Source organism: Anaerostipes faecis (assembly GCF_910574135.1).
In the GTDB taxonomy this organism is placed as follows: domain Bacteria; phylum Bacillota; class Clostridia; order Lachnospirales; family Lachnospiraceae; genus Anaerostipes; species Anaerostipes hominis.
This window is the reverse complement of sequence record NZ_CAJSYK010000009.1, coordinates 1-57,054: the sequence shown is the minus strand read 5'-3', so window position 1 is coordinate 57,054 and position 57,054 is coordinate 1. Positions and strand designations below refer to the sequence as shown.

Sequence of the window (57,054 nt, the reverse complement as noted above, 5' to 3'; positions counted from 1 at the left end):
CCGGAACCTGATGTATAATGACATCTCTCCGGTCAGTGTCTACCGACAGGACAACCAGTTCCTCTCCCGCTCCTCCTTCTGCAAGCTTTCTGCCGGAGGGATCGAAGGCGAGGCTTCTGCCCATATAGTGTTCTTCACTGTAATGGCAGCAGCCAATAGTAAACACCGTATTCTCAATGGCCCTGGCTCGAAGCAGCGTCTCCCACTGCATAAATTTATCCGGCCCGTCTGCCCAGGCTGAAGGATAGATCAGAACCTCGGCACCCTTCAGTGCCTGTACCCTGGCCGGTTCCGGAAATCTGAGATCATAGCAGGTTCCCAGGCCTGCCTTTCCAAGCGGTGTATCCTCCGGCTCATGCAGAGCTTCTCCGGGCAGCGTACTGTCCGATTCTTTCCATGAAAATGCATCAAAAAGATGAGTCTTTCTGTAAACAGAGCGGAGAGTTCCCCTGTCATCTAAAAGGACCGCCGTATTAAAACATTTCCCTTCTGAATTCCTGCCGGGCTTTTCGTTCATTCCAAATAAAATCCACTGCCCATGTGCTGCGGCCAGTCTTTTCATTCCCTGTACAAAGGGCCCGTCGAGAGGCTGGGCTTTTTCATAGTAGGCACTTCTCTCCATAGGATAGTAGGTCATAAAATACTCCGGGAATATGATAAAACAGGCTCTCTTTTCCCTGGCTTCCCGGCAGAAGTGTTCTGCCTTACAGAGATTTTTTTCCGGTTCTTGTGAAGCTCTGCACTGAGCCATGGCAGCAATGGATTTCATATATATGCCTCCTACTCGATATCCAGATTCTTTTTATACAATCTGTAATTGACCCAGTTGTTGACCAGATACTGGACCACTGCAAAAAACGGTACACCTAAAAACATACCCAAAGGTCCGAAATAAGCTCCTCCTACTGTAATAGAGAACAGGATCAGGATCGGCCTGACTCCCGTAGAATTGCCGAGGATCTTCGGTCCCAGCACCAGCCCGTCGAACTGCTGCAGCACCAGGATCATTCCAAGGAAAATCAGTGTTTTATATGGGCTTACAATAAAAAGGATAAACGCACCCGGCACTGCTCCGATAAAAGGTCCGAAATAAGGAATCATATTGGTTACCCCGACGATAACGCTGATCAGCACAGTATACGGCAGGTTTAGAAGGCTCATAAGCAAAAAACAGAGGAATCCGATAATGAGGGAATCCAGCGACTTTCCGATGATATATCCGGAGAAGATATTATGGCACTCCTTCAGTCCGTGAATGACCGGAACCGCTGCGTTATAAGGAAAAACTGCAAAAATAAGCCTTCGGCAGGCACTTTTCAATAACTGCTTATCGGCCGTCATATAGATGGACACTACGAAAGCAATGAACAGGTTAAACAGCCATTTTACAAATGAAACCGAAAAATTATATAGCATCGGAATGGCTTCTGTGAGCATCTGATTGGAAAGCTGTACCAGCTTCGGCAGGCTCTTGGTCTCCAGTGTGTCCATCAGCTCGGCAGGGAATACTCCGGAACCGCTTTCCTTGTAGTGATCCAGCAGTCCCATGATCTGGTCTGAGATCACCGGGATCTGGCTGGACAGTTCTTTGATGCTGTCATAGAGCTGAGGCACGATGAAGATCAGACAGATCGTAAGTGCTCCGACTAATATAATATAAGTAGTGAGGATCGCACCTGCACGGCATAATCTTTTTCGTTTTTCACCGAATAATGAGGAAAAGACTTTTTCGTTAAAAAAGGTAACGACAGGATTCATCACATATGCGATCAGAAAGCCAATAAAAAACGGGAAGATCGTATTCCATAGATCTGTAAGAATCCCGACCGTAGACGCCCAGTTATTGACCAGGCGGAATATAATACACCCGATAAGGATTACAACAATCGAATAGATCGATATGGTAAAATATTTTTTATTGGATTCAAATTTATTGTTTTTCAATTCTTACACTCCTTCTGTTATCCTCAGGCCACAAACAAATTTTGGCTTTATTCTAGCACAAAGACACAGAAAAGTATAGGGTCCGGCGTCTTTTGCACCCGGTCTTTTCAATGACTTTTGCATGACAAATACATTTATTATTGACATCGACAAAAAGATACAAAAAAATTTTCATTTTTTACTTGCAATTATGGAAAACATCATATATAATAATTCTTGCGTTGAAAAAGTAGCGCATCATGAAATAAGCGTGATTAGCTCAGTTGGTAGAGCACCTGACTCTTAATCAGGGTGTCGAGGGTTCGAGCCCCTCATCGCGTATTAAAACACTATTTTTGGCTTACTTGGGGCTGGGGATGGTGTTTTTTTATTTTGTAAAATGAAAACTGAATGAACCGGCACAAAAGAAAAGGAGCCCTTATGAACATTGATCTCACTTCCAGTCAATATGCCCAAAAAGCGATGAATTTATTTAAAGAAGGATACAACTGCTCTCAGTCAGTTTTTCTGGCTTTCAAAGACCTGTACGGCATAGACCGGAGCACTGCCCTCAAGCTCAGTTCTTCTTTTGGCGGAGGCATGGGAAGACTCCGGGAAGTGTGCGGCTCTGTAAGCGGTATGTTTCTCACTGCGGGAGTTTTGTATGGATACGACTCACCGATAGACCGTTCCTCAAAGACAGAGCACTACAAGCGGATTCAGGAACTCGCCCGCTCATTTGAAGAATTAAACGGTTCCATCGTATGCCGCGAGCTGCTGGGGCTTGATCAGAAAAAGGAATCTTACGTCCCGGAAGAGCGCACAAAAGACTATTACAGGAAGCGCCCATGTGAACAGATTGTCGGCTGTGCTGCTTACATCATGGAAGAATATATCAGTAATCACCCGTTCCTTTCATAAGAATCACAAGTTTTCCTTAATATTTGTTTATAGGATGTTTAGAATTGTTTAGTTTCTATACATTGTATTCGCACATAAAGCTGATATACTTAAGACATAGTTTTTCATATATATTTTAATCCTCTCTTTTCATTGAAAGACCTCGCAGGCATGCGGGGTCTTTTATTTCTATAATCCTATATATTTCTTATATAATAGATATAGAATTTAACTGTCTGATTATTGTAATTAGTAGAAACAGTATAATTTCTAATGTAGCATCTCACCCGCCTGTTTGCTTCGTCCACGTATGCATTGAATACGGACAGATTACTGGTAGTGCATGCAAAGCCTCCAAGACCTAAGACCTTATATCCCGACGGCAGATCGTATGCGAATTGATACTCAGGTGTTCCTCCCGCCGGTATACTGATATCGGATCTTTGTAAGATCTGACTTCTCACAAGATCTTTCATTTTTATATTTGTATTATTCAGACCTGACTGAGCCGCTTTTGTATTTAGCTCCTCACGTAATCGGCTGATTTCATTCTTTGTCTCATTGATTGCCGCTGTCAATCCTGCTATATCTTTTGATGTCAGACTTCCAAGATCCTCAACTGTCTTTCCAATCTGTTCGATTGCTTTTGAATGAAGCTCATACTGCTCAACTCCGACCAGTCCCGCCGAGTCCAAAACGACCTCAAAAGGTGCCGTATCTGAATTCTGAAAACAAAAATTCCATGTGATAGAAAATCCCGGACTTTCTGCCGCTGATGGAATTTTCTTTCCCTCAGTAGTCTGCGCAATGCAGTATAAGATTTCCCCTTCATCAGGGTCTTCTGCATAGAATCCTATTTGATGCAGTTCATAGCTTTCCTTCACCTCCGTATTTTCCAGCAGTACAGGAATCACGGCCTTACCGTCCTCTGTCCGCACCGGCTGCAGTGTAATTTCCTGCCGTTCGTCGGTGATCTGTGTCTGCTGCCTCAGATTCACAGGAGGCACCTCTCCTGCTCCGGCCTTTGCCCCTGTAATTTTTAACGTTTGCCCGTCAAACATTTTATTCTGCAGCGCTATACCCTTTTCAGTAAGTACTGTATTTTCCCAAAGTTTCATAATATATAACCCCTCCTTCAACAATATGTTCTATATTAGAAACCATACCACAGCTCTCCCGGACATTGTGGGCAAAAAAATACTGCCGGATGCCATCCAGCAGTATTTTATAAATTATTTTATTTTTATAATCCGGTTTTCTCTGCAATAAATTTCCTTGCTTTTAGCGCATATTCCAGCGGATTCGCCTTTGCCGGGTCCTGTTCCGCTTCCACAAGCATGTATCCCTCATATCCTGCGTCTTCCAGCACCTTGAAGATCGGATCAAAGTCGATGCATCCGTCTCCCGGCACAGTAAATGCTCCCATGCGCACACCGTCTAAGAAGCTCAGGTTCTCTGCCTTTACTTTTTCTACGATTTCCGGACGGATATCTTTTAAGTGCACGTGCTTGATGCGGTCCACATATGTTTTCACCATCTCCAGAGGATCGGCGCCGCAGTATGTAAAATGTCCGGTGTCAAATAACAGGCTGACATATTCAGGATCTGTATTTGCCATCATCCGCTCAACCTCATCCGGGTCCTGCACCACGGTTCCCATATGATGGTGGAAGGTAAGGCTGATGCCGTATTCTTCTTTTGCGATCTCCCCGAGTTTATTCATACCCGTGCAGAATATCTCCCATTCTTCATCATTCATCACATATTTATGTCCGAAGATCGGCGTGTCAGTCATTCCCTGTACACTGTGGCTCTGTTCGGATGCTCCGATGACCTTTGCTCCCATAGCTTTTAAGAAGGAAAGCTGTGCGCGGAAATCTTTCTCCACTTCTTCAAACGGTTTCGTAATCAGGAAAGACGAAAACCACTGGTTGCAGATTTCAATTCCACGCAGCTCTAAAGCTTTTTTCAGCACTTCAGGGTCTTTCGGATATTTGTTTCCCACCTCTGAGCCGGTAAATCCCGCCAAAGCCATCTCACTGACACACTGCTCAAACGTATTTTCTTTTCCCAAATCCGGAAGGTCATCGTTTGTCCATGCGATCGGGGCAATTCCTAATTTTACTTTTTCTTTGTTAAACATAGCACTTCTCCTTTATCCGTGTTCTTTTTTTATCTGAATAAAGGATAACATGGAAAAAGATCAAAAAAATCGGGAATATTTTTAGCTTTGTTGTTCTAAAAATAGATGTTCCCGATTTGGTGTCTTATTTTTAGGACTTCCTGCGGTACTCTGCCGGGCTGACCCCATTTAACCGCTTAAAAGCCTTTGAGAAATAGTGGTAATCGTTGAATCCCGATTCCACTGCAACATCTTTAATCTTGTAGCTTGTATTTTTGAGAAGATCTTTTGCATACTCTACACGGAGTTCCAGAAGAAATCCCGAAAAGCCGATCCCCATTTCCTGCTTAAACAGATAACTCAGATAAGCAAAATTCAGCCCTACGGCATCTGCAACCTCCTGAAGGCCAATCTGCTCTTTGAAATGTTCGCGGATATACCAGACTGCCTGTCTCGTCTGTGTCCCCGCATTTTCCGGAACTTTTTTCCCTGTACCTAAAAATATCCTGCTTCTGTAACCCTTAAATATATCAGAAAGCTGATCCACATGAGTAAGCTTAAACAGCTCTTCCTGACTGTGCTCTGTCCCCACGGCCGTATCTAATTTCCGAATCCACCGAAAAATGATCTTTGGGTCCGTCCTTGTCTCCCGGCATGCTTCTATCACACGAAAAAACTCTTCTTTCATCTCTTTTTCTTTTCTTCCTGCCGCATAATCCCTTGCATGATTTAAAAGCTCCTGTGCACACTCCGGCATCTTGGTCCCGATGGTCTTCTGGCTGTCAAAATATAAAATATCGCTGTCCTCATAAAAACTAAGCTTAATGGCCTCTCTTGCCTGCTGGTATGCCTGGCGGATGCCGCCCTCTCCGATGCAGATATTGCTGACTGCAATATCGTAGTCAAAGATCTCCTCCTTGCAGCATTTGAAGCAGGCAGAGGCCACACTTGTGAGCTTCTGCCTCATCACACTGCTCCTGCTCAGATCAGAAAGATCCAGAAAACAGCAGAAGATGCCTCCTCCCAGAGAAACTGTCTCGGCCCTGCTGTGCTCCTCTCCCAGGAGCATCTGAAGCTGAGCGGACAGACGCTCTATGAATCCTGCCGCATATTGTTCCGACTCTGCCGGTGACTGGCTGTCTTTGATCGACATCCAGGCAGGGATAAACATATTCACGACCGCACTGTTTATATATTTTCCTTTAATCCCGGCTTCAATGCGCCTTTCTTCCCGCTCCCCGGGACTCATATCTCCCGCCAAAATCTCGTTAAAAAACCGGATCTTCAGGGACTGGCTTCCGGCCTCGATCAGCTTTTTTGTCCGTTCTTCTTCACTGTTTAGTTTCTTTATACTGTTCATATGGTGTTCCGCATTTTTAAGCACCTCAAAAAGAGAATCCTCATCCAGAGAATTCTTCAGTACATATTCATTTGCCCCAAGGCGCATAGCCTCTTTCACATAATTGAAATCATCATGACAGCTCAGAACGATGATATATGTAGAAAGACCCATTTCCCGTACCCTGCGTATCAGCTCGATTCCGTCCATCAGCGGCATGGAAATATCGGTTACGATCATGTCGGGAGCCTGCTCTCTGACTGCATTTAAAGCCTCTTCCGCATCCCTTACATCTGCAGCGATCTCATAGCCCGCTTTCTCCCAGGCATCCAGCTGCTTCAGATAACTGCGCACTAAAAAATCGTCATCGACAATCATTGTTCGGTACATGGCGTTTTCTCCTTTCACACTGCATACTGATTCTGGTCTTTATAAGCCGGCAGATACAGATATGCCGTTGTTCCGTCGGAATTACTGTCATAGCCCAGACCGGCATTGTTTCCGTAATACAGTTCGAGCCTCTCACGGACATTGACAACCCCGATCCCGCTCAGGCCGCTGGTTTTCTTTGTCTTTTTGGTCAGCAGTTCATAAATCTGTTCCTGTGTCATTCCTCTTCCGTTGTCTTTCACGCTGATACATAAATAGTCTTCTTCGATCACGGCCCTGATCTCGATCTGGCTGTTGTCCATCTTCATATCCAGCCCATGTAAAATAGAGTTTTCCACCAGAGGCTGCAGAATCAGCCGCGGGACAAAACAGCTGCCCGCGTCTTTCCCGATCTCATAATCCACATCAAAATGACCGTCATACCTTATTTTCTGCAGATGAATATAATTTTTTAAAATATGGATCTCGTCTGAGACCGTGACAAACGTGCCTTTTTTGTTGACACTTGCCTGCAGAAGCTCGACAAAATCACCGATCAGGCCGCCCAGCTCCTTCTCTCCTTTCAGCAGAGCCGCAAACTTTATGGAATTTAAAGTATTGTACATAAAATGCGGGGTAATCTGGTATTGAAGTGCTTCCAGCTCTGCGTCTTTTTTGAGTCCTTCTTCCTTGATCAGCTTTTCAATCAGCTTTTCAATCTGGTTCAGCATGTTGTTAAAATCATTGGAAAGCCGTCCAATCTCATCCCTGGTGCAGACCTGGACCCTTTTATCCAGTTCTCCGGCGCTGATTTCATCCATCGCCGCCGTCAGATTCCTTAACGGCTCATACATAGCCCTCGTGGCAAAATAGGCGGGAATCAGTGAGATGCCCAGAAAGAGAAATAAAAATGCCAGCAAAAAATATTTCAGCTGATTCAGGTCACTCAATACGACACTCTTCTCAACCGTAATAAAAAAACTGCACCCGGTAAATGCCGTTTTATAGCTGATACCTATGACCGCCGGGGTCCTTTTATTAAAAATGCCGTTCTGCTGGATATCGGGAAAATTGCTGTTCCTGTAAATTTTGCCCATGGATTCGACATTCTTCGTAGAGACAATGGCATTTTTCTTATTGAGGAGGACCGCCTCCGAAGATCTGCCGTCATTTAGAATATCCAGATACTTATAATAGACAGCCCGCTCTTCAATATTGCACATGATAAAGCCAAGGACACTTCCGTCTTTCATGACGGGCTCGATAAAAGACAGCACTTTATTCTGTTTTCTCACCGGATCTTTGATAATGACGGGGTGGTCCTCCAGAGAAATCTCTGCAATATGCTTTAATACAGAGTTATTTACTTTCTTTACATAAACCGGATAATCCTCCGACGTAACAATGGTTTTCTGTTCCGGAAGAACCAGATAGACTGATCCGATATCACTGTTTCGTTTCTTGAATCCTCCCAGCATACCGGACATCTTCTCCAGCCGTCCCGCATCTTCTGTCTTTAGATAGCTTTCTGCCTGCCGGGAAAGCCCTTCTGCGTTGGATGCCTGTACCGTAATGTAATAGATCTCTTTCATGGCATCATCGAAAGCATTCCCTACCTGCTCAATGCGGCCATAGAGGTTTGTCCCGTAATTGTCCTCAATCATCTGAGTAGATTTCAAATAAAATATCAGGGTGATGGCCGAGGCAGTCAAAAATGTGATGCTGATGATGGCTAAGAAAACTTTACTCCGCATACTGCGTATCATATCAGACCTCACTCTCCCTTCCCTGATATTTTCTTCTATTTCTAATTATACGTGACACCCAAAGAGTGTCAAGCTGACCGATTTTTAATATTCGATCTTTACAATGCCTCCCTTTTTCCAGGCTTTTGTAGTTGCGAAGCCAATCTGTGTTGATTTTGTGCCGTCGTATACGGTGACGTCCGGTTTAACGCCTTTCTGGACACAGTTGATGAATTCTGCCATTTCCAGCTGATAAGACTCTGCAAATCTCTCCGGAAAACCGCTGACACATTCTTTCACAGCCCCGTTTTTATCATAGATCATACACAGATTTTTTTCCGGTACCGGACTGATCCTTAAAGAGCCTTCGGTGCCGACAATCTCTGTCTCAACGTGATATCCATGTGCCGCAGTACGTCCGACGTGCACAAATCCCAGTGCACCGTTTTCGCATTTATACATTGCCGCACCGGTCTCGTCATCTCCCGCTTCCTTAAACTCCGGATGTTTGAATGTGGCTCCTGCCGCATATACTTCCACGGGATCGGATTCCAGGAACCAGCGCATCAGATCGATGTCATGGATCGCCATATCAATGAAGATCCCCCCGCTGGTCGCTGCAAATTTAATGGCTCCTTCTACCAGAGCTTCCGGATCGATTCCTGCCGCTTTCACCATATATGGTGTACCGATGGCCCCTTCTTTGATCTTTTCCTTTGCATACGCATAAGACGGATCATAGCGGCGCATGAACCCAAGGAAAAATGTCAGTTCCGGATGGCGTTCCACAGCAGCCTCAGCTGTCCTGCACTCCTCAACCGTTAATCCCAGCGGCTTGTCGGAAAAAACATGCTTTCCCGCATCCAAAGCGGCTTCGATCTGCCAGCAGTGCTCTCCGCTCGTCGTCACTATGGCAACTGCATCGATATCTGCTTTTTTCAGCATTTCACGGTAATCTGCATAGACTTCTCTCCTTTTTATGGTGTTTCGTCTGCCAAAGACTTTCCAATGTGATATCCTATGATCTGTGCCTTTGGTTTTATTTTACCTTCCGGTATCCGAAGTCGTATCCATGGATTTTTTAGATTTGATATTATATTTTTGTAACGCATTCCGGCTGCCATATAATATATGAAAGTAAAGGACCTTTGCTCTGCCAAAGGTCCTCAGCTGTATGTACTTTTTTTATTTTTGTGGTTTTATTTTTAGATCTACTTTAATGATTTTTTGTTCCGGCTGCTTTTTGCCTTCTTTTTGGTTTACGATATAGCGTACCGTCTCATAACCGATTTCATAGCCCGGCTGATAAGCCAAAGCCCCGATTCTTCCCTTCTTAACCGCATCGAGCGCATCCTCCTGGGCATCCACTGTGGCAATCAGCACCGGACGGTCTTCCATGTACTCCATGATTCCAAGTGCGGTCACGGCGCTCGTAGCAAAAATCCCATTCAACTCCGGATGTTCTCTCATAAGCCTTGAGATTTCTTTCTCCGGCATCCGCAGATTGCTGTATCCGCTCTCGGTAAAGGCAATCTTTATGTCTGTATTTTTCTCTATATAATCCTTAAAGCCTTTCATCCTTGAGGCATGGGAACTCTGTTTCAGGTTTCCGGATATAATTCCTGCAACCCCTTTCTTTTTCATCTGGCCCGCCATATATTCAGCCAGGTCTCTCCCTACTTTTTCATTGTCTATTCCAATATAGGGAACTCCTCTCTCAAGAATCTTTGTGTCAAAGGATACAACCTGTATTCCTTTTTCTTCCGCCTTCTTTAAGTAGTCCTTTGCATTGTGGGAATTGATCGGAGATACTGCCAGGGCATCAATATCTTTTTTCAGAAGGCTGCCGATCATCTGCTGCTGGGTTTTCTCATCTGTCTCCGTATCCGGAGACAGAATAATGACCGATGCTCCCAGATCTGAAGCCGCTTTTTCCATGCCGGAACAGACTGACATCCAATATTCACTGTTCCGTGATTTTGTCACGACGCCGATCACATACTTGGGGTTCTCAGCCTCGGCAGATTCATGCTTTTGGCAGGCAAACAGACTTCCCGCGAGCAAAGCACACAAAAGAACCTCATACAGAGACTTTATCCTGCTATGTTTTTTACTCTTCTTCATCCAAATCCACCTCTCAGGAATTCTGGGCTTGAATTTTTTCTGCCAGGTCGTTCAAGTAAACCCACCGCTCCATCTTTCCGTTCAGCTGTTCTTCCAGTTTTGACTTTTCTTCTGTCAGTTCTGCAAGCTTCGTATACTGGCTGGCGTTTTCCTCCATCTGCTGTCCCACAGATGCAATTTTTTCTTCCAGCCGTTCAATGTCCTCATCTATGGTTTCATATTCTCTCTGTTCTTTATATGAAAATCTCAGTCTGGTATCTTTCTGTTTCCATGATTTCTTATCTGTTTTTTCCTTCGGCTTTGTCTGCTCCGCCGGTTTTACTGCTCTCAGGTAGTCTGTATACCCGCCCTCATACTGCTTTATTTCACCGCCGCCCTCAAATGCAAAAATCCTGCCGGCGATGCGGTCCAGAAAATAGCGGTCATGGGACACAGTCAGAACAATCCCCTGAAAAGAATCCAGGTAATCCTCAAGGACTCTCAATGTCGCTATGTCCAGGTCGTTGGTGGGCTCATCGAGCACCAGCACATTCGGTGCATCCATCAGAACTTTGAGCAGATAGAGCCTCCTCTTTTCTCCTCCCGAAAGTTTGGACAGAGGTGTGTACTGCATGGAAGGCGTGAATAAAAAGCGTTCTAGCATCTGAGACGCGCTGATCTTCCCGCCGGGTGTCTGAATATAATCAGCCACATCCCGGATATAGTCGATAACCCGGATGTCATCCTCCATGTCTTCATTTTCCTGTGCAAAATATCCGATCTTTACCGTGTCTCCGGTCACAACTTCTCCGGAATCAGGGACCAGACGCCCTGTGATGATTTTCATCAGTGTGGATTTGCCGCAGCCATTCGGCCCGATAATCCCCAGCCGGTCATCCCTTAAAATAATATAGGTAAAGTCTTTTATGAGCTTTTTCTCTCCGTATGCCTTGGAAATCCGATGAAGTTCAATGGTCTTCTTGCCGAGTCTCGTTCCGACGGAATCCATCTCTACATTCCGGGCTTCCCTGGGGCCTTCCATGTTTTTCAGCTGTTCATACCGGTCAAGCCTTGCCTTCTGTTTGGTCCCTCTGCCCTGAGGTCCCCGCTTCACCCATTCCAGCTCCGTCCTCAGAAGACTCCGGCGTTTGCGCTCCGCGGCCAGCTCCATCTCTTCTCTCTGTGTCTTTAAAGCCAAAAAGCCTGAATAGTTGGAGTCATAGGTGTACAGTTTTCCCTTGTCAATCTCTGCGATCTTATTGGTTACACGGTCCAGAAAATAACGGTCGTGGGTCACCATGATCAGGACTCCTTTAAACCGTTTCAGATAATCTTCCAGCCACAGGGCCATATCGTTGTCTATATGGTTGGTTGGCTCGTCCAGAATCAGTACATCTGCCGGGTCCACAAGAGTCCGGGCCAGCGCCACTCTTTTTTTCTGCCCGCCGGACAGGTGATCTACAGTCTCCTCAAAATCACAGATCCCAAGCTTTGTAAGGATCGCCTTGGCCTCGCTCACCGGCTCACCCCCGTCCGGATCATGTTTCCCTTCCGTCACATAGGACAGCACCTTTGCCCCGTCCGGAAACTCCGGGTTCTGTGGGAGGAAAGCCGTTCGGATACCTCTGCCGAAGATCACCTCTCCCTCGTCAGCCGTTTCCATTCCTGCAATGATCTTTAATAAAGTTGATTTCCCTGTCCCGTTGACGCCCAGCACTCCGATCTTATCTCCCTGATGCACTCCTAAAGAGACGTCATCAAATATGGTCTTATCTCCAAAAATCTTACTTATATGTTCTATGTTTAATATATTCATGGTTCCACCTTTTCTTCATTGACTATCTGTTTTTTAGTTTAATTGCTGTCTTTCATATTGTCAAACGAAATCCCCGGGGCAGACCCACAGAAAAACGGATGGCCGGTTTACGTTCCGTCCATCCGTTTTTATTCGTTCATTTCTTAGTCTCTAGCGTGCTTTATCCACGGCTTCCTTTAATTCTTCTTTAGGCACAGCTCCTACAACCTTTGCTGCCACCTGGCCGTTCTTAAAGACCAGGAAAGTAGGTACTGACATTACGCCGTACTGCCCTGCGATATCACTGTTCTCATCGATATCCAGCTTTCCGACTTTAACGCTTCCCTCGTACTCCTTTGCCAGTTCTTCCACAACCGGCCCCATCATCCTGCACGGTCCGCACCACGTTGCAAACATATCGACAAGTACCGGCTGCTCTGAGTCTAACACTTCTGCCTGGAAATTTTCCTTCGTAAACGTATACTCCATATTCATTCTCCTTATCTTGACCGGCATAAACAATCTTTTGCTTCTTCCAGCGATGCCAGCAGGCGGCAGAACCATTTCCTGTGCTTTGGATGCTGGTAGAAGAATTGATTTACCTTTACTAGACACTTTTTCTGTTTCATAATTATCTTACCACTTTTTTATTATAGTATGCAACACGGATAAAAATATTAACGGCAGGCTGTGAAACGGCAGATCGGCTTGCCTTTTTCAGAAAATTTTGTCTCATATTCTGTCATGACATTGTCTTTGGCAAACTCACTGTGATGCAGATCGAACGTGCAGTCAAGGAGCTTCCATCCGGCTTCCTCTGTCTGTTCCATGGAAAAGTCGAACAGCCCCCGGTTATCCGTTTTGAAAATAACCTGCCCGTCCTTCGCAAGGATGTGGTCATACCTCTCATAAAATCTCGTAGACGTAAGCCTCCGCTTTGCGTGACGTTCTTTCGGCCACGGATCGGAGAAATTCAGATAGATCCGGTCGATCTCTCCCTCGGCAAATACATCCTGAAGATTCTCCGCGTCCATGCGGATCAGTCTCAAGTTATTCCCCTCAAACTCTTCCGTTTTTTCTACTGCTCTCACGAGAACACTGGAAAACTTTTCGATCCCGATATAGTTGATTTCGGGATTCTTTTCCGCCAATGTCAAAAGAAATTTTCCTTTCCCCATACCGATCTCTATATGAACCGGCCTGTCATTGCCAAACAGTTCCCTCCACTTGCCTTTCCATTCTTCCGGTTGATTGACTGAAAACGGACTGGCCGCTATCATGTCCGCCGCTCCCGGCACATTCCTTAAACGCATTGTATCTTCCTCGCCTTCTCTGTATTCATGTTTCTAAAACATTTTAAAAGCTTTCCGCCCCGTTGTCAATTTCCTTTGCATTCTGTCTCCGCTGCGTATATAATGAGGAAAAAGGAGGAACGCACTATGGAAATAGAACGCAAGTTTATTGTTACCGACCCGCCGAAAGACCTTGATTCCTATCCCCACTCCGAAATCGAGCAGGGATATCTGTGCATGGAACCGGTGATCCGGATCCGCAGACTCGACCATGATTACATCCTGACCTATAAGTCTAAAGGTCTGATGAAACGGGCCGAGCATGAATTTCCTCTGACGAAGCAGGCTTATGAGCACCTGAAAAGCAAGATCGACGGTATTCTCATCTATAAGACACGCTACCAGATTCCTGACTCAGACTCTCTCACCATCGAACTGGATGTATTCCACGGTGACCACGAAGGTCTCATGATGGCTGAAGTTGAATTTGCGTCCGAAGAAGCCGCTCTGGATTACGAGGGGCCTGAGTGGTTTGAAGACGAAGTAACTTTAGATCCCCGGTATCAGAATAACAACTTGGCAAACAGATGAACCTTCTCAGTATGACAGACCCATCCAGTATCATTGCCGGTCCAAGCCTTTGATATATTCTCTTCATATCTTTACAGCCCCTTTCCATAAAACCGAAAAAACATATTTCTGAACGCGGCTCTCATGGCTGCCCGTCCAGAAATATGTTCTGTCTACATCCTTTTTGATAATTCTTCTCTTACCAGAGCTCTCCTTAAAGACATTTCCGCCCTGGTGAGGTCTGTATCACTCTTGTGTTTCAGGCGTTCCTGGGCACGTCTCTTGGCACGCTCCACCCGCTCTAAGTCAATCTCACCCGGCCATTCCGCAACCTCTGCTAAAATGTTGACAGCCTCCTTGGTGATCTCCACAAATCCTTTCATCAGAGCCGCCTGTTTCTTCGTTCCGTCTGCCTCCGTGATGGTCAGGATGCCGGGAGCTATAATCATTGTCATTGGGATATGTTTCGGATAGATTCCCACATCCCCTTCTGTGGTCGTAAACTCAGCCATCCGGACCACTCCCGCATAAAAAGAGCGGTCCGGAGTGGTCACTTCCAGTTTCATCAGATTTTCAGCCATAGGATCACCTGCCTACTTTGCTTTCGCACGTTCCACAACCTCATCAATACTTCCCGCATTCAGGAACATTCCCTCCGGAATGTCATCATGCCTGCCGTCTAATATTTCTTTGAAGCCCTGGATCGTATCATTTAAGGTTACATATTTTCCAACCGTACCCGTAAACTGTTCTGCCACGAAGAACGGCTGGGACAGGAACCGCTGAATCTTTCTTGCCCGGTCTACGATCAGCTTTTCTTCATCAGAAAGCTCATCCATACCGAGGATTGCGATGATATCCTGGAGCTCTTTGTATCTCTGAAGGATCTCCTGCACCCCTCTGGCCACCTGATAGTGTTCTTCCCCGACGATCTTCGGGTCCAGAATCCTGGATGTGGACTCCAGAGGGTCCACTGCCGGGTAAATTCCCTGTTCCACGATGGCACGGGAAAGTACGGTTGTGGCATCCAGATGGGCAAAGGTTGTCGCCGGAGCCGGGTCGGTCAAGTCATCGGCCGGCACATAGACTGCCTGTACGGATGTGATAGAACCGTCTTTGGTCGAAGTGATCCGCTCCTGGAGAGCGCCCATCTCTGTCTGGAGAGTCGGCTGATATCCAACCGCACTCGGCATACGCCCAAGAAGTGCTGACACCTCGGAGCCTGCCTGGGTGAAACGGAAAATATTGTCGATAAATAAAAGGACATCTTTTCCACCCTCGTCACGGAAGTTTTCTGCGATAGTCAATCCTGTAAGGCCGACCCGCATACGCGCTCCCGGCGGCTCATTCATCTGTCCGAATACCATGGCAGTTTTGTCGATGACTCCTGACTCACTCATTTCATGGTAAAGGTCGTTGCCCTCTCTTGTACGTTCTCCGACTCCGGTGAAAACAGAATATCCGCCGTGCTCTGTCGCAATGTTTCGGATCAATTCCTGAATCAGGACCGTCTTTCCTACGCCGGCACCGCCGAACAGTCCGATCTTTCCGCCTTTCTGGTACGGGCATAAAAGGTCTACGACCTTGATGCCTGTCTCCAGGACCTCAGTCTCTGTAGACTGGTCCTTGAAAGCCGGCGCCTTTCTGTGGATCGGCTGTCGTTTTGCATTCTCAGGGGCCGGTTTATTGTCAATAGGATCTCCAAGGACATTAAACATTCTTCCCAGGGTCTGCTCTCCTACCGGAACAGAGATCGGCCCGCCTGTGCAGACCGCCTCCATCCCTCGAACCAGACCGTCTGTCGGTCCCATCGCAATACATCTCACGGTGTCATCGCCCAGATGCTGGGAAACCTCTACAACCAGCTTCCCGCCCTGCTTTGTCATAATATCAATAGCGTCATTGATCTCCGGCAGATGCCCGTCACTGAACTTGATATCTAAAACCGCACCAATAATCTGGGTGATCTTCCCTGTATGATTATCTGCCATTTAATAATTCCTCCTACTTCTATTCCAGCGCCTCCGCTCCTGAAATGATTTCTGTCAATTCCTGCGTGATAGCGCCCTGTCTTGCCCGGTTATAGGCAAGGCTTAAGTTGTCAATTAATTCTTCGGCATTGGTCGTTGCCGAATCCATGGCCTGCATCCTGGCACCGTTTTCGCTGGCAACCGATGTAACAAGCGCACCGAAGATCAGACTGCAGACGTACTTGGGAATCAGCATGGATAAAGCTTCTTCCGGTTCCGGCTCATAGTTCATGAGTGTTTTGGAGTCTTCCCCTTCCTTTTCCTTTGGATCGATCTCCACAGGAAGCAGTTTGATCATCGTGGGCTCATGAACTACCGTATTTTTAAAATTGGTATATGCCAGATATATCTCACCGATTTCACCGTCCTTAAAGGCCTTGAGGACACGGTTTCCCAGATCAACGGCGTCTTCATACTCCGGTTCGTCGATCATTTCAGAGTCATCGGAGACGATATGATATCCCCTGTTTGCCAGACTGTCCATAGCCTTATGTCCGACTCCGTAGATCATCACATCTTCCCTGTTGAGTCCGCTGTCACGGATCATCTTGACAATATTGTTATTGTACCCTCCGGCCAGTCCCCGGTTGGAGGAAACAGCGATCACTGCTTTCTTTTCCGAACCATTGGACTTTAAATACGGGTGGTCGATATTATCTGACTGGGCCAGGATCGAAGATACGGTCCGGTACATCTTGTTGAAGTAAGTCCTGGATTCCTCGGCCCTCACCCTTGCTCTCTGAAGCTTTACCGTTGAGACAAGCTTCATCGCCTTTGTAATCTGTCCGGTGCTCTCGATACTGGCTTTTCTTCTTTTTATATCAACAATTGATGCCATAAAAGCTCACCTCTTTACTTTGCTTCAAACTGCTGCCTGCACTCTTTGATCGCAGTGATCAGCATGTCTTCCGCTTCTTTTCCAAGCTCCTTTGTCTCCCGGATCAAACGGAACACATCCGGATACTTGGTGTCGATCAATTCAAACAGCTCCTTCTGGAAGTCCAGGATATCTTCAACCTTAATCTCCAAAAGATATTTTCTGGTAGCCGCATAGATAATAACCACCTGCTGTTCTACCGGAAGCGGCTGATACTGAGGCTGCTTGAGCACTTCCTTGATCCTCTCACCCTGTGCCAGACGTTCTTTGGTGTCATCATCGAGTTCTGAACCGAACTGTGCAAAGGCAGCGAGCTCCCTGTACTGTGCAAGGTCTGTACGGATCGGGCCTGCAATCTTTTTCATCGCTTTAATCTGTGCCGCACCGCCTACCCTGGATACAGAAAGCCCCGCATTGATCGCAGGACGGAATCCCGCATTGAACATCTCGGTCTCCAGGTAAATCTGTCCGTCCGTGATGGAAATAACGTTGGTCGGAATATAGGCAGATACATCTCCTGCCTGGGTCTCAATGAGCGGAAGGGCTGTCAGAGAACCTCCTCCCAGTTCATCGGATAACTTGGCTGCCCGTTCCAGAAGCCTTGAGTGAAGATAAAAGACGTCTCCCGGATAAGCCTCCCGTCCCGGCGGTCTCCGAAGCAGCAGGGACAGGGTACGGTATGCGGTGGCATGCTTGCTCAAGTCATCATAGATGACAAGAACATCTTCCCCTTTCTCCATCCACTCTTCCCCGATGGCACATCCTGCGTATGGGGCGATATACTGGAGTGGTGCCAGCTCACTTGCGGTGGATGCCACCACTGTGGTGTAATCCATGGCTCCGTACTCTTCCAGTGTCTTTACGATATTGGCTACGGTCGATGACTTCTGTCCGATGGCTACATAAATACAGTGAACCCCCTCACCTTTCTGATTAATAATTGTATCAACCGCGATGGCAGTCTTTCCGGTCTGCCGATCGCCGATGATCAGCTCCCTCTGCCCGCGTCCGATCGGCACCATGGCATCGATCGCTTTGATTCCTGTCTGAAGCGGAGTATCTACGGATTTTCTTGAGATAACTCCTGATGCAACTCTTTCTATTGGACGGTACTTTTCTGTCTCGATCGGACCTTTTCCGTCAATCGGCTGTCCCAGAGAATTCACAACACGTCCGGTCATCGCGTCACCTACCGGCACTTCCACGACTCTTCCGGTCGTCTTTACGACATCCCCTTCACTGATGTTTTTCTGATCTCCCAGCAGTACGGCTCCGACGTTGTCTTCCTCAAGGTTCAGCACCATTCCGTATACTTCCCCCGGGAATTCTAAAAGTTCTCCCTGCATGGCCTCATCAAGACCATGGATTCTTGCAATTCCGTCGGCTACCTGAATCACGGTTCCAATATCAGAGGTTTCAAGCTTGGTAGAGTATTGTTTGATCTGCTCTTTAATGACAGAACTGATCTCTTCTGGCCTTAAATTCATTTTGCTTTTTTGCCTCCTTGCCTATAATCACAACTGTATTTTTGACAGACTCTTTCCCATGGTCTGAAGCTTCGTCCTTATGGAACTGTCGATGACCCTGTCGTCGAGCCGCAGCACCAGCCCTCCGATCAGCCCCTCGTCTATCTCATAGTCCACTTCAAACTCCCTGTAATCTGTCAGTTCTTTCATTCGATCCACAATGTCCTTTTTCTGCCCTTCGGACAGTTCAAAAGCGGAGGCAACCTGAAGGCTCCCTATCCCCTCTTTCTTCTTCATCCGGCCGATCATATAGTCGAGAACAGACATTATGTCACGGTATCGGTCTTTTTTCACAATGACCAACAAAAAGCCCATCATGTCCTCAGAAATCCTGCCTTTAAATGCTGTCTCCAGGATCCGCATTTTTTCTTCTTTTACGATCTTGGGGTGGGAAAGCATCTGATTCAGCTCCCCGCTCTCCAAAAACACCCGGCGCACATTAAGGACTTCTTCTTTGACAGAGTCAAGATTTCCTTTCTCCTCTGCCAGCGAAAGATAGGCATCTCCATATGTTTTGCTGACTAGCTTCGCCATGTCTGATCACCCATCTCCTTTAAGGTCTCTTCCACAAGGGCATCCTGCTTTGCCGGATCGATCTTGTCTGTAATGATCATGCCTGCCATAGCCACTGCCACCTGGATCATTTCCTGTTTCACCTGATCCCGGACCTTTTTCTTTTCCAGCTCGATCTCATTTTCCGCCCGCTCTGTGATCCTCAGTGCTTCCTGTCTGGCTCCCGAAACGATCTCCTCTTCCCTTTTCAGGGCTTTCTTTCTGGCCTGGCTTAAAATCTCATCGGCTTCTTTTTCTATATCCCTGATCTTTTCTTCATACTCAGCTTTCAGTCTGGCCGCCTCTTCTTTGTCGGCCGCCGCAGTATCCAGATCATCTGCGATTTTATTTTTACGGTCATTTAAAAGCTTCCTGACCGGTTCAAACAATACATAAGATAAAAAAGCAAACATGATAAAAACCGCGATTGCCTGGCATAAAACGTCAAATCCAAGCTGGATATCAAGTCCAAAGATTCTGTCCACGTCCTGTCCTCCTTTCCCTGAATTCTCTCCGGTTTGTCATTTCCCGACGGCTTCTGCCGCCGTTTTATTTCCCGGATTATAATTTAGCGAATAACGGGTTAGCGTATAACAGAATCAGGCCGATAACCAAACCATAAAGACCTGTGGTCTCTGCAACTGCCTGTCCAAGAAGCATCGTAGACATGATGTCTCCCTTGGCGCCCGGATTGCGTCCTACGGCTGCCGCACCCTGTCCTGCTGCGTATCCCTGTCCCACACCAGGTCCGATACCTGCGATCAGCGCAAGGCCCGCTCCGATTGCTGAACAACCTAATACAAATGCTTCACTTGAAATATTCATAAGAAAATCCTCCTAAAAATAAAATTATTCTTTTTATTGCTCTTGATAGTTTCTTCCGGTTTACGCGTTCCTCTTGTCTGCGATAAATGTCATGGTCAGCATGGCAAAGACAAAGGTCTGGATCGCACCGGAAAACAAGTCAAAATATACATGCAGAAATGCCGGAAGTCCCAGCTTCGCAAAGATCGGAAGCAGGCCGTACCACAGCGAAAGCATGATGGTCCCTGCCATGATGTTTCCGAACAGACGCAGCGACAGCGACACCGGAGTTGCAAACTCACCGATGACATTGACCGGAAACAGCACCGGAATCGGCTGAAACAGGTCCGTAAACATGCGGAACTTCCTCGTCTTAAATGCGCTGTACTGGATCATCACAAAGGTGATCAGTGCCAGAGACAAAGTAGTCCCATAATCGGCCGTCGGCGCCCGGAGCCCAAAAAGCCCCGATGTGTTGGCAATAAAGATGAAAAACATGATGCTTCCGATATAGTTGGCAAACGGCTTCCAGTGTTTTCCCATGGTGCTCTTCACCAGCTTATCCAGCATTTCCACCACCAGTTCCACTGCATTGGCAAGACCGCTGGGCTTTTCATAATCTTTCATGATACTCCGCCTCGCGATCAGGGCCAGCGCCATGATAAAGAGCATGACGATCAGTGTTGTCACATGTGTGGTGGTGATCCATACCTTATGCCCGAAAAAATTCAATGGTATCAGCCCGTGCACCATGAAGTCCACATCATTTCCCGATGCGGCAGCCAACATGGGGGCCTGAATCATTCCCATAGCATTCCCTCCTTTTTAATCCATTCTACTTTTTACTTCTTCGTTCCTGCCGGATCGTTTTTCCGATACACGGCGGTGGATCAATGGCTGCAGATATGCCGCTATCTTAATCCCCAAAACTCCAAGTATGATCCCTGAAAATGTCAGCATATGGATCTTAATCCCAACGGCTGCCGCAAGGACAGTCAGGAACTTGCGGACCAGAGTCCGCCTTACCATATACTTATTTGCAGATTCAGGATCCAGATCCAGTGCAGTATCAATGGTCAGATACATATTCAGGATCAGACAGGCCGCAAGAAACAGCCCCGCAAGGATCCCTCCCAGAAAATACAGAGATCCCCCTGATGTGACCATGCCGGCTGCACCGGCCGCCGCACCGTAGATCCCCAATCCGGCCAGCAATTCCAAGAGGACAGGATTGATCTCTTTAAGCTCTTCCATTATCATCACCCTCCTCGTCTTCACTGACATTCCTTATGAGTTTCCAGGCACCGCTTAGTCCTCCTCCAATGCCCAGAATCAATAACGGGATAAAAAAATGGGTAGAAAACTTTCGGTCCAGCCAAAGGCCTAAAAACATGCACAGAAATGTCGATGTCAGAATCGTGATTCCCAGCTGTGTTATCAAAGATAATGAGCGGACAATGTCCTTATTGATCTTCATAAAGACCTCCTTGAAAAAGTTTCTATCCACACTTTGTAATTATATCATCCAAAACATATTATGGCTAGGAAAAAAAGCTTCGTACAGTAGCTATTATTTCCATATTTATCTGGTATTTATTCTCTTTCTTGTTTTCTGAACAAAAAAGCATACGGCACAGAAGCCGCGCGTGCTGTCCATGCCGTATAATATCTCCTGAAAATTTAATCCTCGATCATATTGATCCTGCGGATATGACGCTCATCGTTAGAAAACTTTGTCTCCAAAAATGTGTCCACGATATCCAGTGCCAGGCCTTCTCCGGTAACTCTTGCCCCCAGCGCCAGAATGTTGGCGTTGTTATGTTCTCTTGTGGCTCTTGCGCTGAATGTATCTGCGCACAGCGCTGCCCGGATGCCTTTGATCTTATTGGCAGTGATGGAAATGCCGATGCCTGTTCCGCAGATCAGAATCCCCTGTTTCACTTCGTCCTTCAGTATACCCTCAGCCACTGCTTTCGCGTATACCGGGTAATCACAAGATTCCTCTGAGTAGCATCCGTAGTCTTTTACCGCGTGCCCCTTTTCCTCCAGGTGCTTAATAACCGCCTGTTTCAGCGCATACCCGCCGTGGTCGCATCCAATACCTATCATTTCATTTCCTCCTAACTTATGGTTCCAGATTTTATGGATTAATTGTGTAATCTGTACAAAGCAATGTTCATAGTCTTCGTCATCCATCCCGTAAGGATCAATGACCGCCCCCTCATGGTTGGCATACTCGTTGATGGTGGCCACTTCCTTATATCCATGATAGTCTTCCAGTACTTTTTCCTTCTGCTTATCATTCATAGTGAGAATCAGATCACTGGTCTCCACATCTTCCTGCGTAAGCTGGGATGCTTTGAAATCTACGATCTCAATCCCGCTCTTCCTGACCAGATCTGCTGCTTTTGTGTGTACCGGCTCCGGAAATAATACGACAAGTCCCTTGGACTCCACCTGGATGTCTCTTCTGTGGGCGTCTTTTAAATATTTCCGCAGCACCGATTCCGCAATAAAACTGCGGCAGGTGTTGTTCGTACTTACAAATATAATTTTTTTCAAACTAATCTCCTTTTAAACACGGATCACCTGATGTCCCGCTGCTTTAGCCAGACGGTTCATCACCGCTTCTTCATACTCTTCACCTTCAAATCCTTCTGAAAAGATCACGTCCACGTCTATGTGGTCAAACTCTCTCAGCACGTCATAGAGGTTTGCCGTCACTGTCTCCATATGGCTGCGGCTTCCCACAGAGATCACCTCATCTGCATCGTAATCGCCCATTGTCTCTTCAGTGGCGATAACTCCGGTCTTCATGCCCTGCTCCCGGCAGTCATGGACCCTTTTGGTGATCTCCTTTACAACTTTCTCTATGTCCTCCCCAAGGATAAGAATCAGCTGAGCTTTCGGCGCATAATGCTTGTACTTCATTCCGGGTGCCTTGGGCACTGTATCCTCTTTGACTGACGGAGTGCTCATCAGCACCTCTGTCAAAAGAGTCTTCTCGAGTTCATCTTTTGTAATCTTTCCCGGCCTTAAAATGACCGGTACTTCTCCGGTAAAATCAACGATCGTCGATTCGACACCGACCTCTACTTTCCCACCGTCCAATACCATCGGGATCTTCCCGTCCAGGTCTTCTACCACATGTTCCGCCTTTGTCGGACTGGGCCTTCCCGAAATGTTGGCGCTGGGCGCGGCCACAGGAACACCCGTCTCTCTCAGCAGGGCCAATGCCGCAGGATGACTGGGCATCCGGACGGCTACGGAATCGAGTCCCCCGGTAACCCGGTACGGAACCCTGTCGCTTTTGGGCAGGATCACGGTCAGCGGACCCGGCCAGAAAACTTCCATCGCTTTTTTGGCCGGCCCCGGTACGCAGGATGCGATCTCATCGATCATCTCCATGCTCCCGATATGAAGGATGAGAGGATTGTCAGACGGTCTCCCTTTTGCCTCGTAGATTTTGGAAGCAGCCTCTTCCATCCAGCCACTGCCTCCAAGTCCATAGACTGTCTCCGTGGGAAAAGCTACCAGCTTCCCCTCCCGAAGAAGCCCGGCAGCTTCCCGGATCGCTTCCTTATTGTCCTTGTTCTCAACGTTTCTCACAATTGTCTTCATAAAACCCATCCTTCTTCTGAGAAAAACCTATTAATAATTATTATAACAAACTTTTGCTGAAAAATAAAGCAAGGAGTTTTCCGCCATAAATCATAAACCTGCTGCTTGGCTGAATATAATACTTTAATTATCACAAAGAGGTTTGATATATGGTTCAAATATTTTCTCTGATCAGCCGTCTGAATAATGCATTCAATTCCTTTATCTGGGGAACTCCTATGCTGGCCTGTTTTTTAGGTGTCGGTCTGATGTTTACGCTTAGAACAAAATGCTTCCAGTTAAGACATTTTCGATTGTGGATTTCTTCCACGCTCTTGTCCTCTTTGAAAAAATCCGAGGTAAGAAAAACAAAAGATTCCGCTTCTATCTCGCAGTTTCAGTCTCTCTGCACTGCCCTGGCCGGGACCCTGGGAACCGGAAATATCGCCGGGGTTGCCACTGCCATCACTGCCGGAGGGCCCGGAGCCATCTTCTGGATGTGGATTTCTTCCATCCTGGGAATGATGACACATTATGCGGAAATCACACTCGGAATGAAATACCGTTACCGGGACAAAAATGGGAAATGGGCCGGAGGTGCCATGGTCTATATGGAACGGGGTCTCGGCGCAAAATGGCTGGCCGCTCTGTTTGCAGCATTCTGCCTTCTCGCTTCTCTCGGGATCGGAAACATGACACAGGCAAACTCTATGGCATCCGCACTCTCTTCTGCTTTTTCAATCTCCCCAGTAATCACAGGTCTTGTCACCCTGTTCATGGTAGGTTTTGTCATAATGGGAGGAATCAAACGGATCGCCGGCGTGACAGAAAAAATCATCCCGGTAATGGCTGCTTTATTCACACTGGGCTGTATTGTTATTATTTTTGTCCACATAGACCGGCTTCCATCTACCATCCATTCGATCCTTCACGGTGCTTTCTCACCAAAAGCCGCCGGAGGAGGCGTCCTTGGCTACGGGATCACCATTGCCATGAAAAAGGGAATCTCCCGCGGAGTCTTCTCCAATGAGGCAGGATTGGGAAGTTCCGTCACCGTACATACAAATTCCGATGCAAAAGAACCCGTAGTCCAGGGCATGTGGGGTATCTTTGAAGTATTTACCGACACCGTTGTGATGTGTACGATCACAGCCCTTACCATCCTCACTTCCGGCGTCTATGACGAGGGAACTTATCTAAAAGCCATGGCTCTGGACGCGGCCCAGGGCACTACAATCCATTTTGATTCACTGCCCAATGGAGTCCCCCTGACCAGCGCTGCCTTCTCCACAGTCTTCGGCTCCTGGGGCTCTGCCTTCGTATCCATCGCCATCGTATTCTTCGCATTTGCCACCCTCATCGGCTGGTCCTTTTACGGCGAGACGGCGGCTGCCTATTTATTTGGAAAAAAAGCCGTCACAAATTATAAACTTGTCTTTCTTTATTTTATATTTTTAGGCTCCATCCTGCACCTGTCCTTTGTCTGGAACCTCTCGGATACCTTTAACGGCTTGATGGCCATACCGAATCTGATCTCCATCACACTGCTGTCGGACCAAGTCGTAAAAATGACCAACGAATACCTGGGACGTTCCGATTTTAAACGATAGTTTTTACCACTATTGGAGGAACGCATTTTAAAACGTGACAGAAATAGTGGTAAAAAAACTCATTCATATATCAGGCCTTCTTCTGAATATAATATTACAAAAGTCCTGAGGTCTCCAAATGAAATATCGCAAACAACTTTTAGGGGGTGCAATCTTTTGTATCATCGTCCTGCTCTATATTTCCTCGATCACCCTTCCCATCTTTGTAAACCAGACGATTGGGAAACAGAATGTCATCATCATCGATCCCGGACACGGCGGCAATGATCCCGGCAAAGTCGGCAGCGGAGATGTGCTGGAAAAAGACATCAATCTGGCCATATCAAAAAAATTAAAAACGATCCTGGAGAAAAAAAAATTCAAGGTAAAAATGACCAGGGACGGCGACTACAATCTGGCCACCAGCACGACCAATGTAAAAGTTTCCGATCTCTCCAACAGGAAGCAGATCATCTTTGATGCCGAGCCGGTCCTTGTGGTGAGTATTCATCAGAACAGCTATCCCAGCGGTGAAGTGCACGGTGCACAGGTATTTTACTATCAGGGTTCTCAAAAAGGAAAACAGCTTGCCGACTGCGTGCAAAGTTCTCTGGTGGAAAATTTGGATCCAGACAACCACAGAGTGGCAAAAGCAAACAGCGATTACTTCCTTCTTCGGGATAATCCTTATGTGACTGTCATCGCAGAGTGCGGTTTTTTAAGCAATGAAGAAGAAAAGCAGAAACTTGAGGATAAAGCCTATCAGGAAAAAGCAGCACAGGCCATCTATAAGGGAATTCAATCCTATTTAAGCCAAGAGAAATAATCCCTTGGCTTAATTGAGATACTACTGGTATAGATGACGCATTGTTTAATGATTGGTTACTTTTTGATAGTAGACGGCACAGATCTCCCCTTTCTCATCATCAATGAAGTCTTTCATGTAGGAATCATCTTCCTCAAGCATAAGATCCATTTGTTCCTGATTGCTGTTGTCTACGGGTATTCCATCGACCTGGACTGCCAATCCAAGTTCTAAATAATCCAATAAATCACTGCGATGTCCCATGATAATCTCCATTCTGAAATGTTTGTGAAATGAGCCAGAAAAGTGCTATGATATATAAATTTAAGACACTGCCGAAAAGGCAGTGAAGATGCGGCGCCTCAGCGCAGGAAAGAGCTCTTTTCCATATGCTGTAAGTTTATAATATCAAATTCTGTAAATAATTTCAAGTATTTCTGTATATTTTTGTAAGTTGTTCAGAAACACTTTACACATATGCATTCAGATACTATACTATAATATAAAGTAAGGGAGTGATGACTATGAAGATAGAACGAATTAGTGACAATCAAATCCGATGTACTTTGAATAAAGCTGACCTTGCTGGAAAAGAGACACTGCTCAATGAACTGGCATTTGGTTCCGATAAGGCCAAAGGACTGTTCCGCGAACTGATGAAGAAAGCTTCTCAGGAATTAGGTTTTGAGACCAATAACATTCCTCTTATGGTAGAAGCGATCCCGGTCTCCCAGGAATGTCTGATCCTCGTCGTCACGAAAGTGGAAGACGCCGATCAGTTTAACGACCGTTACGAGAAATTAGTCAACTCAAAGCTTTCATCCGGCAATATGAATCTGGAAGATTCCGACGGAGTTCTCAATTTCCTTGACGATGCTTCTGACAGCGATCTGTCCGAACTGGCTGATGCAGTGCACCTGGCCATAATGGATTCCAATTGTGACGTATACTGCTTTTCTTCTCTGGAAGAAGTAGCTAATGCAGCAAAACTGGTGATTAGCTTTCCGCATGAAAGCCGCTTATATAAAGATACCGAAAATAATTGTTATTATCTCTGCCTGTCTGCCGAGGACAACAAGTATGATTTTACGAAAGTCCGCAGCAGACTTTCAGAGTACAGCAAACGTATCCCAAATACTTATGCGACTAAGGCTTTATTTAATGAACATTTTCAAACCATCCTTTCTGAGGATGCGATCCGGCAGATAGCCGAATTTTAACTTAACATAACGAATAAAAAGGAATCCGCATCGTGTAATGCGGATTTCTTTTTTGTTTTTTGTTCTAAAAAAAAGACACAAAAAGAACTCTCCCATAATTTTCACATAAAAATACTATCAAATCCAAAAATAGTACAGGTTTTGGTTATATCTTTGTCCTGATATGATTAACTCATAGAGAAATCAAACAAGTTCAATATAAGAAAGGAAGTTTTTATTATGGTAAATGTAGGTATTATCGGGGCAGGAAGAATCGGAAGAGTACATGTAGAAAGCATCTGTACACAGGTTGGCAACGCAAAGGTTAAATCACTTGCAGATCCTTTTATGACAGAGGAAACAGCAGTATGGGCAAAAGAGATGGGCGTCGAAAAAACAACCAAGGATTACAAAGATATCTTGAATGATTCTGAAATTGATGCAGTGCTGATCTGTTCTTCCACAGATACACATTCTCCGATCTCCGTGGAAGCTATCAAGGCAGGAAAACATGTCTTCTGTGAAAAACCGATCGATCATGACGTAAAGAAGATTCAGGAAGTAATTGATGCTTTAAAAAACAGCAGTGTGAAATACCAGGTTGGCTTCAACCGCCGGTTTGACCACAACTTTGAAGCGGTCAGAGATGCAGTTGCTGCCGGAAAGATCGGTGAGACACAGATCATTAAAGTTACATCCAGAGATCCGGAACCGCCGAGTGCAGAATATGTAAAGGTATCCGGAGGAATGTTCTTAGACATGACAATCCATGACTTTGACATGGTACGTTTCCTCTCAGGATGCGATGCGGAAGAAGTTTACGTCGAGGCAGCTGTCCTGGTAGATCCGGCCATCGGCGAAGCAGGAGATGTAGACACCGCAGTCATTACCTTAAAAATGAAAAACGGTGCGATCGCAGTCATCGACAACTCCAGAAAAGCAGTTTACGGCTATGATCAGAGAGCTGAAGTATTCGGCTCAAAAGGAATGGTCGCAACAGCGAATGACTCCGCATCTTCAGCGGTCATCAGCAATGCAGAAGGAGTAACCGGAGAAAAACCTCTTTACTTCTTCCTGGAGCGCTACATGGCAGCTTACGCAAAAGAAATTAAATGCTTTATCGATGCCATCGAAAAAGACACAGACACACCACTCGGAGTTATGGACGGACTTGAGCCGGTACTCATGGGACTTGCGGCTAAAAAGTCACTGGAAGAACACCGCCCTGTAAAAATTTCTGAAATCACGGTATAAATAGGAATTTTTTCGATATACCAGATGAAATAAGGAGAAAAATAAATGGAAAAAAACTATGTCAAGGGCCACAAATTAAGCTGGGGAACCCGGATCTCTTATGCCGGCGGCGACGTGGCATGTAACGTGATCTTTGGAATGATCGGTACATTACTCACACTTTTTTATACGGATTATGTTGGGATCAATCCGGCTACTGTCGGACTGGTTATGCTTCTTTCCCGGCTGTTTGACGGGGTATCTGACCTGGTCATGGGTATTATCGTAGAGCGCACAAACTCAAAATGGGGAAAGTCAAGGCCGTGGATTCTTTGGATGAGCATACCATATGCGCTCTCCGCCGTCCTTCTTTTCACCGTGCCTCACACGACCGGAATCGTTCAGGCAGTTTACCTGTTTGTTACATATAACTTCTGTACCACAATCTGTTATACAGCCATCAATCTTCCTTACGGAAGTCTCTCTGCCATGATGACGAGAATTTCTTCCGAGAGGGATATGTTGAGTATTGTGAGGATGGGACTATCTCCAATCGGACGTATCGTAGCCGTAACTTTTACTCTCCCATTAGTAAAGCTTTTCGGAGACGATCAGGCCGCGTGGGTAAAGACCATGTCCATCTGGGCAGTTCTTGCATTGATACTGCTCATCAACTGTTTTCTGAAATGTAAAGAAACCGTTGTCATTGCGGCAAAAGAAAAAGTGAAAAGCGTTCCTCTGAAAGAAGGCCTGAAAGCCCTTGTAACAAACCAGTATTTCTGGGCAGTACTTGTGCTCTGGATGCTTCAGAGTGTATCCTTCGGTATCTCAGGGACAATTCTTCCTTACTATTGTAAATATATTTTCCACAATGATACCTGGATGTACAGTGCATTGTTTATGACAGAGACTCTGACTTTAGTAGGCTGTATCTTTGCATGCGCCCCGCTGATCGGGAAATTCGGCAAGAGAAATGTTGCATTTTCCGGAGCATTTATCGCACTGGCAGGACAGCTTCTGTTTTTCCTGAATCCGTACAGTTTTCCATGGATAGTCATGAGCTGTGTAACCCGCGCTATAGGCCTGGCCCCATTGAACGCAGCTGTATTTGGAATGGTCGGTGACGTAGTGGAATTCGGACAGTGGAAAACCCATGTCCGCCAGGAAAGTCTGATCTTCGCAGGCGGTTCCATCGGAACAAAGGTAGGCGCAGGTGTGGCATCCGCCGCCATGACCGGACTGCTCTCTCTGTCAGGCTATGTCAGTTCTGCTGCCGGTTCCGTGACACAGCCAGGTTCCGCACTGAATATGATCATCAACATTTACAAGATCGGCCCGGTACTCGTCGCAGCCCTTGCAGTCGTTACGCTTGCATTTTACAAGTTGGATAAACGATATGATTCTATTATGAAAGAATTGCTTGATCGTGAGGCCAGAGGAGAATTATAGACGAAAAGTTTCATAAAAAAGCACTATTCTTTGAAAGTGTATTCCCATATTGGCGAATTACAAAGAATAGTGCTTTCTTTTATGAAGTTTTAATTTTATAAACTATGAAAGCTTTAAGGTTTATTTTTTACTCTCTGTAATAATTACTTAATCTCCATACTTTATTTTTTCTGACAAACACTGCCGTGGCCGGATTTGCTTTCCCTGATCCCTCAGGAATAAAAACAAGAAAATAACAAGTTTCTTGTCACGGTTATCTCTTATGCCGATGACAAAGAAGCCCCTATTTGCCTTTATAAGCTTACTTTGTTACCCTCACCTTAATTCTATAAGACTTTCCGGAAGTTCTGAGTTTCACTGTAATAGTGGCTTTCCCTTTTTTAATTTTATGTTCTTTTTTAAAGTTGTAATTTTTGTGATTTTGGAAGCTCTATATTTTACTTTTTTGTCTTTCCTCTTTCTTGAAATTTTCACCGCTGCGATTGCTCTGTACTCATATCCCCCAAGTTCCAATTTATTTTTCTTTAAATACGATGGTTTTTTTAATTTCGCAGGACATCCTTCAAATGCACATGTCTCTATAAATGTAACACTGTCCGGAATTGTGATTTTCTTTAGTAATTTACAGTTCCTAAACGCCCAAAATCTAATATTTTTTAACTTGGATGGAAGTTTTATGCTGGTAAGAGCCGTACATTCACGAAAAGCCTCATCATCTATATATTTTAAACCTTTACTCAAATTTACTGCTTTTAACTCCTCTAAATGATTGATCTCTTTAAAATATCTGCCATACACATCTTTTATATTTTTTGATAATGTTATACTTTTCACCAAATCATTGTTTTTAAATAAGTCTTCTGAAATAGTCGTTACTTTTGTTATAAAAATACAAAAAACCGATCCTGCAATATTTTGCAGGACCGGTCTCTCCTTAGCACATTCTGTTTATTTTGTACTCTTCTCAAACGCCTTCATAATAAGCACCGCCACATAAGCTCCCGGATCTTCAAGGCTTCTGGAAGCCTCTCCCCTGGTTGCGGCGCGTCCGTGAACCGCAAGCATAGTAGTCGTACTCTTAAATCCGTCCTCTGCTGCTTTCACTGCACCGGCTGCCATCTCTTCCAAGGGAGCACCCAATGCCGCAGCGGCATTCAGACTTTCCACCGCCGGGTGGATACCGTCAATGAACGTCTTTTCTCCCACTTTGGCTTTTCCGCGGTTTGCAACACCTGCTTCATAGGCCTCAAAAATCTTTGCCACATCGGCATTTTCAAGCGTTTCCGTACCCTTCAGGACTTTGCCCGCCTGCATCAGGCCGGACGCCATCAGTGTACCCATCGTAGACGGCACGGCAGATGCCATGGCCTTTCCGGCCTGGTATAAAAGCTTTCCGGCATCTGTAACGGACCCATCCGCAGCTTTCTCATAGGCAGCCTTGAATCCATCTCCCATCGTAAGTCCCAGGTCACCGTCTCCCACAATGCTGTCCATCTCAATCAGGTGATCCCTGTTTTCTGCCATGATGTCACTGATTTCTTTCAAAAGCCTGATTAAATAACTGTTATCCATTCCTAATTCTGCCTCCTCACTTACTGGCGGAAGAACGGTGTCTTCGCATCACTGTCCAGCATTTCTTTGAGCTCATCATCCAGCTTCAGAAGAGAGATTGAAAATCCTGCCATCTCCAGTGCTGTGGCATACTCTCCCACATAATATCTGTGAACACTGATTCCCTTTTCTGAGAGCACCTTATCGATGCGGCGGGTCACAATATACTGTTCATCTAAAGTGGTGGCTCCAAGGCCGTTTACGAGGACAGCCACCTCATCGCCGCTCTCATAAGGAAGATCCGCAACGATCTGGCCTAACATCTCATCTACAATCTGGTCCGCCGGCTCAATTTTTCCCCGTCTGATACCGGTCTCTCCGTGGATGCCCATGCCGATCTCCATCTCATCTTCGCCGATGGAGAATCCTGCTTTACCAACTCTCGGCACCACACAAGGGGTAAGAGCGACTCCCATAGTCCGAACATTGGCATTGGCTTTGTCTGCAATTCTCTTTACATTGTCCAGATCCATCATTTTATCTGCTGCAGCTCCTGCACACTTAAATACAAAGAAAATACCTGCCACTCCCCGGCGGGTGCTCTTCTCCCCCGGTGCGGAAGGACCGGCAGAAGCCACGTCATCGGCTCCGAGAACGGTCTCCACACGGATATCCTCTTCCATGTCTGCCATCTCGGCCGCCATATCAAAGTTAAAGATATCTCCGTTGTAATTTCCGTAAATATAGAGCACGCCTGCCCCGCTGTCAATCTCTTTTGTCACGGCAAGCATCTGATCTGCACTCGGAGATTGAAATACGTCACCCACGCAGCAGCCGTCCAGCATGCCTTCTCCAACATAGCCAAGGAACAAAGGAAGATGACCGGAACCGCCTCCTGTGGCGATGCCGACTTTTCCTTCTTTTTTGTGTTTAGACACAAGGCACTGAAGGTCACCGTCTGTGCAGGTCACCATGTCTTCATGTGCGATATAGATGCCGCTGAGCATCTCCTTTAAATAATTGTCCGGCTCATTGATAATTTTCTTCATCTCTCACACTCCTTATTTATTTGGGAATTTAATCTGTGAAGGATATGCCCAGCTCTGTAATTCTTCCGGAGGGAAGTAATCCGGCTCCTGTCCTCTGTTTGCAACGAGAGAATTGAAATATAACTGAGCAAGTTCTTCAATATAGGAGGCTTTCAGGTAAGCATCGTAAATTTCTCTGCTGTCTACGGCAACGGCGCCGTGTCCCTGAAGCAGGAAACAATCTGCTTCCTGAACTGGTTCGATAACGCTGTCGGAGAGATCCGTGGAACCTGGGCGTCCGTATGGAGCCACCGGAATTCTGGATTTGCTCACTCCTAAATTGGCAACTTCGTATACAACAGCCGGGATCGGTTTTTTCAGCACCGCAAAGGTGGTAGCATACATTGAATGTGTATGCGCAACTGCATTGACCTCCGGTCTCGTCTTATAAATCTGTAAATGCATTAAAGACTCACTGGTCGGACGCAGCCCGGAAAGGTTCTCGATGACATTGGCATCCAGGTCTAAGACAACCATATCCCTTGCCGTGAGAAGTTCTCTGTCCACCTGAGTCGGTGTGATGACTACATAGCCTGTCTCTTTATCCCTGGCACTGAAGTTTCCGGACAAATGCTTGCACAGTCCGTCCTTCTGAGCTCTTTTTGCAATCTGAACTACATCCTTTTTTAATGATTCTAACATAATGATTTCTCCTTTTCTTTTTGAACAATGGTAAGGATCTCTTCCGGCTGTTTTGCCTGCTTCAGCTTCTTTAATGCAGACGGGTCCTCCAGGATCTCATTCAGCTGGAACAGCACTCCCAAATGATTGGTGGCATCCGGAGTCCCAAGAACTATGACAATATCCGCGTTCAGGTACCCATTGATGTCAATCCTTTCCGGAAGCTTTAACAAAGAGATGCAGATCCTCCCGGCTCCGTCCTCCACTCCCGCATGGGCAATAATGACTCCGTCAGCGATCATAATATATGGCTTATCTTCCCGGATGATCTGGACCATCCGCTCCACATAGCGCTGTTCGATATCTCCCCGTGCAAGCAGCGGAGCCGACGCCGTCCTTACGGCATCTTCCCATTCCATCGGCTTCTCTGATATCCGAATTGTTTCCTTTGTAAGTACATCTGCCAGCATGGGCTGTTCTTTTATCTCCGCTGTTCTTTCTGCAGTTCCCTGGACATTTACAGGGTTTAAGACTCTGTTTATCTCTCTGACCAGCGCGTCCCGGTCCTCAATGACTGCGTGCTGCTCCACAGCCCTTACAATTTCTGTCACATCCACTTCATGGGGCATAATACCGTTAATCTCACTCAGCACCTTTTCCCTGAACTTATGCTTGGAGGCTTCATCGAGAAATGGTTTTACGAGAAACTGAAGTTTATCCGTCTCCAGCCGGACCATAGTAAAGACTAATTCAAATTCTTCTTTGTATTCGGTAAAATCCCTCATAGAAAGGCATGTGAGGAACTCGATCTCCGGAAACAGCTCCCGCAGTGTGAAAAATAAGAAGTTGGAAACCGACACCCCGTTGGCACAGACGATCACAGCTCTTTTTTTCTGATTTTCTATGTCCAGGATTCCTTCTCTCTGAAGCCATGCCCCGAAGAGCGCTGTAATATAAACCAGCTCTTCATCGGGAAATTCACTTCCCGCCAGTTCCTCCAGCGGTTTCATGGATCTCTTTACCATGGCGTGCAGGGAACTGTATCTCGGAAGTACCATGTCTACAATACTCTGTTCAATATGATAGTGGTATTTGACCCGGTAAAACGCCGGCTTCACATGCTGAAAGAGCGCTTCAAGAAGAATGTCCTGCTCCTTGATGTTGACGCATATAATCTTCTCAAAATTGTCGATGACCTGTCTGGCCGCCTCCATGATCTCCACTTCGCTTCTCAAATTATCCGACTGGAAACTGTGATAGTTGGAAATCTGAATCTGCGCGGCAAAAAAGATCTTTTCCGTCTGCCATGCCACGTCGTGCTCTTTTGCAAACTCCACCATGACAGAATACTCTTTTGTTCCGGCGATATGCTGGAAGGACTCGGGAAGATCTTCCAGAATTCTCCCTTTCTTGATGCGAATCAGCACCAGACAGAGGATATACGGAAGTTCCCTCAGCCTTTCATCGGTGAAACGGATCTTTAACTTATTCTCAATCTCACTGATCTGCCCCCGCACCTGCTCCATGAGTTCCGGATCGACCTGGGAAATCTCCATAATGGCTTCCTGCCCGTTCGGCATATTTAAGATCTGCCGCACAATAGGGATCATGGCCTCCCGTTTGCAGAACTCACTTCCGGCCAGATGATATCCGTCCTGTCTGCTGTAATGGATTCCAAGGCCGTACGGCGCCAGCCTTTCCTCCAGTTTTTTAACGTCGATCAAAAATGTATTCTTGCTGATATCCAGCTTTGATGTAAAATGGTAAATTGATAATTCTTCCCTTGTGCACAGAAGGATCAGGAAGATCAGAGCTCCCCGTTCTTTGTCGGAGTACACATAGGTACTGTCTTTGATCCCGATATCCTCGGTCTGGTACTGTTCCAGCACAGGAACCGGTATCACAAATTTCCCGGTGCGCAGTCTTTCTATCTTGGGCAGTCCGTTATCCGCCAGGTACTGGTTAATCTTATCCATCGTATAGCTGACCTGCTTCCTGGACAAATCTAATGACTGCTCCACTTCCTTTCCAGTTATAGACGGATTATTTACAATTGTTTTTAATACTAAATAGCCTCTTTCGTCTAAATACACTAGAATCCCTCTTTCATCGTTCCGGTGCTATCTGGTAACCTCAATGCCCGGTGATTTTGCCTCGTAATCCAGCAGTTCCTTTAATTCATCATCCAGGCGCATGACCGTCAGCGCGGCTCCGTTCATATCAAGGGAAGTCACATAGTCCCCAATAAAAGTCTTATAAACGGAAATTCCCTTTTCTCTCAGGTATCTTTCAATTTCATCGTACAGTACATACAGTTCCATGACCGGTGTCGCCCCGAGACCGGAAAGCAGCACCGCCGCCTCTTCCCCTTCTCTGAGTTCCAGGTCGTTTGCTACTGTTTCAGCCATGTTCTCTGCAATCTTTGCGGCAGGCTCCAGGTCCTGCACATTAATGCCCGGTTCCCCGTGGTGTCCGATCCCCACCTCCATAGTTCCTTCTTCGATATGGAAATTGGGATGTCCAACTGCAGGTATGGCACATGGACTTAATCCTACACAGATACTTCTTGTATTGTCCACTGCTTTTTGGGCAGATGCAATGACCTCATCCAGATCTCCGCCTTTTGCTGCCCTGGCTCCCCCGATCTTCCACATAAAAACGCCGCCTGCGATACCATGGCGTTTTTCCTTCGTTTCCTTCGGAGATGAAGCCACATCATCGTTTGCGGTTACATACTTTACAGTGACACCGGCTTTTTTCGCTTTTCGTACAGCCATTTTTACATTCATGTTGTCTCCGGCATAGTTTCCAAACAGACAGGCCACGCCTTCTCCAGCGTCCGCCTCCATAAATGCGTCATAGAATGCCTGGGCGGACGGCGAAGAGAAAACTTCGCCGACTGCCACAGCATCCACCATATTCTTTCCGACATAGCCAAGAAAAGCAGGTTCATGTCCGCTGCCGCCGCCTGTTACCAGTCCGACTTTTCCTTCCACCGGTGTATTTATGTATTTTACCACACGGTCATTGGCCTCAGACTTGACGATAAGATCCCCGTGGGCCTTTAAAAACCCCTTCAGCATATCTTCTACGACGTAATCCGGATCATTCACAAACCTCTGCATATTTCTATCTCCTCTTCTATGTCCTTCAAATTAGTTGTTTGTTTCCTGTTTTGCCTCTTTGACAAGGCTTCTGTAATACATTACGAAGCATACGACCCAGACGATCAGGATTACCAGCGGAATAAAATCTCCGTCCAGTATTTTAAACACATGTGAGAAGGCATAGGTCTGGATCGGTCCGTCGATGGAACTGTTGGAGATCATTTCTCCCGCTTTCAGAGATACGGCTCCGGTAGTACGTGCAAGATCTGTCATAAACGGCGCGAATGCAGTACCAACCCATAAGAAGACCGGTGCGAAAATAGTACACAGAATAATCATACGGATCAGGTTTCCTCCTGTTACAAGGAATGCCGGCACAGCAAGGGCGATGTTAATGATTCCCGCAAACGGAAGGATTTCGTTGCCCGGAAGGAACATAGAGAACAGCAGTGTGATCGGCACAGAATAAATGACTGCCAGCCAGATCTCATTGGAGCCTCCCAGGAATGGCCAGTCAAGTCCTACTACAAGAGTTCTTCCTGAGAATTTCTTGTTCATGAAGTCACTGACTGCCTCTGAAATCGGAGCCAGGGCCTGCATGAAGTATTTTGTGATAACCGGGAACAGGGTCAGCGCAGTTGCGGCTTTGATGGCCAGTGTCAAAGTGTCTGCCACGCTGTATCTTGCGAGAACACCAAAGATGATACCGAGAATAAATCCAAGGATATGGTTCTCAGCAAAAATACCGACTTTTTCTTTCAATGCGGCAGCGTCAAACTGTTTGTTCAGTGCAGGTACTTTCTTTAAAATACAGTCGATCGGATACATCACAGCGCCTAAAAAGGTCATCTTGTGAGTACAGGTAACTCCCGGGATACCGGAAAGCTTTTCGATCCTGTGCTGATGCATATCTGCGGCTTTCAGCTCAAATATGATCTGAACTGCTGCTACCACAAATGCGCATGCAACGGAACCTGCCGCTCCGAAATGCGGTTTTGTAATTGCTACAACGGCAACTGCCGTAAAGATCTTTCCCCATACGTTCCAAAGATCGGCGTTGAATGTATTGGTCTTATTGATTACCAGCATAATGACATTGACAATAATCAGCAGCGGGAACATTAAGAATGCGTACGGCCAGGACCATGAGATGGTTGACATCGTGGTCCATCCTCCGTCAACGATCGGCAGTGAAATACCCGTTGACTTTAACATAGCCTGTGCTGCCGGGCTAATGGTGTCTGTCATAAAGGAAATGAGCATCGTCATTCCGGTAAATGCCACACCCAGTGTAATACCTGCGGAAACTGCATCTTTTACTTTCATCCGAACGATTAGTCCGGCGATAATGATAATGATAGGAACGAAAATCGCCGCCCCCAAACTTAACAGATAGTTGACAACTGAACTCAATACTTGCATACAATCTCTCCTTTCATCCTCTTACGATGTGTCTTTTGTAGTTTTTCTCCTCTTATTTACATGCTTCGATCAGTTTTTTCAATTCTGCATCCTGACCTACACCGGTTAAGAATGCGATTCCGTTGATGACCGGAATCGGATACTCCTTGTCGATTTTTGTGATCGCGATATATGCCACGCTTGAATCCATATAGCGGTCTACGGATTTTAAATCTACCGCTTCCACCTGAGCGTCTACCTTATTTTCTTTTAATAAACGATTCACCTTGCTTGCTACTGTCTGAGATGTTGCTACTCCGCTTCCGCATGCTACAATAATCTTTTTCATAATTTTTATTTCCTTTCTTGAGATAAACCCTTGTTTTCATTTACTTTCACTCTGTGATCAGAGTCCTTCCATGGAAAGAATCGCTTCCATATACTCTTCTTTGGTTTTTGCATCCATCAGGCGTTCCATCAGGGACTCATCCTGGAAGTTTGCCACAAGGATCTGAAGCAGTTCCACGTGCTCGTCGGAACGCTTAAAGCCAAGCATAAAGATAAACTTCACATCATGTTCCACATCGTTTGCCGCCATTTCACACCACTTGACCGGTTCTTTTAATCTGACCGGCGCGATGAAAGGCTTTAAGATGTGTTCCGGATCTGCATGAGGGATCGCCACCGGATACGGCTCTACCGCCAATGCCGTCGGGAAGTTTTTCTCTCTTGTCTTGATCGCATCCACGAATGAGCTCTTTACAAAACCAAGTTCTTCAAGTTTTGCGGCCATCTTGTCAAAAAAGTCATCGGTGTCTGCCGCTTCCATATCCAGCTGGATCAGGTCTTTGTAAATCATGTCGCGTTTCAAACATTATCACTCCTTTTCTTTTTATTTTCATTTCATTCTTAGTACTCTTAAATTGTAACCCTGTAATACCCACTAAAACAATCTGAATTGGGTCCCAAAGTTGCTCATTGAATTGCTCATCACAAGCATGCGCAATCCGATTGCGCAACGCACCGCAAAATATAAATCAGGGCAAAAAAAGAAGACAATCTCCAGAATCTCATCTGAAGGTTGTCCTCTAAATCTTACGGTGACAGGGCGTCAGGCCTGTTTTGTCTCCATATATTCATTCAGTCTGCCGAGAAGTTCATTTACATTCATTCCGTGAACAAAAGCAGCTTCTTCCAGTGTCTCTCCCTGAGAAGACGGGCAGCCCACGCAGTGCATGCCGGATGCCATTAAAATAGCCGCGAAGTTTTCATCGATGGCAAGCAGGTCACCGATCACCATGTCCTTTGTGATTGTATTCATTTATAATACCTCCATTCTTAACAGTCGCCGTTCTTCTCCATAAATCCCTGAAGAAGAATCTTATTTAGTATAATACATTATAATTAAAAATACAATAATTCACCGGAATTCCCTTGATATTGTATATTAAGTATATTAAAATGAAAAGTACCTGGAAGGCGGGTCACCCGCCATTTCATACACAACTTTTTAAAGGAGGAATATAGATATGGCATATGTAATTTCAGACGCTTGTATCTCTTGCGGCGCTTGCGAAGGTACTTGCCCGGCAGGAGCTATCAGCGAAGGGGACGGACAGTACGTAATCGATGCAGATACATGCTTAGACTGCGGAGCTTGCGCAGACGGATGTCCAACCGGCGCTATCAGCCAGGAATAATCGATACATAAAAAGAGATGCCGCCCGGCATCTCTTTTTTGTTTGCGATGATGATTATTCGCGGTTTCTTTTTTTCTTCTTAAAAAAGAAGCCTCTCTCTTTTGTAGCTGCAATTTCTTCCCTGCTCTGCTGCTGCAGGCGGATCAGCTCGTCCAGCTTCTGGAATCTCTTCTCTTCCGACTCCTCCTTCTGACGGAACTGATAATCCATTTCCTTTGCCACCTGCCTGGTAACCTGATCTCCGATTTCCCGGCTCAGCTGATTTTTCTGTTCGTTTAAGGCCCGTCCCATAATCTTAACCATAACATTTTGGAACTGTTCCATTTTATCCTGCGGACCCACACTGCTCCCGCCTGCGGGAAAGGGAATGACATTCTTTGGCAGAGCCTCCTTGATTTCATCCATGCTCATACCCTCATCCCTCATATCACGGATCTTGATAAATGTATGTAGTTCTTTTTCCCCATAGTAACGGTAGCCTTTGTCATTCCGCGGAATATTAAGCTTCAGCTCTTCCTCCCAGGCCCTTAAAGTATAGGTTTCTAACCCTAATTCTTTGGCTGCTTCAGAAATCATTCGTCTTTTTTCCTTCATAAGTCCCTTCCTTTCTTCTTAATTTATTATAAGGTGGGGGCTCTTTGCGGGACAAGAAAAACCGCCCTCTAAAAGACGACGGTTTCTATCATAATCTGCAGGCTACATCCTGACTCTCTCTTTATTTCCAAACTTCGTATACTGTCCTAACCAGACAAGTTCCACGCTTCCTGTGGAACCATTTCTCTGTTTTGCCACAATGATCTCTGCAAGACCCTTTTTTTCAGAGTCTTCGTTGTAATAGTCATCCCTGTAGATGAACATAACGACGTCGGCATCCTGCTCGATGGAACCGGATTCCCTCAAGTCGGAAAGGACCGGCTTGGGCGGTTTCCTCTGCTCTACCATACGGCTCAGCTGTGACAGGGCAATAACCGGCGCATCCATCTCTCTGGCCAGCGCCTTTAAGGAACGAGAGATCTCGGAGATCTCCTGCTGCCTTGACTCTGACTTTTTCCCTCCGGACATCAGCTGCAAATAGTCGATGATGATCAGGCCCAGCCCGTAGGTCTGCTTATAACGGCGGCATTTGGACCTTAATTCCGCCACAGTGATTCCCGGAGTATCATCGATGATCAGAGGGGAACGCCCGATGGTCCCGGCACTCTCCATGATCTTCTCCCACTCGCTCTCCTGAAGCTCTCCGGTACGGATCGCCTGAGAGTCCACCATGGCCTCCATGGAGATCATACGAGTCACCAGCTGTTCCTTGGACATTTCCAGGCTGAATATAGCTGTGGGAACCTGTTTTCTTACCGCAGCATGCTGGGCGATGTTTAAGACAAATGCAGTCTTACCCATGGCAGGCCTTGCAGCCACCATAATGAGCTCCGACGGGTGAAGGCCGGTAAGCTTAAAGTCAAGATCATCAAACCCTGTGGCAACCCCGGTGATCCTTCCATCGGAGGCCGCCGCTTCCTCTATGCTCTCCAGCGTGTTTAATACAACCTGATCGATAGAGACAAAATCCTCACGGCCGCTGGCCTCCTGCAGGAGACCAAACACGTCCTTTTCCGTCTTTTCCAGGATCTGTGGAACCTCTTCCTTTCCAAGATAACAGTCCTTCGTGATCTCCTCCGTAACCCTGATCAACTTTCGCAGGGTGGACTTTTCTTTCACAATCCGGGCATACTGCTTGGCGTTGGCAGAGGTAGGCACCACCTCCAGAAGATCCCTTATAAACTCCAGGCTTTTCATGGATTCCGGCACATCTTTTTCTTTCAGCTTATTCTGGAGGGTGACCAGATCTACGGGTTTCCCCTCCTTATACAGCTCTGTCATCGATTCAAACAGAATCCCGTTCTGCTTCTGATAAAAATCCTCTTTGGTGACAATATCGGAAACATCGGCAATCGCGTCCCTGTCCATGATCATGGCACCTATGACAGACTGCTCTGCCTCCATGCTGTTGGGTTGTATTTTCTTGATAAATGCCTCATCCATTGTCTTTATTTATCCTCTTGTACTTTTACCTTTAATGTGGCAGTCACTTTCGGGTGCACTTTCACTTCAATATTGTGTACCCCGAGTGTTTTGATCGGCTCTGTGTGCATCTTCTTTTTATCCAGTTCATAGCCCAGCTGCTTTTTGGCAGCCTCTGCGATCTCTTTTGTAGATACGGCTCCGAAGGTTCTTCCGCCCTCTCCCACTTTCATCTTTAAGATAACTTCCTTTTCTTTGAGTTCCCCGGCAAATTTCTTTGCCTCCTCTAATTTCTCTTTTGCCACTCTGTCTTCATTGGCCTTCTTAAGCTTCAGATCGTTGACCGCTTTCTTGCTGGCTTCCACGCCGAGTCCCTTGCGCAGGAGCACATTTCTTGCGTATCCGTCATTTACTTCAACGATATCGTCTTTCTTTCCTACATTTTTTACATCCTGCAATAAAATAACTTTCATTTTATATGTCTCCTTCCTCTTTCATAAACTGCAGAGTCCCCTTGATGATCTGTTTTGCGTCATACAGGGAAACATCGACCATCTGGGCACCGGCCACGGTCAGATGGCCTCCTCCTCCGAACTGCTCCATAATCTTCTGTACATTCACCTCGTCAATTGATCTGGCGCTGACATAGACGCGCTCTTCCACGCCGGTCAATACAAAGGATGCCTTGATTCCGTCAATATCTAAAAGTTCATTGGCCACCTGGGCCCCGACCACCGTCGGACTGTCGATGCCGATCCCCACCAGAGTAGCAATGGCAAAGGAACCATACATGATCTCAGCATCGCTGACCGCTTTTGCCCGGATTCTGTATGAGTCCATACTGGTCCTGGACATTTTCCGTACTTTATTTAAGTCTGCTCCGCTCCGTTTCAGAAACGCCGCCGCTTCGAACGTCCGAACCCCTGTCTTGTTGACAAAATTATCCGTATCAATCAGCATGCCGAAGTACATGGCATTGACTTCCACCGGGAGAAGCTTAGGCTTCGTAGTGATATACTGAAGAACCTCCGCCACCAGCTCGCACGTAGAAGAGGCATAAGGCTCGATATAAGAGAGGACCGGATACTTGATCGTCTCTTTTCCTTTCCTGTGGTGGTCCAGTATGACGATCGTATTGGTCTGTTCCAGCAGATCTTCACACTCGGTATAGCTTGCATGATTTACGTCCACAACGATCAGCAGGGTGTTGTCATCCGTGATTTCCCTGGCCGTATCGCTGGAGATAAACATGTCCTCATCGTATTCTTCACACGACAGCAGTTCTTCCATGATCGGGCGCACCGAAATCGTCACCTCATTCATGACGATGTGGGCCTTTCTGCCCAGAGAAAGCCCCAGGCGGTATAATCCCACCGCAGCCCCCATGGCATCCGGGTCCGGTATTTTATGGCTCATAATAACTACATTTTCTTTGGATTCCAGAAGTTCTCTCAATGCGTGGGCCTTGACTCTGGCTTTGACTCTCGTATTTTTCTCAACTACGGCGGCATTCTCCCCGTAGTAGGAAATATCCTCGCCGTCCTTGATCACCGCCTGGTCGCCGCCCCGTCCAAGAGCCAGGTCCATGGCCGTGCATGCAGCCTCGTAGTTTTCCTGGTAGCTCTGACCGTTGATCCCAAGGCTGATGCTCAGCGTCATATTGCCGCTGCTTCCGAGATTGATACTCTTGACTTCCTCCAGAATATGAAACTTCTCGGCTTTGACTTTCTCCAGATACTTCTGCTGAAAGATGATCAAATACTTATCCTTCTCCGTCTTTTTGACAATGCCGGAAATATTCTGGATAAATTTATTGATCTTCTGGTCTGTCAGCGCCAGAAGCATGGACTGTTTTACTTCATCCACGTTGTCCAGAAGTTCATCATAATTATCAATATAGATCAGTCCGACCACCATCCGCTGATTTTCGTTCTGCTCCATATACATCTTGAGCATGGTCTGGTCAAAGATATAGGCGGCAATCATCGACTGGTCTCTGAGCCACTGTTTGGACTTGCTCTCTGTCTCCTCATCGATAAGACTGTCCATCTGGATCCTCACAAACTCGATCTTGTAAAAGCAGGTCATTTCCTGTTCTTTCTCCCTGATCTCTTTTTTCACGTGGGAGACTGCGTGATTCATCTCCGACGGAAGCAGATTCTTGTCCAGTTCGGGGAACATCTGCTGAAGCTTGGAAATGTTCTTCCCGTTCAAAATCTTTTCAAATGCCTGATTATACCACATGATATCCCCGTCCCCGCCAATCAGCACATAGGGCAGGGGCAACTCTTTGATCAAATGGTTCTGGACCCGGCTCTGCTCGAATAAAAAGTCCATCGTTTCCTGTGTCATCTTCTTCTTATAATACGGATAATAAAGCACGGAAAACAAAAAGAAGATCAGTACAAAACAGGCCAGGATGATCCCGGACTTCACGTCAATGGAAAACACCAGGATGTCTGCCATCAAAAACAACAGTCCGGCCAGAACGGGCCAGACGATATCTTTGCTGACGCTTATACTTGTATTTTTATTTTTCATGATACGGCTCCTTAAACCTCGGATTCAAATATTGTATTTTTCATTATAGCATGACTGGCAGGCAAGGTCAAAAAAACCGCCATATCCATAGGGATACGGCGGCTTGTCTTTTATTAGTCCTGTGTGTAAGGCATTAAAGCGAGATGTCTTGCTCTTTTGATCGCGCTTGTGACAGCTCTCTGATGCTTTGCACATGTTCCTGTGATACGTCTCGGCAGGATCTTGCCTCTCTCAGAAACATATTTCTTTAATGTCGCTACATCTTTGTAATCGATAACGGCATCGGCTTCTGTACAGAATGCACATACTTTTCTTCTTCTGCGTCCGCCTCTTCTCCTGTTTGGAGAATCACCTCTATTATAAGCCATGATTAAACCTCCTAATTTAACTAAATGGCAGTTCCTCTTCCAATCCGTCCGGAATGTTCATAAAACCGTCTCCTGCGGCCTGGCTCGGCTGCGGCGGCTTCGAAGGATTTGCTGTCTGCATTCCTCCTCCGTTGTACTGGTCAGTTGCCGCTTTGCTCTCGCAGAAATCCTGTTCTTCTACAATAACGTCGGTGGTATAGACCTTGATTCCGTCCTTGTTGGTGTAACTACCTGTCTGGATTCTTCCTGAGATGACAATCTTGATTCCCTGGCGAAAATACTTCTCGGCAAATTCGCCGGCACGTCCAAATGCGACACAGTTGATAAAGTCTGCATCCGGTTCGCCATCCCTCTTGAATCTCCTGTTTACAGCTAAAGTATATCTTGCAACTGCCGTCGCTCTCTCACCCTGTGAGTATCTCACATCCGGGTCTCTGGTTAGACGGCCCATCAAAATCACTTTATTCATATTGGATTCCTCCTGCCTATCAAAGTGTTAGGCATCCTGTTTTACGACTAAATAACGTAATACATTTTCTGTAATTCGAAGTTTTTCTTCTAAAACAGCCGGAACTTCTGTCTCTGCGTCGAACTGGATGAAGTAGTAGTATCCTTCTCTCATCTTCTGGATCTCGTAAGCTAAACGCTTCTTTCCCCATTCATCGACATTCGTGATCTCAGCTCCTGCTTCTGTAATCATAGCTTTTGCTTTTTCCACTACTTCCGCTCTTGCTTCGTCTTCGATCTTAGCATTCACGACTAATGCGAGTTCATATTTACTCATGTTATCTGCACCTCCTTCTGGTCTTTTCGGCTCTTGATCTTCTGCCAAGAGCAAGGATAAATTTATATATCACAAGTTGATATGTTACCATAAATTCCTTTTAACCGCAAGCTTTTTTCACAAATCCCCTGAAATTCTTCTCCACGAGCTTCCTTGACACCATTACCTGCCGGCCGCAGCCCGTACATTTCAGCCGGAAATCCATGCCGACCCTCAATATCTCCCACTCATTGCTCCCGCACGGATGAGGTTTCTTCATTTTGATCACATCGCCGATCTGAAATTCCATACACTGCCTCCTTTTCTCTGATCTTTACGAAAAAGGCAGCCGGATCATGGGCTGCCTTTCACAAAGAGCTGTATTACTTTTTCTTCTCTGTCGTTGCTTTCTGCTTTGCTGTGGTTGTGGCTTCTGTGGTCGTTTTTTCGGTAGCTGTAGTCGTTGCCTTATACTTAAATGTGATCTTTTTCCACAGTTCCTGATCGATGCTCTTGTCATCGTCCCACTCCTTGTCTGCATCCTTCGTCCACTTTTTATATACCTTCTGGTATGCTTCCTGCTGTTTTTCCTGCAGAAGCGTACTCTTGGATGTGGCAAGCTCACTCTTTACATTCGGGTTCAGCATCTTGATGATGACATACGCATCGTCTGTCTCGACTACGCCGCTGACCTGATTCTTCTTTAATTTGGAAGCCGCATCTTCAAACTTGGTTCCGAGAGCTGCTTTTCCCTTTGTGTAGCTTTCTTCGTTGTCTGTGTCGACTTTATACTTCTTGGCTACTGCCTTGACGCTCTGACCTTTCCTGATCGCCTTCAACGCTTCTTTGGCTTTCTTCTGCTGAGCTGCCTTTTCTTTTGCAGTCATAGCTACTTCTTTGCCGGTCTTGCTGTCTGTTTTCTTCGTCGTGAAAACGAGCTTGTATACTTTTACGGTCTTCGCTTCGTCGTCTGTCACTTTCACATCTGCCTTTTCAATGATCGCATTCATAACCTTCTGGGCGATCAGATTTTCCTGCTGAATTTCCTTGATGTAATCTTTGTCTGCCCCGGTCACCTTCATCACACGTTTTCCAAGTTCATTTTTTGTAAAAGATTTTACGGATTCGTCCAGCTGTTTCTTCTCATCCGAAGTAAGCTTTACCTTGTAGTCATCTGCGTGGTCGGCCAATACTTTTACAGTCTTGATCTGGTTGATGACATTGTCTTTAATTGAATCCTGCATTGTGATCTTTTTGCCCTTTTTATCGGTACCGACCTGGGTAGACCACAGTTTATCGCCTAAATAGGATGCGTACTGCTGCTCTGCGCTGTACTGCATGATCCTGGCATATACATGGGCTTCCTTATAGGTCACCTTATTTCCTGCATATTCAAACAGCGTCTTGTCATCCTGCTTCTTGCAGCCTGCCAATAAGGCCGCGCACAAAGCCATAACCGCCGCAAGACATACAATCTTCTTCGCTACACGTTTCATTCTTCGTTTCCTCCGTTTAATTTATTTCCATTTTGGATTATACTACATTACGATCTGATAATCAACGCATCCAATGAGTTTACACAATGTTCAATCTTTGAAAGCCATGCGCTTTTCTTCGCGGATGAAAGATCCAGTACAAATACAGGATGCTCCCCGGCACTGACAGAGAGTTCCTTCGGAAATTCGTTCAGCACATCCGGGATCTTCTCCACCTGCACATTTGCCTCCGGATTCATCTCAAAGAATACTTTCTCGCCCTTCTGTTTCACATCCGTCATATAGGCGTGGTGAGCCATAGATTTTAACAGAGCGATATGGAGCAGATTGACCACCGCTGCCGGGAGATCGCCGAAACGGTCCAGGAGCTCATCCTGCATATCTTCCAGCTCATCCTTCGTCTCGATGGCAGATATCCGTTTATAAAGCTCCAGCTTCTCCACTTCGTTTCTGATATAGGCGGATGGAAGAAAGGCATCAATATTCAGATCCAGTGTCGTGTCAAAATCCGTATCCTCTGAAAGTTCTCCTTTGAGTCTCAGCACTGCGTCATTGAGCATCTTACAGTACAGATCATATCCCACCGCTTCCATATGGCCGGACTGTTCTTCCCCCAGCAGATTTCCCGCTCCCCGAATCTCCAGATCCCGCATGGCGATCTTGTATCCCGATCCCAGGTCCGTAAATTCCCGGATCGCCTGGAGCCTTTTCTCCGCTGTCTCTTTTAATAAAGTGTCCCTTTTGTACATTAAAAATGCAAATGCGTTCCGGTTGGAGCGCCCGACGCGTCCCCTGAGCTGATATAACTGGGAAAGTCCCAGCTGGTTGGCGTCATGAATGATCATCGTGTTCACGTTCGGTATATCCAGCCCGGTCTCAATGATAGTCGTGGAGACGAGCACGTCGATCTCCTTTTCCATAAACTGCATCATGATATTTTCAAGTTCCCTCTCCCGCATCTGTCCGTGGGCAAATGCCACTTTTGCATTGGGCAGGAGTTTCTGGAGCTCACTCGTGATCTCCGCAATGTTATTGACCCGGTTATATACATAGTATACCTGACCGCCTCTCGTCATCTCCCGGTGGACTGCTTCTTTTACGAGCTCCTCGTTGTATTCCATCACATAAGTCTGGATCGCTCTTCGGTCGTGGGGAGGTTCCTCTAAAATGCTCATATCCCTGATCCCGATCAGACTCATATGCAGCGTCCTCGGAATCGGTGTTGCGGAGAGAGAAAGCACGTCCACATCTTTCTTCAGTGTCTTGATCTTCTCTTTATGTCCCACGCCGAAACGCTGTTCTTCATCTATGATCAAAAGTCCCAGGTCTTTATACTTCACGTCTTTGGAAAGGAGCCGGTGTGTCCCGATGACCACATCCACGATTCCTTTTTTCAGGCCTTCCATCGTCTCTTTCTGTTCCCTGGGAGTACAGAATCTGGACATCACCCTGACGGTCATCGGATAATTCTGAAAGCGCTCGCAGAATGTATTGTAGTGCTGCTGGGCAAGAATCGTTGTAGGTACCAGATATGCCACCTGTTTTCCGTTGGTCACAGTCTTGAAGGCCGCCCGGATGGCTACTTCCGTCTTTCCGTATCCCACATCCCCGCAGATGAGCCGGTCCATGATTTTCGTACTTTCCATGTCCCGCTTCACGTCCTCTATGGCATTGAGCTGGTCCTGCGTTTCCTCATAAGGAAACATTTCCTCAAACTCTCTCTGCCAAACCGTATCTTTATCATAGACATACCCTTCTTTGGCCTGCCGGACCGCATACAGCTCCACCAGCTCTTTGGCGGTTTCACGCACCTGGCCCCTGACCCGTTTCGTGGTCTTCTTCCACTCATTCCCTCCCAGCTTGTTAAGCCGGGGCTTCTTTGCATTGGCGCTGGCGTATTTTGCGATCTGGTCCAGGGCCGAGGCAAGAATAAACAGATTGTCCCCGCCTTTATACTCGATGCTGATATAGTCCTTCTCGACGTTGTTTACGGTGATTTTTTCAATTCCCCGGTAGATTCCGACGCCGTGCTTTTCATGAACTACATAGTCGCCGATGGAAATATCCGCGAAGTTCTTTATCTTCTCGCCTTTTCCCTTAAAAGCGGCTTTCTTCCTGCGTTTTTCTTTCCTTCCGCTGAAAATATCGCTCTCAGAGATCAGCACCCATTTCGTCTCCGGGTATTCGATGCCGCTCTTTAATTTGCCTGGCGTGATGACGATCTGTCCGGGAACCATATCTTCTGACGGTTTCTTATCGTATGTGACAGTCAGTCCGCTGTCTCTCATATCCTCAGCCAGGCGCTTTGCTCTGGTCACCGAAGGGGAGACAACAAGAATCCGATATTCTTTTTTCTGGTACCTTCTCAGGTCCTTGATCAGCTGCTCAAAGCTGTTGTTGTAGGACTGGACAGACTTTGTCTCCATGAAAAATGTGTCTGCCGCCTTCGCAGCCTTCACCTCAGATGCCAGTGAAGCCAAGAAAACGGCCGGCTGTTTCAGCAGGCGGTTCAGAGCCTCGTCAAAACAAGCTACCGTATCCATCTGCCCCGGCAGCAGATATCCGGCCTCCAAACGGCTTTTCATGCTCTCCGTAAACTCCAGGAAAAAGCCCCGTCCCCTCTCTTCCACATGCTGCGGCTCATCCACATAGACCGCGGTATTTTTCGGGAAATAGTCAAGGAAACACACCAGCCTGTCATAAAAATACGGAAGATATCCTTCTACTCCGATGAGCATGGAAAGTTCCGAGAGCTCTTCTCTGATCCTCTGAAATTCCTTCGTGAGCCTGACCTCTTTGTCCGTCTCAAAGGCTTTGTGGAACGTCTCTTTCAAGTCCTGATACTCGGCCTCGATCTTTTTTAGTCCCTGTGAGATCCGTTCTTCGCTTAAAACAATCTCCGTGGCAGGATAGACCGTCAGACTCTTTACTTCTTCAATGGACCGCTGACTCTGGGCATCAAAACTGCGAATCGAATCGACCTCCTCCCCCCAGAGTTCAATCCTGTACGGGCAGTCCGATGTAAACGGGTAAATGTCGATGATCCCGCCCCTGACCGCAAATTCTCCGGCCGCCTCTACAAATGGAGTCCTCTCATATCCCATAGCGGTAAATTTTTTCGTAATCTCCTGCTCGGAAACCTCTGTCTCCAGGCTGATCATCACCCGGTTTTTCTTGATCTCCGCAAGGGGTACAACCCGGTCCATCAGGGCGTCGACAGAAAGGACGAAGACACCTCCCTGTCCTTTAATGATACTCTCGATCCCCCTGAGCCGTTCTTTTGCAATGGCATTTCCATGGATGTCGGCGCTGTAAAACAGCGGGTCTTTGGCAGGAAAGTAGACGGCGTCTTCCCCGAAGAACCGATAGTTTTCCACCCACTCCTTGGCCTTATTCTCATCTGCTGTCACGATCACCTTATAGTTACCGCGCTTCTTTTTTCCTCTCAGTGCACTGACCAGATGGGCTTTTGCCCCGTCCGTACATCCTGACACTAAAACAGGGCCCTGATTGTTCTCAAGGCCTGTTTTTATCTGTTCAAACACTGCATCATTCTCAAAAATATGATCTAACACGTCTCATTCCTTACTTTCTGCTGCGGTTACTTCCTCGCTTTTTTATTATATTGGTTCATAGCCCCGGATATGTCATCTATCACCATAAGTTTCACCGCATTGTCCACATCCGGAAACACATCATCATAAATTTCCAGTTCATTCTTTAAAAAATGGCCCAGCACGTAGTCTGCCAGATCATATCCCTTGGGCTTTTCTCCGACTCCTATTTTTACCCGCGGAAAATCCATGCTTCCCAGATGGCTGATGATGCTCTTGATCCCGTTATGGCCTCCGGCACTGCCCTTTCTCCTGATCCTGAGCTGCCCTACGTCCAGAGAAATATCATCGAATATTACAATAAAGTCTGAAGGCTCCAGTTTGTAAAAGTCCATGATTCCCCGAAGGCTCTCCCCGCTTAAGTTCATAAAGGTCTGCGGCTTTACGAGCAGTACCCTCTGTCCTCCTAAGTATCCGCTTCCGATGAGCGCCTTATGCTTTTTTGAAGAAATTTCTATCTGGTTTTTCCCGGCAATATAATCAATGGCTTCAAAGCCGATGTTGTGTCTGGTCCGTTCATACTGTCTTCCGGGATTGCCCAGTCCGACGATTACTTTCATTTTGCTGCTCCTTTGTCCTGATTCCTTTTCTTTTCAAATAAGTCTGGAACCAGTATAACAAAAGATTATAAATTTTGAAAGAAGTCTCTTGTTTTCATCACCTTCTGCATCATATGGTCAAATCCTTCCGGTGTCAGTGACTGAGGGCCGTCGCAAAGTGCCTTGGCCGGATTGTTGTGTACCTCTACCATCAGGCCGTCGGCGCCCGCCGCAATGGCGGCAAGGGCCATAGGCTCTACCATGAAACGGATGCCTGTGGCGTGAGAAGGATCTACGATAACCGGGAGATGGGATTTCTTCTTGATCATCGGAATGGCGGACAGATCCAGCGTATTTCTCACCGCGGTCTCGTAAGTCCTGATCCCCCGCTCACACAAGATCACGTTCTCATTCCCGCCTGCCATGATGTACTCGGCGCTCATAAGCCACTCGTCAATGGTACAGGCCATTCCTCTCTTTAAAAGAATTGGTTTATCTATCTTGCCAAGTTCTTTTAACAGTTCAAAGTTCTGCATATTTCTGGTTCCCACCTGGATCAGGTCCACACCCTCAAACAGAGGAAGATGGCCGGCATCCATGATCTCTGTCACCACGGGAAGACCCGTGGCTTTTTTAGCCTCCAGCAGAAGCCTGAGCCCCTCATCGTGGAGCCCCTGGAAAGCGTAAGGTGATGTCCTCGGCTTAAATGCCCCTCCGCGCAGAAGACCTGCTCCTGCTTCTTTTACCTTCTGTGCCACTTCTGTCATCTGCTCTTTCGTCTCAATGGAGCACGGACCGGCGATCACCTGAAACTCTCCTCCGCCTATCTTTACTCCCGCGATATCCACAGCCGTGTCATTCGGATGGAACTTCCTGTTTGCCTTCTTGTATGGTTCCTGAATCCGCTGCACGGTCTCCACAATATCATTTGCCATCACATGGTCGACATCGACCTTGGATGTGTCCCCGATCAGCCCTAAAAGCTGGGTGTTGATCCCTGCAGATTCATGAATGGCAAAGCCCTGGGATACCATCTCCTCCTTTAATGCCTCTATCTGCTGCTTCCTGGCGCCACTCTTTAAAATAATGATCATTGTACCTTTCCTCCTTGATAATGAAATAGATTTTTGCCTGCGATTGCTGCAATGCAGTCTTCCGGTGAACAAAGTGGGCAAGCCCACTTCAACGCCCCAACCCCTCACTCTTTGAGGGGCTTGACAACTTTGCGTGCCAGATGCAATTTGCCGCAGGCAAATAATTTCTTTACGCATCTGTGCACAACCCGCGGAGCGTTTTTATTTCATAGGAAAGGTCGTAGACCTTTCCTATGAAATAAAAAAGGACCTGTATTCCACTACAAGAATACAGGTCCTAAAAATGATCTTTACCGATGGATCTTTCTACCGGATTTCAGGAGATGATTCATTGTAGCGCAAAAAGCCGGGATTAAAATAATAACCCCAGAAATAAAATGAAAAACCATATGTATTTGTCATTTTACCTTTTGCTGACATGATAATCTCCCAATATTGCTGCTTTCGTTCTGAATTAATAACTTTTATCTATCAAACCAATAGCTTATGCCTATTAATTTACACGATTGTCTCGTTCTTGTCAAGTTAAATCGTCCTGTACTGCCACTTGCCTTTTATGTACCGGATCAGGAAAAGCACGGCCCGCACCGCCCAGTCCAGTGTCATTGCGACCCATACTCCAAACACTCCCCATCCAAGCCATTTCCCGAGGACAAAGCTGAAAAAGATTCGAAAGATCCACATAGAAATGATTGCGGTGACCATCGTGTACTTTACATCATTGGAAGCCCTGAGAGTATTGGGCAGAGTAAAGGAAACAGGCCAGATCGTCACACAGCACAGTGTGTGGTACAGCAAGATCTTTCTTGTAATGGCCGCGGTCTCCGGCGACAGATGATATGCCCGGATGATCACAGGAAGCATGGCAACAATAAACAGGTTAAACACGATCAGGGAAGCGTAGGCGATCTTTAACAGTTTCTTTGTATAATACCGGGCTGCCTCATAATCATTGGCACCTACACATCTGGATACAACAGTCAGCACCGCAAGCCCTACTGCCATTCCCGGGATGATCTCAAACATAGCCACCATGTTGCTGACTGCATTGGCCGTGATCGATGCAGTCCCAAACCCGGCAACCAGGCTTAAAACAAGAATCTTTCCAAGCTGAAACATGCTGTTTTCCACCCCGTTGGGGACACCGATCTTCAATATTCTGCCGACCAAAAAACCTTTGAACTTGAAATTAAAATTTCTGCTGATATGGACTGCCTGATTCCTGTTTTTCAAAAGCACAAGGATCACTGCCGCAGCGATTACCCGGGATGCCAGCGTAGGAATCGCCGCTCCTTCCACGCCCATTCCCACACCGTAGATCAGGACAGCGTTGCCTATGATATTGACAGCATTCATAAAGAGTGACATCTGCATGGCTGTCTTGGAATTCCCCATAGTCCTGAACAAGGCCGCACATCCGTTGTAAACTGCCAGAAACGGAATCGACGCCGTCACGATCAGAAGATAAACTTCCGCGCTGTGCATGACTGCCGGTTCAATGGCCCCGAAAACTCCGTGGAGGATAAAGCCTCTCATTGCATAAATGCCGGCCATGATCACCGCAGCCAGGGCTGAAATAAATAAGATCAGCTGGTCTGCGGTCTTGCAGGCCATCACGTGCTTTTTCTGGCCCAGATACTGGCCTGCCACCACGGCTCCCCCGGTGGCCAGAGCCGAAAACATGTTGATGAGCAGAATCATGATGCTGTCCACCAGAGACACCCCTGAGACCGCCGCCTCTCCCACGCTGGAGATCATAATGGAGTCGGCAAGACCCACGGTTACCGTCAGAAGCTGTTCGATGATCAGCGGAATGATCAGCTTTTTCAAATCCTTATTGGTAAATAATTCCTTTCTTTTTTCCATTCCCTATTTCTTTTCTCCGTTTTTTCTGTCGATGCTGTCGACCATGTAAGCGATTGCCTGATCGCCCGTAATATTGCAGGCCGTCCCAAAGCTGTCCTGGGAAAAATGAAGAGAAATGATCAGCTGGCTCATCGGGTCTGTAAAATGAAGCATAGATTTGATGAGGCCGAGAGCCGCCATGACTCCGCCTCCCGGAACTCCCGGAGCCGCCACCATGGTAATACCCAGCATAAAAATAAACGGAAGAAACATGGACAATGTCGGCGTCAGTCCGTTGGCGAGCATAATACCCATGGAACCGATTACCAGACAGATCGTGTCTCCGGAGAGATGGATCGTCGCACATAATGGAATGACAAAGTCTGCAATATCTTCTGACACACCGCTGTCCTTACTGCTTTCAAGGTTTACCGGGATCGTCGATGCGGAAGACTGTGTACCCAGTGCCGTAAAATACGCCGGCGCAATGCCTCTTAAATTCTTAAACTTGTTCTCTTTCGTAAACAGTGTGGATATCAAAAACTGAAATGCAATGTAAAGCCACTGAAAGATCAGGATCATCACATACAGTTTAACAAACATCTTTATGGTCGGAAGCAGCTTCCCTTCGGCTGCTATTTTACTGAACAGCCCTGCCACGTAAAACGGGATCATCGGTATGATAATCTTGTTTAATGTCTTGGTGATGATCTCCTGAAGATCCTTTAAACAAAGCAGCAGCGTATCATTTTTACTGTTTGCGATTCCAAGTCCTAAAAGGAACGCCAGGATCAGAGCCGTCATAACTCCGAACACCGGATCAGCCTGAATCGCAAAGATGGCTTCAAAAGACCTGGTCTGGATCTCGCTGTCGGTGATCCGCTGAATCAGGGAAGGAAGAAGTGCCTTTCCCGCAAAAAATGCACTGATCCCTGCGATCACCGTAGATGCGTATGCGAGCAGCAGAGTCACCCCAAACAGCTTATTGGCCTTCTTCCCCAGGTCGGCCAGTCCTGCGGCCACAAAAGAAAGAATCAGCAGCGGAATAATAAAATTTAAAAATGTACTGAACAATGTAGTAAAAGTAACAAAAAGACGGATTACGCCTTTAAAGATAAACGTATCCCCGACGCCGAATATATCTCCGGCAGAGCCGATCAGCATACCCGCTGTGATACCGATCAGCAGCCGGATCAGCAGGCCTAATTTTTTCTTCTTCATATAAAATAATTCTCCCTATTTTTCTCTGTTCTGAACGGCAGAAAACAGTCTGCCCCACAAAATACTATTATACGACGTGAAAAAAAAGATAACAAGGGGCAACAGGATTTTCAAAAGGACAAAGTGGTCAAGCCCACCTCATCTTCCCACCCCCTCATTCTTTGAGGGGCTTGACAACTTTGCGTGCCAGATACGATTTGACGCAGTCAAATAATTTCCTTATGCATCTGTGTACAGCTCGCAGAGCGTTTTTATTTCATAGGGAAGGTCGTAGAACTTTCCTATGAAATGAAAAAACACCAGACTTTCGTCTGATGCTTTCAGCAGTCGGGGCAACAGGATTTGAACCTGCGACCTCGTAGTCCCGAACCACGCGCTCTACCAAGCTGAGCCATGCCCCGCTTTTGCTATTATATTACGTCTGGCCCTAAAATGGAAGAGGAAATTTCATTTTTTTTTAAAATTATTGTATATTTTTCTGTACTTTATTTGTCAGTATTCAATAAAGCTTGAAAATCAGCGCCCGGCATTGGCTTTGCAAAATAATATCCCTGGATTTCATCACATTTCAGTTTCCTCAAAAATTTGTACTGCTCCTCTGTCTCGACCTCCTCCGCCGTGAGACGGATACCCAGACCTCTCGACAGATCAATAATGCTCCTTACGATCTTCTCTCCTTTGCTCTCCCCGATATCGTCCACAAACTTTTATCAAGCTTCAGCACATCGATCGGCATGGTGCCAAGCATCGTCATGGAAAAGTAGCCCGTTCCAAAGTCATCCATAAGCACAGAAAAACCAATGCTGTGATATTCATCTATAATATTTCTCAGCAGCACCTCAGCCTCTGACATGACGCTTTCCGTAATCTCCAGCGGGACCAGCTCCGGAGAAATTTGATATTCTCTGAGAATATCCTGATATTTTTTAATAAACGAACTATAAAAAGCACAATCTTTATTTTCAGATGCTGAGCTCTGCAAGCTTTTTCTCTGTTTGTTTCCTGCTTTTAAATACGATTCCTTCGTATCCATATAGTTTTGCCGCGGTAATATTTTCCTCCATATCATCGATAAAGACAGGCTCTTCCGGATGCATAAGAATATTCTTCGGTCATCTCGTGAATGCGCTCATAGAGCAGGTCAATCTGCTCTTTATATTCCGGCGCCAGCGAATAAAATGCTTCTCCTTCAAAACCCAGCCTCAAAAATAATCTCTCCTACCCAAAATCTGCAAGAACATTTCTTATATCAAATATCACATTTTTAATCATCCGTTCCTCCCACTATGTATTCAGAAAAAAATCTCAGGCTCAGCCCTCTTTGTATACTGTTCTTCCAATTCTGTCTTATGGTACAGATACCCTTCATCCTCATAATATTTTGCATGTCTCGGGCATTTCTTGATACAGGCCCCGCATTTAATGCAGATCCCGTCCACTGTCCCAACATCTTCACGCCTTATAGAACCCATGGGGCAGACTTTTGCACAGATTCCGCAGCCGTCACAGTCCCCGGAGGTTAAGGGCTTTACTTTTCTGATATCAATGAATTTTCCTTTTCTGTCTCTGGGCCGGTAATAGCCTCTGTATGGCTTCCGGATCCCTTTTACGTATACCGGACGGCTGTAATCTTCTTTTTCAGTCCTCTTCAAACGTTCGCAGAGCCCGAATGCAAACTCCCTTATAAGGCTCACATCCCTGTTATCCGGCCGCCCTCTGCCCAAGGTATCCGAAAAAGAGTGTTCGCCCACGAAAGCTGCTGCTGCCACAGTATGAAACCTGTTCTGCTCTAAAAGATCCCGAAGCTCGATCAGGGCATCGTCATAGTTTCTGTTGCCGTAAACCGTGACCGGCACCGCACAGGCATGATTTCCCTTGATATACTCTTTCAGAAAGTCAAGCAGAACATTTGGCACTCTCCCCGCATATACCGGCGTCCCGAAGATCACAAGATCCCGGGGTCCAAAAACAAGGAGATCCTTTCTTGAAGCAGGCAGCGTAAAGTCATATTCACAGTACTCTGCACGCAGTGTTCGGGCCGCCTCCCCGGCTAAAACCGTCACAATTTTCTTCGTTGTATCTGTAGCGCTGAAATAAACTGCCCAGACTCTTTCAATTTCCATCGGCTAATCCTCCTTTCATCTATTATAACTTCTCGGAATCTTCAGCCCTGATTTTATAAGGCTTTCAGACCCTATCTCAAAAAAATCACCCACTTTTTTTAAAAACACTTGACAAATCGCTCAAAATTTGCGGCGAAGCCGATT

At 46.4% G+C, this 57,054-nt stretch carries 59 protein-coding genes, 2 tRNA genes and 1 pseudogene (1 of these 62 only partly in view); 9 read left to right on the top strand and 53 right to left on the bottom strand.

What is annotated here, in order from left to right; translation table 11 throughout:
• A protein-coding gene (locus QGT46_RS07905) for a carbon-nitrogen hydrolase family protein (RefSeq protein ID WP_301590256.1) crosses the window boundary here: on the bottom strand, positions 1-769 show its 5' portion. The gene continues 50 nt to the left of window position 1, outside the view; 769 of the gene's 819 nt are visible here — the first part of the coding sequence; its start codon is at positions 767-769; its stop codon lies beyond the left edge, outside the window.
• Between the two features lie 11 nt (positions 770-780).
• Positions 781-1,944, bottom strand: coding sequence for an AI-2E family transporter (locus QGT46_RS07900; RefSeq protein ID WP_024728720.1), 1,164 nt, complete (start codon positions 1,942-1,944; stop codon positions 781-783).
• A 248-nt stretch (positions 1,945-2,192) separates the two neighbouring features.
• Between QGT46_RS07900 and QGT46_RS07895 the strand changes: the two genes are divergently transcribed.
• Together QGT46_RS07895 and QGT46_RS07890 are read left to right on the top strand one after the other, a co-directional pair.
• A tRNA-Lys gene (locus tag QGT46_RS07895) sits at positions 2,193-2,265 on the top strand.
• Between the two features lie 99 nt (positions 2,266-2,364).
• Entirely contained in the window at positions 2,365-2,844 is a 480-nt protein-coding gene (locus tag QGT46_RS07890) for a C-GCAxxG-C-C family protein (protein WP_024728721.1), read from the top strand.
• 176 nt (positions 2,845-3,020) lie between these two features.
• Here the strand turns inward: QGT46_RS07890 and QGT46_RS07885 are convergent, their stop codons facing one another.
• The 10 genes from QGT46_RS07885 to trmB form a co-directional block, all read right to left on the bottom strand.
• The gene (locus tag QGT46_RS07885) at positions 3,021-3,941 is read right to left on the bottom strand and encodes a hypothetical protein (protein ID WP_270430909.1); all 921 of its coding nucleotides are present in this window, start codon (positions 3,939-3,941) and stop codon (positions 3,021-3,023) included.
• 125 nt (positions 3,942-4,066) lie between these two features.
• A complete protein-coding gene (gene iolE, locus QGT46_RS07880) occupies positions 4,067-4,966 on the bottom strand; it encodes a myo-inosose-2 dehydratase (protein ID WP_024728724.1) in 900 nt (299 codons plus the stop codon).
• Between the two features lie 130 nt (positions 4,967-5,096).
• A complete protein-coding gene (locus QGT46_RS07875) occupies positions 5,097-6,674 on the bottom strand; it encodes a response regulator (RefSeq protein ID WP_024728725.1) in 1,578 nt (525 codons plus the stop codon).
• A 14-nt stretch (positions 6,675-6,688) separates the two neighbouring features.
• Entirely contained in the window at positions 6,689-8,419 is a 1,731-nt protein-coding gene (locus QGT46_RS07870) for a sensor histidine kinase (RefSeq protein ID WP_301590253.1), read from the bottom strand.
• Between the two features lie 84 nt (positions 8,420-8,503).
• Positions 8,504-9,379: a Gfo/Idh/MocA family oxidoreductase gene (locus QGT46_RS07865; RefSeq protein WP_268876119.1), complete on the bottom strand. Its 876-nt coding sequence runs from the start codon at positions 9,377-9,379 to the stop codon at positions 8,504-8,506.
• Positions 9,380-9,583: 204 nt separating this feature from the next.
• Complete coding sequence (locus tag QGT46_RS07860) at positions 9,584-10,522, bottom strand: substrate-binding domain-containing protein (protein ID WP_024728728.1); 939 nt, start codon at positions 10,520-10,522, stop codon at positions 9,584-9,586.
• A 13-nt stretch (positions 10,523-10,535) separates the two neighbouring features.
• Positions 10,536-12,317, bottom strand: a complete 1,782-nt coding sequence (locus QGT46_RS07855) for an ABC-F family ATP-binding cassette domain-containing protein (protein WP_270430913.1) — start codon at positions 12,315-12,317, stop codon at positions 10,536-10,538.
• A gap of 150 nt (positions 12,318-12,467) precedes the next feature.
• Positions 12,468-12,785 carry a thioredoxin gene (gene trxA, locus QGT46_RS07850; protein WP_024728730.1) on the bottom strand — a complete coding sequence of 106 codons (318 nt, stop codon included), beginning with the start codon at positions 12,783-12,785 and terminating at the stop codon, positions 12,468-12,470.
• Between the two features lie 11 nt (positions 12,786-12,796).
• Positions 12,797-12,925: a hypothetical protein gene (locus QGT46_RS07845; protein ID WP_268876118.1), complete on the bottom strand. Its 129-nt coding sequence runs from the start codon at positions 12,923-12,925 to the stop codon at positions 12,797-12,799.
• A gap of 48 nt (positions 12,926-12,973) precedes the next feature.
• Positions 12,974-13,609 carry a tRNA (guanosine(46)-N7)-methyltransferase TrmB gene (trmB, locus tag QGT46_RS07840; RefSeq protein WP_270430916.1) on the bottom strand — a complete coding sequence of 212 codons (636 nt, stop codon included), beginning with the start codon at positions 13,607-13,609 and terminating at the stop codon, positions 12,974-12,976.
• Positions 13,610-13,735: 126 nt separating this feature from the next.
• Between trmB and QGT46_RS07835 the strand changes: the two genes are divergently transcribed.
• Complete coding sequence (locus tag QGT46_RS07835; RefSeq protein WP_024728732.1) at positions 13,736-14,179, top strand: CYTH domain-containing protein; 444 nt, start codon at positions 13,736-13,738, stop codon at positions 14,177-14,179.
• A gap of 152 nt (positions 14,180-14,331) precedes the next feature.
• Here QGT46_RS07835 and atpC read toward each other — a convergent pair whose 3' ends face one another.
• The 12 genes from atpC to QGT46_RS07775 form a co-directional block, all read right to left on the bottom strand.
• On the bottom strand, positions 14,332-14,739 hold the full coding sequence (gene atpC / locus QGT46_RS07830) for an ATP synthase F1 subunit epsilon (RefSeq protein ID WP_024728733.1): 408 nt from the start codon (positions 14,737-14,739) through the stop codon (positions 14,332-14,334).
• Between the two features lie 12 nt (positions 14,740-14,751).
• The gene (gene atpD / locus QGT46_RS07825) at positions 14,752-16,149 is read right to left on the bottom strand and encodes a F0F1 ATP synthase subunit beta (RefSeq protein WP_024728734.1); all 1,398 of its coding nucleotides are present in this window, start codon (positions 16,147-16,149) and stop codon (positions 14,752-14,754) included.
• A 19-nt stretch (positions 16,150-16,168) separates the two neighbouring features.
• Complete coding sequence (atpG, locus tag QGT46_RS07820) at positions 16,169-17,026, bottom strand: ATP synthase F1 subunit gamma (RefSeq protein ID WP_024728735.1); 858 nt, start codon at positions 17,024-17,026, stop codon at positions 16,169-16,171.
• 14 nt (positions 17,027-17,040) lie between these two features.
• Positions 17,041-18,552, bottom strand: coding sequence for a F0F1 ATP synthase subunit alpha (atpA, locus tag QGT46_RS07815; protein WP_270430919.1), 1,512 nt, complete (start codon positions 18,550-18,552; stop codon positions 17,041-17,043).
• 27 nt (positions 18,553-18,579) lie between these two features.
• Positions 18,580-19,125 carry an ATP synthase F1 subunit delta gene (atpH, locus tag QGT46_RS07810; protein WP_024728737.1) on the bottom strand — a complete coding sequence of 182 codons (546 nt, stop codon included), beginning with the start codon at positions 19,123-19,125 and terminating at the stop codon, positions 18,580-18,582.
• Positions 19,113-19,628 (bottom strand): F0F1 ATP synthase subunit B, encoded by a 516-nt coding sequence (atpF, locus tag QGT46_RS07805; protein WP_270430921.1) that lies wholly within the window; start codon positions 19,626-19,628, stop codon positions 19,113-19,115. The genes atpH and atpF overlap by 13 nt, the downstream gene beginning before the upstream one ends.
• A 76-nt stretch (positions 19,629-19,704) precedes the next feature.
• Positions 19,705-19,968, bottom strand: coding sequence for an ATP synthase F0 subunit C (gene atpE / locus QGT46_RS07800; RefSeq protein WP_006567604.1), 264 nt, complete (start codon positions 19,966-19,968; stop codon positions 19,705-19,707).
• 60 nt (positions 19,969-20,028) lie between these two features.
• The gene (atpB, locus tag QGT46_RS07795; RefSeq protein ID WP_024728740.1) at positions 20,029-20,757 is read right to left on the bottom strand and encodes a F0F1 ATP synthase subunit A; all 729 of its coding nucleotides are present in this window, start codon (positions 20,755-20,757) and stop codon (positions 20,029-20,031) included.
• Positions 20,758-20,772: 15 nt separating this feature from the next.
• Complete coding sequence (locus QGT46_RS07790) at positions 20,773-21,201, bottom strand: hypothetical protein (RefSeq protein ID WP_270430924.1); 429 nt, start codon at positions 21,199-21,201, stop codon at positions 20,773-20,775.
• Positions 21,188-21,424 (bottom strand): AtpZ/AtpI family protein, encoded by a 237-nt coding sequence (locus tag QGT46_RS07785; protein WP_270430926.1) that lies wholly within the window; start codon positions 21,422-21,424, stop codon positions 21,188-21,190. Before QGT46_RS07785 ends, QGT46_RS07790 begins: the two co-directional genes overlap by 14 nt.
• 203 nt (positions 21,425-21,627) lie before the next feature.
• Positions 21,628-22,509, bottom strand: coding sequence for a ribose 5-phosphate isomerase B (gene rpiB / locus QGT46_RS07780; RefSeq protein WP_081723900.1), 882 nt, complete (start codon positions 22,507-22,509; stop codon positions 21,628-21,630).
• A 12-nt stretch (positions 22,510-22,521) separates the two neighbouring features.
• Positions 22,522-23,577, bottom strand: coding sequence for an L-threonylcarbamoyladenylate synthase (locus tag QGT46_RS07775; RefSeq protein WP_270430928.1), 1,056 nt, complete (start codon positions 23,575-23,577; stop codon positions 22,522-22,524).
• A 140-nt stretch (positions 23,578-23,717) separates the two neighbouring features.
• Here QGT46_RS07775 and QGT46_RS07770 point away from each other — a divergent pair, with 140 nt between their 5' ends.
• A complete protein-coding gene (locus QGT46_RS07770; RefSeq protein ID WP_270430930.1) occupies positions 23,718-25,157 on the top strand; it encodes an alanine/glycine:cation symporter family protein in 1,440 nt (479 codons plus the stop codon).
• Positions 25,158-25,275: 118 nt separating this feature from the next.
• Positions 25,276-25,962 (top strand): N-acetylmuramoyl-L-alanine amidase, encoded by a 687-nt coding sequence (locus QGT46_RS07765; RefSeq protein WP_301590238.1) that lies wholly within the window; start codon positions 25,276-25,278, stop codon positions 25,960-25,962.
• Between the two features lie 45 nt (positions 25,963-26,007).
• Here QGT46_RS07765 and QGT46_RS07760 read toward each other — a convergent pair whose 3' ends face one another.
• Positions 26,008-26,205 (bottom strand): hypothetical protein, encoded by a 198-nt coding sequence (locus QGT46_RS07760; RefSeq protein ID WP_022261266.1) that lies wholly within the window; start codon positions 26,203-26,205, stop codon positions 26,008-26,010.
• Between the two features lie 260 nt (positions 26,206-26,465).
• Between QGT46_RS07760 and QGT46_RS07755 the strand changes: the two genes are divergently transcribed.
• The 3 genes from QGT46_RS07755 (at position 26,466) to QGT46_RS07745 (ending at position 29,822) form a co-directional block, all read left to right on the top strand.
• On the top strand, positions 26,466-27,161 hold the full coding sequence (locus QGT46_RS07755) for an adaptor protein MecA (protein WP_270430941.1): 696 nt from the start codon (positions 26,466-26,468) through the stop codon (positions 27,159-27,161).
• 219 nt (positions 27,162-27,380) lie between these two features.
• Complete coding sequence (iolG, locus tag QGT46_RS07750) at positions 27,381-28,394, top strand: inositol 2-dehydrogenase (RefSeq protein WP_270430943.1); 1,014 nt, start codon at positions 27,381-27,383, stop codon at positions 28,392-28,394.
• Between the two features lie 45 nt (positions 28,395-28,439).
• On the top strand, positions 28,440-29,822 hold the full coding sequence (locus QGT46_RS07745; protein ID WP_270430945.1) for an MFS transporter: 1,383 nt from the start codon (positions 28,440-28,442) through the stop codon (positions 29,820-29,822).
• A gap of 354 nt (positions 29,823-30,176) precedes the next feature.
• Here QGT46_RS07745 and QGT46_RS07740 read toward each other — a convergent pair whose 3' ends face one another.
• The 10 genes from QGT46_RS07740 to QGT46_RS07695 all read right to left on the bottom strand — a co-directional run bounded on the left by QGT46_RS07740 (position 30,177) and on the right by QGT46_RS07695 (position 38,911).
• Entirely contained in the window at positions 30,177-30,707 is a 531-nt protein-coding gene (locus QGT46_RS07740) for a leucine-rich repeat domain-containing protein (protein WP_270430960.1), read from the bottom strand.
• A 63-nt stretch (positions 30,708-30,770) separates the two neighbouring features.
• On the bottom strand, positions 30,771-31,394 hold the full coding sequence (locus QGT46_RS07735) for a DAK2 domain-containing protein (RefSeq protein ID WP_024728753.1): 624 nt from the start codon (positions 31,392-31,394) through the stop codon (positions 30,771-30,773).
• A gap of 20 nt (positions 31,395-31,414) precedes the next feature.
• On the bottom strand, positions 31,415-32,422 hold the full coding sequence (locus QGT46_RS07730) for a dihydroxyacetone kinase subunit DhaK (RefSeq protein WP_024728754.1): 1,008 nt from the start codon (positions 32,420-32,422) through the stop codon (positions 31,415-31,417).
• 12 nt (positions 32,423-32,434) lie between these two features.
• The gene (locus QGT46_RS07725) at positions 32,435-33,103 is read right to left on the bottom strand and encodes a class II aldolase/adducin family protein (RefSeq protein ID WP_024728755.1); all 669 of its coding nucleotides are present in this window, start codon (positions 33,101-33,103) and stop codon (positions 32,435-32,437) included.
• Positions 33,097-35,175, bottom strand: a complete 2,079-nt coding sequence (locus QGT46_RS07720; protein ID WP_024728756.1) for a BglG family transcription antiterminator — start codon at positions 35,173-35,175, stop codon at positions 33,097-33,099. Before QGT46_RS07720 ends, QGT46_RS07725 begins: the two co-directional genes overlap by 7 nt.
• A gap of 27 nt (positions 35,176-35,202) precedes the next feature.
• Positions 35,203-36,207, bottom strand: a complete 1,005-nt coding sequence (locus tag QGT46_RS07715) for a dihydroxyacetone kinase subunit DhaK (RefSeq protein WP_301590230.1) — start codon at positions 36,205-36,207, stop codon at positions 35,203-35,205.
• Positions 36,208-36,237: 30 nt separating this feature from the next.
• Positions 36,238-37,611 (bottom strand): PTS galactitol transporter subunit IIC, encoded by a 1,374-nt coding sequence (locus tag QGT46_RS07710; RefSeq protein WP_009289368.1) that lies wholly within the window; start codon positions 37,609-37,611, stop codon positions 36,238-36,240.
• Positions 37,612-37,663: 52 nt separating this feature from the next.
• Positions 37,664-37,939: a PTS sugar transporter subunit IIB gene (locus tag QGT46_RS07705; RefSeq protein WP_006567625.1), complete on the bottom strand. Its 276-nt coding sequence runs from the start codon at positions 37,937-37,939 to the stop codon at positions 37,664-37,666.
• A gap of 57 nt (positions 37,940-37,996) precedes the next feature.
• Positions 37,997-38,461 (bottom strand): PTS sugar transporter subunit IIA, encoded by a 465-nt coding sequence (locus tag QGT46_RS07700; RefSeq protein WP_024728759.1) that lies wholly within the window; start codon positions 38,459-38,461, stop codon positions 37,997-37,999.
• A gap of 240 nt (positions 38,462-38,701) precedes the next feature.
• Positions 38,702-38,911 (bottom strand): DUF1858 domain-containing protein, encoded by a 210-nt coding sequence (locus tag QGT46_RS07695; protein WP_006567627.1) that lies wholly within the window; start codon positions 38,909-38,911, stop codon positions 38,702-38,704.
• A 208-nt stretch (positions 38,912-39,119) separates the two neighbouring features.
• Between QGT46_RS07695 and QGT46_RS07690 the strand changes: the two genes are divergently transcribed.
• Complete coding sequence (locus tag QGT46_RS07690) at positions 39,120-39,290, top strand: DUF362 domain-containing protein (RefSeq protein ID WP_006567628.1); 171 nt, start codon at positions 39,120-39,122, stop codon at positions 39,288-39,290.
• A 54-nt stretch (positions 39,291-39,344) separates the two neighbouring features.
• Here QGT46_RS07690 and QGT46_RS07685 read toward each other — a convergent pair whose 3' ends face one another.
• The 18 genes and pseudogenes from QGT46_RS07685 to QGT46_RS07600 form a co-directional block, all read right to left on the bottom strand.
• Positions 39,345-39,884, bottom strand: a complete 540-nt coding sequence (locus QGT46_RS07685; RefSeq protein WP_148459701.1) for a MerR family transcriptional regulator — start codon at positions 39,882-39,884, stop codon at positions 39,345-39,347.
• Between the two features lie 102 nt (positions 39,885-39,986).
• A complete protein-coding gene (gene dnaB, locus QGT46_RS07680; protein ID WP_024728761.1) occupies positions 39,987-41,327 on the bottom strand; it encodes a replicative DNA helicase in 1,341 nt (446 codons plus the stop codon).
• Between the two features lie 5 nt (positions 41,328-41,332).
• Positions 41,333-41,779, bottom strand: a complete 447-nt coding sequence (rplI, locus tag QGT46_RS07675) for a 50S ribosomal protein L9 (protein ID WP_148459702.1) — start codon at positions 41,777-41,779, stop codon at positions 41,333-41,335.
• A 1-nt stretch (position 41,780) separates the two neighbouring features.
• Entirely contained in the window at positions 41,781-43,847 is a 2,067-nt protein-coding gene (locus tag QGT46_RS07670; protein WP_148459703.1) for a DHH family phosphoesterase, read from the bottom strand.
• A gap of 113 nt (positions 43,848-43,960) precedes the next feature.
• A complete protein-coding gene (rpsR, locus tag QGT46_RS07665) occupies positions 43,961-44,215 on the bottom strand; it encodes a 30S ribosomal protein S18 (RefSeq protein ID WP_006567633.1) in 255 nt (84 codons plus the stop codon).
• A 16-nt stretch (positions 44,216-44,231) separates the two neighbouring features.
• A complete protein-coding gene (locus tag QGT46_RS07660) occupies positions 44,232-44,684 on the bottom strand; it encodes a single-stranded DNA-binding protein (RefSeq protein WP_006567634.1) in 453 nt (150 codons plus the stop codon).
• 27 nt (positions 44,685-44,711) lie between these two features.
• Positions 44,712-44,999: a 30S ribosomal protein S6 gene (gene rpsF / locus QGT46_RS07655; protein WP_024728764.1), complete on the bottom strand. Its 288-nt coding sequence runs from the start codon at positions 44,997-44,999 to the stop codon at positions 44,712-44,714.
• 100 nt (positions 45,000-45,099) lie between these two features.
• On the bottom strand, positions 45,100-45,288 hold the full coding sequence (locus QGT46_RS07650; RefSeq protein WP_024728765.1) for a DUF951 domain-containing protein: 189 nt from the start codon (positions 45,286-45,288) through the stop codon (positions 45,100-45,102).
• A 73-nt stretch (positions 45,289-45,361) separates the two neighbouring features.
• Positions 45,362-46,474, bottom strand: a complete 1,113-nt coding sequence (locus QGT46_RS07645; protein WP_148459704.1) for a peptidylprolyl isomerase — start codon at positions 46,472-46,474, stop codon at positions 45,362-45,364.
• 47 nt (positions 46,475-46,521) lie between these two features.
• Positions 46,522-50,049 (bottom strand): transcription-repair coupling factor, encoded by a 3,528-nt coding sequence (gene mfd / locus QGT46_RS07640; RefSeq protein WP_148459705.1) that lies wholly within the window; start codon positions 50,047-50,049, stop codon positions 46,522-46,524.
• Between the two features lie 26 nt (positions 50,050-50,075).
• On the bottom strand, positions 50,076-50,648 hold the full coding sequence (gene pth, locus QGT46_RS07635; RefSeq protein ID WP_148459706.1) for an aminoacyl-tRNA hydrolase: 573 nt from the start codon (positions 50,646-50,648) through the stop codon (positions 50,076-50,078).
• A gap of 65 nt (positions 50,649-50,713) precedes the next feature.
• On the bottom strand, positions 50,714-51,721 hold the full coding sequence (aroF, locus tag QGT46_RS07630; RefSeq protein ID WP_148459707.1) for a 3-deoxy-7-phosphoheptulonate synthase: 1,008 nt from the start codon (positions 51,719-51,721) through the stop codon (positions 50,714-50,716).
• A 525-nt stretch (positions 51,722-52,246) separates the two neighbouring features.
• Positions 52,247-53,587, bottom strand: coding sequence for an MATE family efflux transporter (locus QGT46_RS07625; protein WP_024728770.1), 1,341 nt, complete (start codon positions 53,585-53,587; stop codon positions 52,247-52,249).
• Positions 53,588-53,590: 3 nt separating this feature from the next.
• Positions 53,591-54,787, bottom strand: coding sequence for a dicarboxylate/amino acid:cation symporter (locus QGT46_RS07620; RefSeq protein WP_148459708.1), 1,197 nt, complete (start codon positions 54,785-54,787; stop codon positions 53,591-53,593).
• Positions 54,788-55,114: 327 nt separating this feature from the next.
• Positions 55,115-55,188, bottom strand: a tRNA-Pro gene (locus tag QGT46_RS07615).
• An 84-nt stretch (positions 55,189-55,272) separates the two neighbouring features.
• A pseudogene (locus QGT46_RS07610) lies at positions 55,273-55,820 on the bottom strand (EAL domain-containing protein).
• A gap of 32 nt (positions 55,821-55,852) precedes the next feature.
• A complete protein-coding gene (locus QGT46_RS07605; RefSeq protein WP_301590210.1) occupies positions 55,853-55,993 on the bottom strand; it encodes a hypothetical protein in 141 nt (46 codons plus the stop codon).
• A gap of 86 nt (positions 55,994-56,079) precedes the next feature.
• Positions 56,080-56,910: a 4Fe-4S binding protein gene (locus QGT46_RS07600; protein WP_024728773.1), complete on the bottom strand. Its 831-nt coding sequence runs from the start codon at positions 56,908-56,910 to the stop codon at positions 56,080-56,082.
• Positions 56,911-57,054: the final 144 nt, after the last annotated feature.

Coding starts and splice junctions, on each gene's coding strand:
- atpE (WP_006567604.1), bottom strand. CDS start 19,968: ATGAATATTTCAAGTGAAGCATTTGTATTAGGTTGTTCAGCAATCGGA.
- QGT46_RS07725 (WP_024728755.1), bottom strand. CDS start 33,103: ATGTTAGAATCATTAAAAAAGGATGTAGTTCAGATTGCAAAAAGAGCT.
- atpC (WP_024728733.1), bottom strand. CDS start 14,739: ATGGCTGAAAATCTGATGAAACTGGAAGTGACCACTCCGGACCGCTCT.
- QGT46_RS07770 (WP_270430930.1), top strand. CDS start 23,718: ATGGTTCAAATATTTTCTCTGATCAGCCGTCTGAATAATGCATTCAAT.
- pth (WP_148459706.1), bottom strand. CDS start 50,648: ATGAAAGTAATCGTCGGACTGGGCAATCCCGGAAGACAGTATGAACGG.
- QGT46_RS07685 (WP_148459701.1), bottom strand. CDS start 39,884: ATGAAGGAAAAAAGACGAATGATTTCTGAAGCAGCCAAAGAATTAGGG.
- QGT46_RS07715 (WP_301590230.1), bottom strand. CDS start 36,207: ATGCAGAGGTTTGTGAATGATCCGGATTACGTCGTAGAAGATATGCTG.
- QGT46_RS07835 (WP_024728732.1), top strand. CDS start 13,736: ATGGAAATAGAACGCAAGTTTATTGTTACCGACCCGCCGAAAGACCTT.
- QGT46_RS07760 (WP_022261266.1), bottom strand. CDS start 26,205: ATGGGACATCGCAGTGATTTATTGGATTATTTAGAACTTGGATTGGCA.
- QGT46_RS07885 (WP_270430909.1), bottom strand. CDS start 3,941: ATGAAACTTTGGGAAAATACAGTACTTACTGAAAAGGGTATAGCGCTG.
- QGT46_RS07695 (WP_006567627.1), bottom strand. CDS start 38,911: ATGAATACAATCACAAAGGACATGGTGATCGGTGACCTGCTTGCCATC.
- iolE (WP_024728724.1), bottom strand. CDS start 4,966: ATGTTTAACAAAGAAAAAGTAAAATTAGGAATTGCCCCGATCGCATGG.
- atpB (WP_024728740.1), bottom strand. CDS start 20,757: ATGGGAATGATTCAGGCCCCCATGTTGGCTGCCGCATCGGGAAATGAT.
- QGT46_RS07735 (WP_024728753.1), bottom strand. CDS start 31,394: ATGGATAACAGTTATTTAATCAGGCTTTTGAAAGAAATCAGTGACATC.
- QGT46_RS07600 (WP_024728773.1), bottom strand. CDS start 56,910: ATGGAAATTGAAAGAGTCTGGGCAGTTTATTTCAGCGCTACAGATACA.
- QGT46_RS07775 (WP_270430928.1), bottom strand. CDS start 23,577: ATGGGTTTTATGAAGACAATTGTGAGAAACGTTGAGAACAAGGACAAT.
- QGT46_RS07710 (WP_009289368.1), bottom strand. CDS start 37,611: ATGCAAGTATTGAGTTCAGTTGTCAACTATCTGTTAAGTTTGGGGGCG.
- QGT46_RS07690 (WP_006567628.1), top strand. CDS start 39,120: ATGGCATATGTAATTTCAGACGCTTGTATCTCTTGCGGCGCTTGCGAA.
- QGT46_RS07670 (WP_148459703.1), bottom strand. CDS start 43,847: ATGAAAAATAAAAATACAAGTATAAGCGTCAGCAAAGATATCGTCTGG.
- QGT46_RS07705 (WP_006567625.1), bottom strand. CDS start 37,939: ATGAAAAAGATTATTGTAGCATGCGGAAGCGGAGTAGCAACATCTCAG.
- QGT46_RS07660 (WP_006567634.1), bottom strand. CDS start 44,684: ATGAATAAAGTGATTTTGATGGGCCGTCTAACCAGAGACCCGGATGTG.
- atpA (WP_270430919.1), bottom strand. CDS start 18,552: ATGAATTTAAGGCCAGAAGAGATCAGTTCTGTCATTAAAGAGCAGATC.
- QGT46_RS07755 (WP_270430941.1), top strand. CDS start 26,466: ATGAAGATAGAACGAATTAGTGACAATCAAATCCGATGTACTTTGAAT.
- QGT46_RS07890 (WP_024728721.1), top strand. CDS start 2,365: ATGAACATTGATCTCACTTCCAGTCAATATGCCCAAAAAGCGATGAAT.
- QGT46_RS07875 (WP_024728725.1), bottom strand. CDS start 6,674: ATGTACCGAACAATGATTGTCGATGACGATTTTTTAGTGCGCAGTTAT.
- QGT46_RS07765 (WP_301590238.1), top strand. CDS start 25,276: ATGAAATATCGCAAACAACTTTTAGGGGGTGCAATCTTTTGTATCATC.
- QGT46_RS07745 (WP_270430945.1), top strand. CDS start 28,440: ATGGAAAAAAACTATGTCAAGGGCCACAAATTAAGCTGGGGAACCCGG.
- rpsF (WP_024728764.1), bottom strand. CDS start 44,999: ATGAGTAAATATGAACTCGCATTAGTCGTGAATGCTAAGATCGAAGAC.
- trxA (WP_024728730.1), bottom strand. CDS start 12,785: ATGGAGTATACGTTTACGAAGGAAAATTTCCAGGCAGAAGTGTTAGAC.
- QGT46_RS07650 (WP_024728765.1), bottom strand. CDS start 45,288: ATGGAATTTCAGATCGGCGATGTGATCAAAATGAAGAAACCTCATCCG.
- QGT46_RS07785 (WP_270430926.1), bottom strand. CDS start 21,424: ATGAAGATCAATAAGGACATTGTCCGCTCATTATCTTTGATAACACAG.
- QGT46_RS07620 (WP_148459708.1), bottom strand. CDS start 54,787: ATGAAGAAGAAAAAATTAGGCCTGCTGATCCGGCTGCTGATCGGTATC.
- QGT46_RS07860 (WP_024728728.1), bottom strand. CDS start 10,522: ATGAAGAAGAGTAAAAAACATAGCAGGATAAAGTCTCTGTATGAGGTT.
- QGT46_RS07845 (WP_268876118.1), bottom strand. CDS start 12,925: ATGAAACAGAAAAAGTGTCTAGTAAAGGTAAATCAATTCTTCTACCAG.
- atpH (WP_024728737.1), bottom strand. CDS start 19,125: ATGGCGAAGCTAGTCAGCAAAACATATGGAGATGCCTATCTTTCGCTG.
- atpD (WP_024728734.1), bottom strand. CDS start 16,149: ATGGCAGATAATCATACAGGGAAGATCACCCAGATTATTGGTGCGGTT.
- aroF (WP_148459707.1), bottom strand. CDS start 51,721: ATGATCATTATTTTAAAGAGTGGCGCCAGGAAGCAGCAGATAGAGGCA.
- QGT46_RS07870 (WP_301590253.1), bottom strand. CDS start 8,419: ATGATACGCAGTATGCGGAGTAAAGTTTTCTTAGCCATCATCAGCATC.
- dnaB (WP_024728761.1), bottom strand. CDS start 41,327: ATGGATGAGGCATTTATCAAGAAAATACAACCCAACAGCATGGAGGCA.
- iolG (WP_270430943.1), top strand. CDS start 27,381: ATGGTAAATGTAGGTATTATCGGGGCAGGAAGAATCGGAAGAGTACAT.
- QGT46_RS07730 (WP_024728754.1), bottom strand. CDS start 32,422: ATGAAGAAAATTATCAATGAGCCGGACAATTATTTAAAGGAGATGCTC.
- QGT46_RS07790 (WP_270430924.1), bottom strand. CDS start 21,201: ATGGAAGAGCTTAAAGAGATCAATCCTGTCCTCTTGGAATTGCTGGCC.
- QGT46_RS07625 (WP_024728770.1), bottom strand. CDS start 53,587: ATGGAAAAAAGAAAGGAATTATTTACCAATAAGGATTTGAAAAAGCTG.
- QGT46_RS07855 (WP_270430913.1), bottom strand. CDS start 12,317: ATGAATATATTAAACATAGAACATATAAGTAAGATTTTTGGAGATAAG.
- trmB (WP_270430916.1), bottom strand. CDS start 13,609: ATGCGTTTAAGGAATGTGCCGGGAGCGGCGGACATGATAGCGGCCAGT.
- rplI (WP_148459702.1), bottom strand. CDS start 41,779: ATGAAAGTTATTTTATTGCAGGATGTAAAAAATGTAGGAAAGAAAGAC.
- atpG (WP_024728735.1), bottom strand. CDS start 17,026: ATGGCATCAATTGTTGATATAAAAAGAAGAAAAGCCAGTATCGAGAGC.
- QGT46_RS07645 (WP_148459704.1), bottom strand. CDS start 46,474: ATGAAACGTGTAGCGAAGAAGATTGTATGTCTTGCGGCGGTTATGGCT.
- rpsR (WP_006567633.1), bottom strand. CDS start 44,215: ATGGCTTATAATAGAGGTGATTCTCCAAACAGGAGAAGAGGCGGACGC.